Genomic DNA, 57,671 nt, shown 5'->3' with positions numbered 1-57,671 from the left:
AATGACTGAAATAAGATTGATCACATGTGTGGGTGTTGAACATGATCTAGCCCTTTTGCCTCACTTCTTAGCGTATTATACAAAGTTAGGGATTCCGGCAAAAAATATTCACGCTGTGCTTCAGGCATCTCTAGAAAATACCGAGGAAATGGTAAAGGCAGCTTCTTTGCTCAATGATTACGGTATTAAACCTCATGAAATGTGGATTGCGCCCTATACAAGCGATTCTATGTGGGAAAAAAGGCGAGAGATTCAGAAAACGGTAGCAAAAGCGGATGACTGGATTATCAGCGCAGACGTGGATGAGTTTCACGAATTCCCTGACGATTTAAAAAAGTTTTTAGCCTACTGCGACAAAAAAAATCTACATTGTATTCAAGGTGTTTTTATTGATCGTCTCGCACCTAGAGGTGAACTTACGGCCGTTAAGCAGGATAGCTCTATATGGAGTCAATATCCCATTCAGGCTGATGTGATGTGTACGATTAGAAAGTATGAAGAAGGCGGTTGGGAATCTGGTACTGTAAATGTAATGGCATGTAAAGGAAATGTACTGCCTTCTAAAGGCGGGCATGGTGCATTACCCCGCGAAACTCAAATTAACTATATTTTCGAAAAACAGCTGGGAGAGCTAAAAGGTATTGAGAAACCATTTTTCCGTTTTTCACTACCGCTGCGGGTTCACCATTTTAAGTGGACCGACAGGCTCGCAAATAGCTTGCAAAAAAGGCTGTCAACCCCTGGTGTAAGTACGAGAGGGAAAATGTACGGAGAGGCGTTACTTAATCATATAGACGGTCCAGGAAGAATCCAGATTGATGAAATGCCAATAAGAAAAGACAGGCTTCTTGATCGGGTTCCGTGGAAATATAAGCTACGCTTTTTTCCTCAGCATGTTCTTGCGGTTCGTATTTCAGATAAATTAAAACGCCTTGTATCAAAGTAACGATTTGTGTGAATTAGCTATTCTTTAATCATAACTGTCGTAAATCGCTACAGTTGTTAGAACCGTTTCGAGGAAGATTGTCAGGGTTAGATGGGCAATCTGTTAGATTGTAGCTTTCCAAATGGTCGGAAAGTCGACATTTTTACGGACAGTAGTTGAACGTAGAGCAGCCCTTAGCTTTGCAAATATCCTTTTAAAAATTAGAAGCTATTGCTAAACAATAGTTTTTTTGAACAGGCAAATTAACGTAGCGCCAAATAAATAGGCATATAAATGACGGACGAAAAAAATAACAGTTGGGAAAAAATACAATTAACGCAGGGAAGTGATTCGGGTAAATACCATTCACATGCCTACTACGATATCCCTGTGTTCGATTCAACGAGCCGGCTACTTGCGGGGCATAGTGTTTCTTTTAAAGAGCGAAGACCAACGCCAGAAGACAAGATTGATATCGGATATATCGATCTGCAGGGCGAAAAATCGTGGGTAAAGGTTGGCGAAAGTACAGCATGGAGTTGGCAACAAGGTGCCATGAGTCAATGGCTTCCACAAACAAAAACATTGATTTGGAATGACCGGGAAGACGGTCGGTTTGTTTCAAGGCATTATTCAGTGGATAGTGGTGAAACAAAAACATTTCCTCATCCGGTATACGCGGTTGACCCAGACGGTAAATTTTTTCTGTCTTTAAATATGGCCAGACTCGATTATGTGCGTCCCGGATATGGATATGTCGGCGGAAAAGGTCACCTGATCGATTCGTTGAAGCCTAAAGAAGACGGGGTTTGGATAATTGATGCGGAAACCGGGGAGGAAAAGCTACTGTTGTCACTGCACGACGCGGCAAAGTTTCTTCTCTCTAATCTATCTATACGGCAGCGTCTGGGTAATCTGGTGAGACGCTATGTCTTCTGGTTTAACCACGTCAAAATAAGTCCGGATGGAAAAAGGTTTACAGTAAAACTTCGATTCAGGTCCCGGGATCTTTCCAGAAGCTGGAACGATAGCATGGGATGCAGCTTAACTTGTGGGACCGACGGAAGTGATTTACGGCTGTTAGAGCATGCTACATCACACGTTATATGGCTGGATGAGAAACGGTTGTACTTCTGGCGGAGTGATAATGGACTATACCTATACGAAGATGCGCAGGGGGGGGGGAAAAAGATTAAGCAAATTGCGCCTAAGCTGATTGACCACAATGTTCATATACGTCACTTTCCCCACAATCCTGAGCAGTTTATCTTTGATACACCTTACAGAGAAACCATTGACCTGTTTACGTACAACGAGCCTGATAAAGAAAGCACGAAGATCGCTACGTTTCACAACCACAACCCAAAACATGGCGAGTACCGGTGCGATCTCCATCCATGCCCGAGTCCTGATGGTAAAAGTATGGTGGTGACCTCTATGGAAGATGGCGGACGGCAAATGTATTTACTTTGGAAAAAAGATTAAGGGAAATAGAGAAAAGCATTAGCATGCTTTAACTGAATTTCTGAAGAAAATGGCGGCACCGAATTTGCGCATATTTTTGAGCAGGGTTGGTTTCGTCTTTTCTACATTGTTGAATAGACAGAGCGAGTATCTTTGGTCGCTGCGTGGCAAATGTTTACTCATGCATCGGGCCTGTAAATAATTAGTTATTGAGCTAACGTTTAATCAATGCGCCCAGACAGCGGCGGGATAGAGTGGCCGTTCGTTACTTTCCAATACCGACTAGCAGTAACGTTAAGGCGCTAAAGTCACAGAAAGAAGGTCACAGAGCCACCGCTGCCAATGCTTGTCAGATATATTTTAAACCACGGTTATGGCGGTTTAACAACTTGGTGAAGTCACAATGAGCATCTGAATTTTCGCTTCTGACGAAGCGTTTCAAGTGTGTGATACCTGCGTAATGATGAGCATTTAAAGATAACAAAATATTATCTCTAAAAGCTATGAAAAGATGTTTTATCTTATTGATTATTTCGCGATAAAGTCCGTTTAGAAGGTGATATCAATCATGTAAGATTGCGACCGCTCGGCCGCCCCCTTTCTTCCTTTTTTTCGTTCCACATCGACAAATTGCTTACAAGTAGCAGGGGTATGGTTCAGTGCCTGATATTGATTTTCCAGAACCACCAACTATTTTTAACTGATGTGCACAGGATGTTTGCAGTCTGCGCGACCTTAAATTCTACTAACAGGATTTATCCTATGCAAACCCATTCTGGCTTATTCGTCGTTATTGTCACACTACTTATTTTTACCGCTCCACCTTCCGTTGCTAATCTACCCACTGACGAAACAGCCGCCAACAAAACCCGTGTTACCGCCTCCTATAACGAGCCCCAGGGGTGGGATAAATTTACCAGCGATGATGTTGTCAGGTTTGATGCTGAGGAAAAAGATGCGGTTATCGCCGTAATGCATATTACTGAGGCGAAAAATGCCGAAGATGCTGCTAAGAAAGCCTGGTTACAGCTCGATCCGACATTTTCACGCAATGTGCGTACAAATATACCAAGAGAGGTATCTGACGGGTGGGATGACAAGCGTCGAATTGAATATGTTACATCGGTTGCTGAACACATCGGGGTATACGCTTACACCCACGAGTTGGATGAGAGCTGGCACGTCATACTGGTTCGTGGGGACGCGGGAACGATTAACAAACGCGGAGCCGCCATCTGGGAGTTGGTGGACAGTTTCCGGGTGTCCGGATTTGTTCCTGAAGACTTATCCGACGTGACGGCGAAAAAACTCACCGAGGCGAAAATAAAAGAGCTTTTGGCATTTATCGAGTCATCTGCCGAAGCACTGAATGTACCTGGCGTTGGCGTGTCTCTGTCGCAAAATGGCAAGGTGGTTTATCAGGGGGGCATCGGCCTTGCTAACATCGATGAAAAACAACCCGTGACCGCCGATACGTTGTTTATGGTGGCATCAAATACCAAGGGCATGGCAACATTGTTATTAGCCAAGTTGGTAGAGATGGGTAAACTTAACTGGCAGGATAAAGTTGTTGAGCATTACCCCGACTTCAAACTCGGAGATGATGAGACGACCCAAAGTGTTCGTATTGAACATCTTGTTTGTGCCTGCACCGGGCTCCCTCGCCGGGATTTGGGCTGGGTTTTTAATAACGAACCTACTACACCTGTTGAGGTTTTGTTTGATGATCTTGCCTCAACTCAGCCAACTAGCGAGTTCGGAAAGATCTTTCAGTATAGTAATGAATTAGCCGCTGCGGCGGGCTATGTAGCCGGACATGTACTTTATCCTGATATGGATCTCGGTGAAGCATTCGATAAAGCGATGCGCGAACATATATTCAAGCCATTGAGCATGGATAATACCGTTTTATCGATTGAAGCCGCTTTGAAATCGGCGCATGCATCTCCTTATGCTGATGATCTGACAGGTAAGATTAGCCCGATAGAACAAACTCAAACGCGTGGATTCAATCACACCGTCCATGCTTACCGTCCAGCCGGCGGAGCCTGGTCATCACCTGCCGATATGATCAAATATGTTCAAAACGAACTTAGTGAAGGTATTGGACCAGATGGCAAACGGTTATTCGCCAAAGAGCCATTACTTGCACGCCGTGCTCCGTATGTATCTACCGGTGAAAACGAACACTATGGCATGGGCCTGGCGACGAAAACATTTGCCGGCATCACTATGGTTAATCATGGTGGTTCTCTCGCCGGTTACATGTCTAACTGGTATGCCTTTCCCAAAGCGAATGTCGGCTTAGTCGTACTCACCAATTCTGACGAGGGGTGGTATCTGCTGGAACCCACCGCGCGTAAGCTGATGGAATTATTGTATGATGCAGAATCTCGGGCAGCTAAACAAATAGAGGTTGCAGCAGAAACTCAAAGGTTGAATAAAAAGAATCAACAGGATGAGTTCATTTACCCGGGTAATCAAAGTGTATTGGACAATCTGGCCCGCCGTTATGTTAATGAATCGCTGGGCGAACTGCGTGTTTATCAAAAGCAGAATGACACCTACGTGGACCCGGGCGTATGGCGTACGCCCGTTGGCACTAAACAAAATGCTGATGGTACGACCTCTATTGTAGCTATTGGCCCGTTTCTTTTGGGGTTAGAGTTTCTGGTCGAACAGGTAGACAATAAAGAAGCGTTAACCATCAAATACGGCCAAAGCTCTTATACATTTTTAGAGGATGAGCAAAATTAAAAGGCAAGGCATGTTCAAAGTGAAAGAGCACTTATTTAAAATTTTTGTCTGGTGACGCGTTTGCTTTGTGCGTAAAGCCAGCCTGATGCTAATTATTTTATTTAAGAACAGATAATATATAATATGCAAACATCCTATCGAATGTGACGGGTGAAGTTGCAGGCAAATTTTGCGTAGTCAGTCAGAAATGTTGCTTCTGAAAACGCCCGTTGTGTTCATCAAAATAAAAGTATGAGAACCAGAATTACCTGAGTCTGGCAACGCTTTTTATTCTAAACAGGTCAGGCCTGTGGGACATAAGCCTTTATACCAATGATTCGATGGTCCCTTTCGTTTGTCATCACTGGTAGAGTAAATTAGTGTAGTGGCATAGTGAGCCGCAGGGCAGCCAAAATAAGGGTTAATGCAGTTTTCCCTTTTCAGACATTTTTATCAAAAAACCGGGTCTTACTCTACTCGCTCGTGCAGCCACCTTCACATTGTTAAAAGACGACGTAATAACTTATCAGGTACGCTAAATGGAGATATAGACATAAACAATGTAGGATAAGTTGTATATTGAGGTGGTAGCAAAACCACGCTCAGCATGGAATGCGCACAATGAGTATAGACATGGATAGGACCTGAATTAGTTATAATGAGTAACATATAGTAATGAAAATAATTATTAGTATGCTAAAGACGGCTAAACGCAGCGTGGTAGTCCCAGCCGTTATCCATGCCTCATTTGGCTTCAAAATGCCGTTTTAATGAATATGAAGTATAGTCCGCTTTTGAGTGAGCTTATTACAGCACTGACGTGTCTTCCGGGCGTCGGCAATAAGAGTGCCCAGCGAATGGCGTTTAGCCTGTTAGAAAGAAACCGTGATGGCGCGCTTAAACTCAGCACCGTGTTGCATAATGCAATGGAACATATTCGTCATTGTGAGCGTTGCCGTACGTTTACCGAGGAATCTGTATGCGCAATTTGTCGCCACCCGCAGCGTAATGAAAGCGGGTTGCTATGTATTGTGGAGAGTCCTCAGGATGTACTGGCTATCGAGCAGACCTCATCATATCAGGGAATGTATTTTGTGCTGATGGGGCACTTATCTCCTATAGATGGCGTGGGCCCTGCTGATATTGGTTTGAATGAACTTGAAAGCCGTCTTAAACAAGAACCCGTTGAAGAGGTTATTCTGGCTACCAATCCCACGGTAGAGGGGGAAGCGACGGCGCATTACATCAGTCAGTTGTGTGCTCAGTACAATATTTCGGCCAGTCGCATTGCGCATGGCGTACCCGTTGGCGGTGAGCTTGAATATATTGATGGTAATACCCTTACCCATGCTTTTTCGGGGAGACGTAAACTATAGTGCCCGCCCATAGCAAAATTTTTCTGACCTAACGCTTGAATTCGGCCTGACCAGACCCTACTTCCCTGTTTGATTATCGTTGTAGTTAACTAGGAGATTCTGGTTTATGGCTGAGACAGCCCAACAAGAAACACATGGCTTTCAGACAGAAGTAAAACAACTGCTTAGTCTGATGATCCACTCTTTGTATTCAAACAAAGAAATCTTCCTGCGCGAACTCGTATCAAATGCTGCTGATGCGGCTGATAAGCTGCGTTTCCGTGCCCTTGAGAATGACAGTTTATATGAAGACGACGGTGAATTACGCGTAAGAATCAGCGTAGATAAAGAAGCCGGCACTGTGACTGTTGCCGACAATGGTATAGGCATGAACCGTGAGGAAGTCATCGCTAATCTGGGTACCATTGCCAAGTCCGGAACAAAAGACTTCTTTAGCAAGTTATCTGGTGACTCAGCAAAAGACTCTCAGTTAATTGGTCAGTTTGGGGTTGGTTTCTACTCATCGTTTATTGTGGCAGATAAAGTGACTGTTCGCACACGTGCTGCCGGTGCCAAGGCTGAAGAAGCTGTTGAGTGGATATCTGATGGCGACGGTGAGTTCACGATCGCTAATATTTCTAAACCGTCCAGAGGTACAGAAATCATTCTGCACTTGCGCGACGATGAAAAAGAGTTTGCCGATGACTGGCGGTTGCGCTCTATCGTTAACAAGTACTCCGACCATATAAGCATTCCGGTAGAAATGTACAAAGAAGAGGTACCAGAGCGAGACGGCCCAGAGGGAGAAAAGATCCCTGCAGAACCTGCGCACTGGGAAGTGGTGAACAAAGCTACAGCGCTATGGACCCGCGAAAAATCTGACATTTCAGATGAGGAATATAAAGAGTTTTACAAGCATATCTCTCATGACTTTGCCGATCCGCTTAGCTGGGCGCACAATAAGGTAGAAGGACGCACAGAATATACCAGTTTGTTGTATATACCTTCTAAAGCGCCGTTTGATATGTGGAACCGTGATCAGAATCATGGTTTGAAATTATATGTTCAGCGTGTCTTCATTATGGATGACGCTGAGCAGTTTATGCCTACTTATCTGCGGTTCGTGAAAGGACTGGTAGATTCAAATGATCTGCCACTGAACGTATCTCGCGAGATTTTGCAGGATAACAAAATTACCCAGGCGCTTCGTCAGGGTTGCTCAAAACGCGTGCTTAGCATGTTGGAAAAAATGGCCAAAAATGACGCTGACAAGTATCAGTCATTTTGGAATGAGTTTGGTAATGTGCTTAAGGAAGGTCCGGCGGAAGACTTCTCTAATAAGGAAAAAATCGCGGGGTTGTTGCGCTTTAGTTCAACGCATTCCGATAGCGATGCGCAGACTGTATCCCTGGCTGACTACATTGAGCGCATGAAAGAGGGCCAGGATAAGATTTATTATGTCACGGCTGACAGTTATCAGGCTGCTAAAAACAGTCCTCACCTGGAAATATTCCGCAAAAAAGGCATTGAAGTTCTGTTAATGGGCGAGAGAATTGACGAATGGTTGATGTCTCATCTTACAGAATTTGATGAAAAGCCGTTCCAGTCTATTTCTAAAGGCGATTTGGACCTTGGCGATTTGGATGATGAAGAAACCAAAAAGGCTAAGGAAGATGCTGAAAAAGAAATTGAAGGTGTCCTTGAGCGGGTTAAAGCTGCGCTAGGTGAAAAAGTGGAAGACGTTAAGTTTACCCATCGCCTCACCGATTCACCTGCAGTGATTGTAGCCGATGAAAATGGTATGACCACGCAAATGATGAAGTTAATGCAGGCTGCAGGTCAACCGGTACCTGATGTTAAATATCATTTTGAACTTAACCCTGAGCACAACCTGGTCAAGATGCTTGCAGATACGCAGGATGAGACATTGTTTTCTCAGTGGTCAAATGTATTGTTTGACCAGGCAGCATTGTCGGAACAGGGCAGTCTTAAGGATCCCTCCAGCTTTGTTCGCAATCTGAATGATTTGCTTATGAAGATGGCCAAATAAACACCGGCCAAATGGTAAAAAGCGGGCTTTCAGGCCCGCTTTTTTTATAGGTACTCAAAAATTCACGTTATGTTCTCGGTTAAAAGCTTCGAATTTTTCGGACTGCGACGATTCGGTGTACATCCGATTTTAGTCTTATAGCCGATGCTAAAAGCGCTGCGGGTCTTGTCTTGCCTGAATTGAGTGTGTAAAGTGCCGAAAGTTTAATATAAAAGCGGAGAGCGCAAAAATGCGAATCATTCTTCTAGGCGCACCGGGTGCCGGTAAGGGAACACAGGCCCAGTTTTTGATGGGTAAATATGGCATACCACAAATTTCTACTGGCGATATGCTGCGTTCTGCCATAAAAGAAGGAACTGAGCTGGGAATGGCCGCTAAGCGTGTCATGGATGAAGGCAAACTGGTATCTGATGATATTATTATCGGCCTGGTCAAAGAACGTATAGCCAAAGATGATTGTAAAGACGGCTTTTTACTGGATGGTTTCCCGCGAACCATTCCGCAGGCAGATGCGATGAAAGAAGCTGACATTAAGATCGACCACGTCATTGAATTTGATGTACCTGATGATGTCATTGTTGAACGTATGAGCGGTCGGCGCGTCCATCCTGCGTCCGGTCGCGTTTATCATGTTAAGTATAATCCGCCTGAGCATGAAGGTCTTGATGATGAGACTGGTGAAGAGTTGATTATTCGTGATGATGATAAAGAAGAAACTGTACGTCATCGTTTGAGTGTGTATCACGAACAGACAAAACCTTTGGTCGGCTATTATGCTGCAGAAGCAGAAGCCGGTAATTGTGAGTATCATAAAATTGATGGTACTCAGCCGGTAGGGGATGTCAGTCAACAGCTTAATACATTGTTAGACTAAATTTTTTCAAACAGTGTTGCATATCCGAGGCCGTTCATAGCGTAGTGAGCGGCCTTTTTTGTTTGCTCTTAAATAACGTGCTCAGGGTTTATTGAGAGTTATTAGTGACGAGTTATCGACATTCTTTTGCCATCCGTTGTCTGTCCTGACAGAATAGAGCGTAAACAAAGGGAGTTTCCTCATGGGCATGCCAGTTACCGCATTTTATGCCAGTCTTCTTGGACTGTGCTATTTATACCTATCTGCTTCGGTTATACACATACGTCGTCAGGAACAAATAAGTCTTGGCACCGGTGATAGTACCGTCTTACAGAGACTTAACCGAGCTCATGGGAATTTTAATGAATACGTTCCAATTACGTTAATACTACTTGGCTGTCTGGAAAGCTTCAGTGCCATCCAATGGATACTTCATGTTGGGGCCAACGCGCTATTGTTTGGTCGTATTCTGCATGCGTATGGACTGCAAAAACACAACGGCGCTAGCTGGCAGCGTCAGATTGGAATGGTACTTACATTTTTAGCAATGTTATTTCTGTGTTGCGCCAATTTATACATGATTCATTACACGGTGGTCTAGTTGAGTAAATTTTCCAATCTGTTAACACCTGCTTGTTTGATTGATTTACCCCGTTTGATTGCTAATGCGGATAGAATGGCGGCGGTGGCCGATGTTGCTGGCGTTGCATTACGTCCCCATGTGAAAACCCTTAAAAGTCTTGAAGCTGCCCAAATTTATGCCCCCTTGCCGATGCCAATAACTGTATCAACACTGGCCGAGGGCAGGGCCTTTGCTGAGGCAGGCTATTCAGATATTCTCTATGCAGTGGGGTTAACACCCAATAAGTTACCCGCGGTCAATGCGCTGCTTGAAAACAATATTTCGCTGACCGTGCTCATTGATAGTTCTGCCGCCGCCGAGGCTTTGGCTGACAGCGCTGATAATTTATCAGGCACGTTAAATGTTGCCGTGGAAGTGGACACTGACGGTCATCGCGCTGGAATAGGTGCAGAGTCCCCAGTTCTACTCCAGATCGCGGCCAAATTGGCTGGCAGTAGTAAGCTCAACCTGGTGGGGGTTATGGCGCACGCGGGCGGATCGTACGGCGCGTTTGATTCAGAAGCCCGGCAGCATTCTGCTCAACAGGAGTGTGATAAAGCGTTACTGGCCTCTGCCAGGCTGGAAGAGGCTGGATTCCCGGTTACAATGATATCGGTTGGCTCCACGCCCACCGCACTTTCTGGTATTACTCATGAAGGAATTACTGAGTTGCGGGCAGGCGTTTACGCAACCTTTGACTGCGTGATGGCTGGGCTTGGAGTATGTCAATATCAGGATATTGCTATAAGTGTTTTAACCAGCGTTATCGGTCGTCAGGATGAAAAAGGCTGGGTGCTGGTAGACGCAGGCTGGATGGCTCTTTCCAGGGATACAGGCACCGCGTCGCATCCTACAGATTGTGGTTATGGTTTGGTGTGTGATGTCCACGGCAACCTACTGGATGGTTGGTATGTGCAACAAACTAATCAGGAACATGGCGTTATCGTCCATCGCGATGGACATACGCCGACGGAGCAGAATTTCAGCTATGGCACTATGCTTCGCATTCTACCGGTACACGCCTGTGCCACGGCCGGGCAATTTGAGAAGTATCATGTGACTCGCGACAATGTTCACACGCAAGAAACCTGGAACCGCATCAACGGATGGTAGAGCGTAAAAGCAAAAAGCCCGCTATCACGGGCTTTTTTTGTTACGGCTAAAAGCGCAGCGTTACTTTACTATAAATAAACCGGCCCCGAGGGTTGTGAACACTACCGACATAACCGTACAGATCGCTATCGCCATCACCAATGGCAAAAGGTGGATCTTCGTCAAATACGTTGTTAACGCCAACCACCAGGCGCAATGTATCAGACACATTGTAGCCACCCTGCAGATCTACCAGTAGCTGAGAATCTACGGTACGTGAGGTGTTCTCCTCAAAATCCAGTATCCCATCAAAATTAATATCCGGCGTGTCCTCGAACTCCCCGGTATAGCTGATATAAACATTTGCATCAAAGCTATTGAGCGCCCAGTTGGTACTAAATAGCCAACGATTTTCCGGGTAACGATACTCGCCAGTATAATCGAGTGAATCACGCTCAAATTCATTCAGGTAAGACCAGTCCAGTCTGAATGATAGCTCCCCATATTGCTCAAAGGGGAGTTTGTAGTCTGCACTAAAATCTACCCCCGATGCTTCCTGAGAGGAAACATTCTGGTAAGTGTTGAAAATTCTTTGAATAACTCCCAGCGACTGCCCTTCCTGAGGAGGCAACCGCACACAGATTTCACTGTCCTGATTGTTGCATTCTGCATCATAAACCAGGCCAAATTGTTGTTCATCGATTTTGTTATCCTGGGTAATACTCCACACATCTACACTCAAACCCAGCTCCTGAAATGGTGCCCAAATGACCCCTACGTTCCAGGACTCTGACTCTTCTGCGTCAAGGTTAGGGTTTCCGGAAAAACGGATATTATAGTCCAGCGATTCACAGTCCAGGCCGGTGGCCTCGCAGCGGTACTGATCTACAAAAAATACACTCTTTTCGGATGGGCCAAGACCTACCTGAGCCAGCGAGGGTGCTCTGAAACCCTGCGCCCATGACCCCCGCACCGTTACCTCGTCAGTAGGGGCCCAGCGCAGGGCGATTTTAGGATTGGTGGTGCTACCAAAATCACTGAAATGGTCGTAACGCCCGGCTACCTGAAGCTCAAGTTCTTCAAGCAATGGAATTGAAAGTTCCAGATAGGCTGCATATTGATCCCGTTGCGCCTCTGCCTGAACTGACTCTGTGCCGAATATCAAGCCTCGCTGGAACTGAATATCAGGAATGTCAGAAACTTCTTCCTCACGGTATTCCACGCCTGCAGCCATCATTACCACATCATCGTTAAATGCAAATGCTTCACCGGTAATATGCGCATCGAAGCTGGTTAAACGAGACTCCCCCCGACGGACCAGGCTGGTGGTTATTTCATCAATAACCTCCGGCGGATTAACCACGCCGCCAAAGGGATTATAATTACCGGCGTTTATCTGTTCCTGTAACCAGTCAACCCGAACCCAACCCTGGCTTTTGTCGCCGCTTTGTTCGGACTTGCTGCGCCCTTTCTGTACCGAGGCTTCCCAGCTGTAATCACTGATTTCTCCGCGTAATCCGGCCACAAACCGCAGAGTATCGGTGCTGATATCCCAGCGTCTGGCGCCCGCATCGACAGGACGATAACGCCCGATCTCGACATCCTGACCAAATGGGTTATCTGGGTGACTACCCGGTGCAGTTAATCCCGCGTCTTCATCTAAGGGGGTCGCCGCGCCGCCCGCTTCAGAAGTATTATGCTGAACTGCAACTTCCATGAAAGCGGTCAGCCCGGTATCGAGCTTGTAGTCAAACTGACCAATAAGCCCGACCCTTTCAGCAGCCGGAATGGTAAGACCAAATGGACCATAATCGAACAAACAACTTCCAGAGGCTGTGGCCTGGTCTGCAGGACATTCCGGGTCAATAGTTTTAACACCATCGACATAGAAATAACCGGGATAGCCCCTGGAAGAACGGAAGTCCATACCACCGTAGGGCGACTGGTTCGCAGTGCCGAAACGACCCAGTTCATCCGCGCCAAGCTGGCTATTACGAAAATAATCTAAAATGACAGTACTGCTGGCTTTCGCTGATTGATTTCCCCATACCATGTTGGCAGTGGTCTCATCATAGCTCGGACCTGTGGTGCCGCCGTATCCGACATTGACTTCTAGTCCATCAAAATCCTTTTTGAGAATAACGTTAACCACCCCGGCGACCGCATCGGAACCGTAAATTGCGGAGGCGCCATCTTTAAGTATATCAATACGCTCAATAGCTGATACGGGAATAGAGTTTATATCCACAAACGAATTGGTGATACTTTCGGCAAACGCACTGATAGCAACCCGGCGGCCATTTATCAGCACCAGTGTCGCATCAGGGCCCATGCCACGCAAAGAGACAGCCGCCGCGCCGTTTGCCGTAGAGTCCTGACTGTTATTGCGGGTTGAAAATGTACCAGCGCCGGTAGCAGGCATACGTTCAAGAAGTTGCTGCAGATTTTCAAAACCCATCCCTTCAATCATTTCAGCATTAATAGACTGAATGGGAGAGGGGCCTTCAATATCGGTACGTTTGATTCTTGAGCCTGTAACAGAAATACGCTCAAGATCTGACGCCGTTTCATCGGCTTGTTGCGCATAGACAGAGTAAGTGGATGAAATACCTGCGATGGCTAAAGTCACTGCTAGCGCACAGGGTTGGATACGGTGCTTCATGAATTTTTCCTTATTCAAGCTTTTATAACAGCACAAATTGCTGCTAAATCCATCAATATCACTGACTTGCAAACATTAGCAATAAGACATATTTTGTATTTAGTAACAAAACGTTAAGATAAATGTAAAGATAGCGGTGTATACACACTGTGTTCTGACCAACTGCGACAAACCTGTCACCGTCAAAGTGACGCCATTTATGATGATCAATGTCTGGTAAGTGAATGTCTGGTAAGTGTAGGTCCGCTCCACTACCATTGAGGCAAGTATCCGCTATCGTCAATGAGGCAAGATGAATTTACGAATAATAAGCCGTCTGATTTGTATGTTAGGAGGCACGCTGCTGACCGGTCAATCACTGGCAATGGGCGCCGGTGATTATTACTATGTGATCTCCGAGCGTTGTCAGTCGGTGGGATTGACGCAAGAACAGCGTGACGAACAGACGCCTGATGTTTTGCTATTTGAAGTCGATCCGGCCAATATCAGTGACTATTCCATCAGCGTAAATAATGATGCGCTCCACGACTACACTGCACAGGGTATCGCCTACCTTAATAATCTGCAGGCAAATCAAATTTATACCGTGGGCAGTTATTCAACAGACACGCGTATCGCTGAGCACCGTTTTTTGTTACAAAAAGAAATCATTTCTTACCAAATGCTGGCAGGGCTGCTGAGCCGTTTTTCGCAGTCGCAAACGGATAAGGGACATTATTTCAGGCAGTTGTTATCTATAGAAAACAAAGGCGCGCAATTTCTTGCAGTGACGGAAGTGAAATTAGTTGACGAGCGTATTCCAAATCGGGTTTTTCTGTCGGAGTATGCATCGGCTTACTTTCTTATTAATGCTGATGGAAAGCCAGAAAATGCTGCGGTAGTCACTGTTTCGCACCTGGATTCGTTGACCAGCGCATTGCATCCGGAGACCAGCCAGTGGAAAAATACGCTGCGAAACGGCGTATGTGCGGAGAAACCAGAATATGCCCATTGGTGATACAAAAAAGCGGGCTGATGATCAGCCCGCTAAGATTGCTCAGGGAGACAGGCGGTTAGTCGATGGTGATTTTCTGGGGTTTTTCAGACTCGGGAACGATTCGCTCCAGGTCAATATGCAATATCCCGTCTTTTAAATCTGCACCCACGACATTAACATGGTCACCGAGTTCAAATTTGCGCGCAAAGCTGCGTTCTGAAATACCTTTATGCATAAACTTACGCTCGCTCTGGTTGTCCGCCAGCGTACCTTCTACAGTCAGGGTGTTTTCTTTGACCTCAATAGACAATGCATCTCGGTTGAAGCCCGCCACAGCCATCGATATGCGATATTTTTGCTCATCCAGCACTTCAACATTGTACGGGGGGAAGCTGTTTTGCTTAGCAGTGCGACCAGCTTTGTCCAGCTGAGAAGCCAAATGATCTGAACCAATAAAAGAACGATAAAGTGGTGAAAAGTCGATAGTACGCATAATCATATCCTCTAAATTAAGCAATATGTAAATTTTGTCCCGCTATGCGGCAACATTAATGAGGGCGGGTAAACACCCGCCCGAGAGTTTTATTTCTGGTCTTCTTGATTTTCTAGCAAGCGACTGCCAATTTCTATCTTGCGAGGTTTTTTCGCCTCAGGAATAACGCGCTCCAGGTTAATATGTAACAACCCGTCGGCCATAGCCGCGCCGGTTACTTTAACATGATCACCGAGCTGAAATTTGCGTTCAAAGTTGCGTTCTGAAATTCCTTTATGGAGGAACTTACGCTCCTTTTCCTGTTCCTGAAGTTCAGGCTTTTTACCTTGAACAGATAGGGTGTTATCCTGCGCTTCAATAGTAATATCGTCCTGACTGAAGCCGGCAACAGCCATTGAAATCTGGTATTTGTCATCACCTAATAATTCGATATTATAAGGCGGATAGGTGCTTTGGCTGTCTGCACGGTTGGCTGCATCAATTAATGATGCCAGACGGTCAGAACCAATAAAAGAACGGTATAGGGGAGATAGATCGATAGTACGCATAGTCATATCCTCGTTATTAAGCAATATGTAGTTGTAAAGTTTGCCCCGACGTCGCGGCGGCAATCTTGTTGACCTGACCATTCAGCGTCAACAATTCTAATATAGGAACGGCCCAATACTTTTCAAGTAAAAAACAAAAAAAATTTTTAAATTAGCGGTACGAGGTAGCGATCTGGCTTTGGCAGATAAAATTTATCCGGGTTAAACGAAGCTACTACACTGATTGCTTTGCCCTTTAACTCTGAGACGGGCACAAACCCATGGACCCGCGAATCAGCACTGTGATTGCGGTTGTCGCCCAGGACCAGTAACATACCATCGGGTACCGTCACTTCTGTGAAACTACTAAATCGGTTGGCGCGGCCGTCAAACTGCAGGCGGTGCGATAGTCCGGGTAATATCTCGGTGGCCCTGCCATCATTATGACTGCGGTAGCTGATCCTTTGACCATTTATAGTAAGCGTATTATTGTGCATTGCTATACGGTCACCGGGTAACCCAATGACCCGTTTTATAAGCAGTTGTCCCGCGCTGGCACTATCAAATACCACAATATCGCCACGCTCAGGGTAAATCTGCTCTCCAATATGGATATCGGTAAAAGGGATATCAAGTCTGTATGCTGCTTTATTAACAAAGATGCGGTCGCCAATTTCGATGGTGGGCAACATAGAGCCAGAGGGGATGTGATACCAGTCTGCTAAGCTGCTTCTCACACAAAACAGCAAAATCACAAAAGTAATGATGCCTTTGTTGCGAGACCAGAATTGTCTGAATTTGCCATGGATACGCATTGCTACAAGTCCTTGTGTTGTTGTTATATCCACTAGTCCGGGCAAGTCGTAATTTATTACAATTAAATTGAAAAAGGCCTCAAAGAGGCCTTAAAAAGCTATATTTATTTTTGCCGGTCACGCAACACGTTAATGGCATCAGACATTGACATGTCACTGGCTTGCAGTAATACCGTTAAATGATAGAGCAGGTCTGCGGCCTCGTTCTTAAGCTCTTCCTTGTCGCGCACAGTGGCGGCCAGGGCGGTTTCAACGCCTTCTTCACCGACCTTCTGGGCAATCCGTTTAATGCCTTTATTATATAGTCGGGCAGTATAACTTGACGCGGGATCTGCAGTTTTACGTTCAGCCAGAAGCCGTTCTAAATCGGCCAGAAAGGTGTAGTCACTGGCGCGGCTGGTAAACCAGCAGCTTTCCTCACCTGTATGACATGTCGGCCCGTTGGGGTTGACCATAACTAGCAGCGAATCATGATCACAGTCGCAACCGATCTCAACCAGATCCAATGTATTGCCAGAGGTCTCGCCTTTTTGCCAGAGCCGCTGCTTTGATCGGCTGAAGAATGTTACTTTGCCTGATTCAAGGGTAGTGGTTAATGCTTTCAGGTTCATGTAACCCTGCATCAACACTTTGCCGGTAACAGCATCCTGCACAATTGCCGGCAATAAGCCTTCCATTTTGTCCCAGGCCAGTTCGGTCATATTAGAAATATCAATGATCATCCGCCTATGCCCCCTTTCTTCTATGTTCTTTGCGCATGACTATGTCATTATCTGACAGGTAGGACTTCAGTGCCTGGATAGTAATGAGGTTTTTATGAAAAACTGAGGCTGCCAGTGCGCCATCTACATCAGCCTGTTGGAAAACATTTTTGAAATGTTCCATCTCACCGGCACCACCGGAAGCGATAAGTGGAATTTTACACGCATCGCGAACAGCACTGAGCTGTTTTACGTCATAGCCTTTGCGTACGCCATCCTGATTCATGCAATTCAGTACAATTTCACCAGCACCCCGGCTTTGTACTTCTTTAATCCATTCAGCGGTTTGCCAGCGACTTTTTTGCGTTCGGGCTTCATCACCGGTAAATTTAAAAACCTCATACCGATCATTGGCCTCGTTGTAGAAACTGTCGATACCGATAACCACACATTGCTGACCATAGACATCATGCAGCTCATTAATCAGTTCCGGATTAGTTAAAGCAGGGGAATTGACAGATATTTTATCCGCGCCCATCTCAAGGATACGGCCGGCATCCTCCACTGACTTTATTCCACCGGCTACACAAAAAGGAATATCAATTACCTGGGCTATCCGGGATACCCAGCTTTTATCCACCACCCGTTGATCCGAGCTGGCCGTGATATCATAGAATACCAGCTCGTCGGCACCAGCCTGCGCGTAGCGTTCTGCTAAAGGCACAATATCGCCGATAATTTCATGGTTTCTGAACTGTACGCCCTTGACGACTTTTCCATCGCGGACATCCAGGCAGGGTATTATGCGTTTTGCCAGCATGCAATTGCCTCCTTTACAGTGAATTTACCTTCAAGCAGTGCACGTCCCAGGATCACGCCACTAACGTTTGCAGGGCGCAATGCTTCGATATCAGATAGCTCACCAATACCGCCGGAAGCCTGCCACTGGATATCAGGAAACGCTTCATTCATTTGCTGGTAAAGAGTCACATTGGCTCCCCGCAGGGTGCCATCTCGGCTGATGTCGGTGCACAACACATGCTTAACACCGACTTCGGCAAAGTCGGTAAGTACCGCTTCCAGCGATACATCTGAGCTTTGTTGCCAACCATGGGTAGCAACAAATTTATTGCCGTTTCCATCAATGTTCACATCCAGGGCCAGAACAATAGCCTGTGGCCCATATTTCGTTACCCATTGCTTGACCAGCGCTGGCTCTTTTACCGCCAGAGAGCCAATCACAACCCGGCTGACACCGGCCTCAAGTAACTGGGCAACATCGTCTTCACTGCGAATACCGCCGCCGGCCTGAAACTTCATTCTTTTTGTCTCAACCATAGAACGGATCAGGCTGAGCTGACGTTGGGCAGTATCTTTAGCGCCGGTTAAGTCCACGATATGCAGCCAGGTGGCGCCATCATCGGCGTAGGTATGTACAACCTCTACCGGGTCCAGTTTATATTCAGTTTTTTTGTTATAGTCGCCCTGGTACAGCCGTACCACCGCGCCATCTATTAAATCAATTGCAGGAATAATCATTTAAAGGTTCACAAAGTTAGTCAGTAGCTGTGCGCCGGCATCACCAGAACGTTCCGGATGGAACTGCACACCAAAGTAATTATTATGCGCGATAGCCGCAGAAAATCGCTGGCCATACTGACAACTGGCCAGCGTATTCTCATACTCTGGTACAGCAAAGCTGTGCACAAAGTAAAAATATGTACCATCGTCAATACCGTTAAACAGCGGGTTTGCCCTGGCGGAGCTAACTGTATTCCAGCCCATATGCGGTAATCGTTGTCCCTTTGCTTCAAGCCGTCCAACATGGCCGGGCATCAGGCCCAGACAATCAATTTTACCGCTGCGGCTTTCATCGGAGGACGCCACCATCAGTTGCATCCCCAGACATACGCCCAAAACCGGTTGCGTAAGGCTTTGCAGGGTGGGGGCCAACTGTTTTGCATTGATGCTTTGCATCGCTGCACTGGCACTGCCCACGCCGGGGAAAAAGACTTTGTCAGCCGCTTTGATAATTTTATCTTCAGCCGAGACTTCGACATTTACCCCCAGACGCTCCAGTGCGAAGCGGACTGACGAAATATTTGCACATCCTGTGTTCACAATCACGATCCGCTGGCTCATCACAGCGCTCCTTTACTGCTGGGCAACGCATCGCCATCGCGGGTGATTGCCTGACGCAGTGCGCGACCAAACACCTTGAAAAGGCTTTCTACCTGGTGATGGGCATTACCTTCGCTGGTGGATAAATGTAAGGAAAGGCCCATGCTTTGCGCTAACGAATAGAAAAAATGTTCCACCATCTGAGTCGACATTTCGCCGACTAAATGTTGCGTAAAGCTGGCTTCAAACTTCAGGTGTGGTCGGTTGGAAATATCCATAATGCATTCTGCACGGCACTCATCCATTGGCAGAGCAAAGCCAAAGCGGCCAATGCCCCGTTTATTTCCCAGCGCTTTTTTCATTGCTTCACCCAAAGCCAGCGCTGTATCTTCCACACTATGATGATCATCGATGTGCAAGTCGCCCTTTACTTCCACATTCATTTCAAAGCCGCCATGGGTAGCAATTTGATCCAGCATGTGGTCAAAAAAACCAATACCGGTACTGATGCTGGATTTTTTTGAAGAGTCGAGATCCACGCGTACTTTAATATCGGTTTCTGAAGTTCTACGAACCACTTCAGCAATGCGCGATGAGGCTAGTAGTGTCTTTTCGATAGCGGGCCAGTTCATTTGTTCGCGCGTGTACTGCAAACCCCGAATACCCATGTTGCGGGCCAGCGCCATATCGGTTTCCCGATCACCAATGACGTATGAACGGGTAAAGTCCACTTTGCCCTGTTGCAAATAATCACTGACCAACCCTAATTTCGGTTTGCGGCAATGGCAGTCGTCGCTGTCAAAGTGAGGACAAATCAGAACATCATCAAATTCAACACCCTGGCTGGCGAAGATTTGCATCATCATATTATGTGGGGCATCAAAATCTTCCTGAGGAAAGCTCTCGGTGCCAAGGCCGTCCTGGTTGGAGACCATGACCAGTTTAAATCCGGCTGCCTGAAGCTTTAACAACACCGGGACTACGGCGGGTTCAAAGACCAGCTTATCAAGGCGATCTAACTGCTTGTCTACCGGCGGTTCTTCTACCAGCGTGCCATCACGGTCGATAAATAAAATGGCTTGTTGGCTCATGCCGACGCTCCTGATTGGTTAAAAAATTCTGTGATAAGTGATATAAGGCGTTTATTTTGCGTTTCGCTACCAACGGTTGCCCGCAAGCAGTTGTGCAGGTTCACCTGCTTTGACTGATCACGAATCAGCATGCCGTGGCTGACCAGATACTCCATCAGCTCAGCACAGTGGGGCGTGCGAAACAGCACAAAGTTTGCGCGGGTATCACCGACCAGTTCAATAGTGGGTAAGTCAGCCAGTGCAGCGGCAAGCTGTTTTTTTTCATGATTGATAAAATCTACTTGCTGGCCCACCTTGGTCTGGCCTTCCAGGCTCAGTGCCTGCTCTGCGATTTGCGCAACCGGTTCTGGAATCGGGTAGGGTGCAATGACCTTCATCAGCGATTCGACAACGTGTGGGTGTGCAAGTGTAAATCCACAGCGTAATCCAGCCAGCGCAAAAGCCTTCGACAGCGTTCGCAAAATTACCAGATTAGGATACTGCGACAGCTTGTCCGCCCAGCTATATTGCTTATCAAATTCAATATAGGCTTCATCCACAACCACTAAGGCTGAATCTGCGAAACGGTCGATAATCTGTGTAAGTTGAGCGCTATTTACCGTCGTTCCGGTTGGATTGTTTGGCGCGCAAATAAAGACCAGATTGACATCGCTGGTGGCACACACTGCCTCGACGTCCAGTGTGAAATCGTCTCTTAGAGGAACTTTTTTTACGCCGACATCACAGGTCTGTGCACTGATGGCATACATGCCATAGGTGGGTGGGCAAATCAGAATATTATCTTGCCCGGGTGTACAGAAAGTACGAATTAATAGCTCTATACCTTCATCTGCGCCCCGGGTAGTAATCACTTGATTGTCATCAACACCGGCATAAGCAGCATAGGCGCTGACAACACTTTGTGGCTGACATGACGGGTACCGGTTAAAGCGGCTACTGTCTATATTATACGTATTCGCGTAGGGCGACTCATTTGCATTGAGCCAGTCCTGCCCACCGGAAAATAACCGGCGAGCAGACTCGTAGGGCTTTAGCGCCACGAGGTTGTCATTGAGTAGGGATGATACTAAATCAGCCATCTTATTTTTCCTTTAACGCGTCAAGTCGCAATGCCACTGCCTTTTCGTGAGCATCCAGGCCTTCTGCGGCTGCCAGTGTCATAATCGCCGGGCCTAATCCCTGCAAACCAGACTCACTCAGCTCCTGCACGGTGTAGCGACGCATAAAGTCCAATAGTCCCAAGGATGAGTAATTTTTAGCATAGCCATAAGTTGGAAGTACATGGTTGGTGCCCGAGGCATAATCGCCTGCCGATTCTGGAGACCAGGCACCTAAGAATACCGAACCTGCATTCTTAAGCGCAGGCAAAAGGCTGCGCGCATCATCGGTTTGTACAATTAAGTGCTCGGGCGCATATGCGTTACTGACTTCAACTGCCTGCTCCATCGTTTCGGTCAGAATATAGCGGGCATTGTCCATGGCGGCAGTAGCAATATCAGCGCGGGAAAGACCCCTAATCTGCTGGTCCACCTGTCTTTTAGCGTTGGCTATTAATGCTTTGCTATCGGTAACTAAAATCGCCTGCGAATCAGCACCATGTTCAGCCTGTGAGAGCAAATCAGAAGCCACAAACGCAGCATTGGCATTGCTATCTGCCAGCACCAGCACCTCAGAGGGACCCGCCGGCATATCAATGGCTGCGCCGTCAGCACGCTGACTGACCTGTTGTTTAGCCTCTGTTACAAAGCTGTTACCCGGGCCGAATATTTTATCCACCTGAGCAATTGTTTGTGTGCCCAGCGCCATCGCCGCAATAGCCTGAGCGCCACCGCACAGATATATTTCATCAATGCCGCATCGTTTGGCTACAAATGCGATCTCCGGGGCAATACTGCCATCCTTACCCGGTGGCGTACACAGCACCTTTCGTGGCACTTTAGCGACCAGAGCTGGTACACCTAACATGAGCGCAGTGGAGGGAAGGGGCGCGCTTCCACCTGGAATATACAGGCCGACTGCTTCAAGTGCCACAAAACGCTGTTCACAAACCACACCCGGACTTGTGGTCAGGGTAATATTTTCCGGAACCTGCGCTTCATGAAATGTCTTGATGTTAACAAACGCTGTGTCAATTGCCGCTTCTACTTCAGGCGAGACCTTTGCGGCCAATTCGTCACGTCTGGCCACAGATAACGGAAGGACATCAAGTGTCGGACAGTCAAACTGACGGGTGTAATCAAGCACAGCGCTATCGCCACCGGCCTCTACCCGGGCGATAATATCTGCAACAGTTTGCTTTAAACTCGCACTGTTCGTCATTACCGGACGAGCGAGCGCATCGGCGCGTTCTTCCTGAGTTAAGTTGTTCCAGTTGATCATGGTTCAGCCCATCATCTTTTCAATCGGCATTACCAGAATAGAGCTGCAGCCCAGCGCTTTGAGCTTTTCCATGGTTTCCCAGAACAGATTTTCCGGACTAACTACATGCACTGCGACCGTATCTTCAACGCCAGCCAGGGGGAGAACTGTTGGGTTTTCAGCGCCCGGCAGTAAGTCGTTAACTTCGTCTAAACGAGATTTCGGCGCATGTAACATGATGTACTTGCTTTCTTTCGCCTGCATCACGCCATCAATACGCGGCACCAGACGGTCAATTAAGGCTTGTTTTTCAGCGCTGAACTCACCGGTACGTTTTATCAATACTGCCTTGGAGCGAAAAATAACATCTTTTTCCACCAGGCCATTTGCCTCCAGTGTCGCCCCTGTGGAGACGAGATCGCAGATCCCTTCTGCCACACCGGCGCGCGGTGCCACTTCCACAGAGCCTGTCAGCATTACCGCTTTAGCGTTAACATTCTGCTCCTTAAAATAGCGCTCAAGTAAAAAAGGGTAGGTTGTAGCCACGCGCTTTCCAGACAGGGTTTCAATTCCTGAGTACGAGGTTTCGTTAGGCACCGCGATAGATAAACGACAACCGCCATAATCAAGCCGACGCATCACCTCGTAGTCAGCAACTTTTCCGGACGCCTGGCGTTCCAGCATCTTTTCTTCCAGCTCATTTTCACCGATAAACCCCATATCAACGACACCGTCCATAACCAGGCCGGGAATATCATCGTCCCGCACCCGTAATAAATCGATATCCTCATTGGTCGAGTGGGCTATCAACAGACGATCGCGAATATTTAGTTTAATACCGATGGCCTTTAGTAATTCAATACTGTCTTTACTCAACCTGCCAGATTTCTGTACCGCAATTCGCAATCTTCTATTGTCGCTCATAATGTTCCCCTTGATGTAAAATTCTTTAGCGCCTGATAATGAAAAACCCCCGAAAGTTTCCTTCCGGGGGCTGTACTAGATTTATCTGCGCCACTGGAAGGAAACATAGACCTTCCAGCACGAACCTGAAAGGTTATGCTAAATGATGATGGTGGTGATTTGCAGCGCAGTTATTCATAGTTAATTCGTGTGTTTTGTTAAGCCAAAAAGACGGTACTTAATTGCGTTAAAAATTGCAATTGTTTTCTGGGATGAAACCAGTTTTCCGCATTAACTTTTTGTTATAAGGTATAAATCCTGATAATTCGTGGCAGCCTAATTCAGCTGCGCATCTTTCCAGAACCTGGTACCTTTTACGGTCGCCTGCAGAGCTAAGCCGCTTTCTGTCATAGTGTAAACGGTGATATTACCCAGGTACCCTTCGCCCTCTACAGACAAGCCTTTGTCACCTGCTTTGGCAGCCGCATCAGCGTTACCACCGGCTGTCCAGCCATTATCTAAAAAGTAATTCATACTACTTTGGGTGTGAAACACCATGACCAGACGATAATCTTTTGCACCAATACCTAATCCAATGCCACCTTCAGCCATGTTCATATACACCTTTTCACCAGTGATGTTATTATTTACCACACCATAGCCGGTACCAGCTGCGAGAAAGATTACATTGATATTAGCATTGCTGAAAACTGCATATCCGGCAGAATTCTGAAGCTGAGATCGGGTATCAGGCTTTTCCCGGTATAAGCGTGCAAGTGTGCGTTCCTGCATGTCGAGAATACCCTGCCGTTTTTCAGCAATCGTGCCTTCGCCCATTGAAGCGCAACCTGTTAACGCCATGATACCCAGCGCTAGACCTAACCATCTACGTGCAAAAATTTTCATCTATATTACTCGTTTGTCACGGGTGGCATAATAAACTGCCGGCCGTAAAAAGACTATTTACTACTAATACTTCAAAGATAAGAAATTGGCTTACTTGATGGCAATTTTCGGATCATTCAGTCAGCCATCAGTTTAACTGGTTTATCGTGTAGCCTTGATCTGCCAGCAAAGTCAGCACGCCTTTTTCGCCTGGCATGTGTAACGTGCCCACTAAAATAAATTCGGTTTCCGGAGTTTTCATCAATTGCTTTATTTTTGGTAACCAGTTGGCATTGCGATCTACCAGTAGATCCTCAAATACGTCGGGATAAGACCGTTTGAAATCCTCAATGGTGATGTCATACAGAGCCTCCATATCGCCGTTTCGCCAATGCTTTTTCATCGGGCCGACCACAGACTTCAGCTCCTTTATATCTTCCAGGGTGTAGCGAATAAACGCATCTTCCTGCCCATCGGCCATTTGCGACAGAAACGCCAGTTGTTCATCCGGGCTTTCAAACCAGTCGACAGGCTTATCCTGCTGGGTGCCCTTAGCAAAAAAGTGTGCATCAACACCCTTGCTGGTTAGTCCTGCCCGCTGATATTCCATCATCGTGAGGGTGACCCCCAGCATCGCAGGCTTAAATTTAATTACCTGTTCGACGGGTAAATGTCGTTCAGCCAGAAAATCTTTAAGCATTGCAAACGTATTGGCAGAAAGCACATCAGCAATGGTTTTATCCTCTGTATAGGTGTTTTTCTGCATCACCTTTGCCGCGAATGCAGGCGAGGCTACAGTTGCCATATCTGTTTCAAATACAAGTATGTCGGCCTGTTCAAATGCGGTGTTATAAGCCTCTGGAAGGGGATAATCATCGGGGCTTAAAATATGTAACGTGCCGCCAAGATAGAGGGTGTTCTGGCCATCACTTATCTGCCATACCGAAGCAGCTTCACAGACAGATACCCCTAAGGCAGCCACTGCAAGGGCAAGACCAGATAATAATCGTTTCATGAGAAAGCTCCATTTCGTAGTAGCCCCTGACTCTACGGAGAAACTGGGCTGGCGGCAATAATAACTTTGTAAGCAAATTTTTTGTCCAAAAAAACTGGTATCATTGCCACCAGCGGTTATTACAAATTCTCAAGCCGTGCTGACTAAGTACCCGCTTAGGATCCTGTCGATCGGATAAGTTCAGAAAACTGCCTAACGCCACCTGTTGATGATGGTGGTGAAGATAAAACAGAGGAAGTTGCCAGTGACCCTGCGTTTCGGTAATCGTCACATAACAATGTGGCCTGGCAAACTGATAACGGCGGGCGCTACGGTACCCCTCTTCAATCGTCAGTAAATCATCAGTGATGGTTATGACTTGTTGACGGTATAGTTGCCAGTTAACACGGTACATTAACAGCGCCAATAGCAGTAATTCAAAGCCCGCAAATGGCAGAATCACCCACACCCCAATCCACCACCAGCCGAATGCGATCAAGCCCACCGGCAAGGCAAGTAGCAATAAAACAATTTTTATCTGCTTCCAGTTAATCGAGCGGTTCGGTCTCAACACGATGGTTGCGATGTTGTCTTGATGACTGATAAGAATCACGGGATGTTAATTCGTTGTTAACATAAAGCCAGCGTAGCACAGGATTTATTTTTTTGAATTAATCTGGCAAAGTGCATTACCAAATTTTCGTCGAAGTCGATGCTATTGCCGCAGTTTATTGTTCGTTACCCCTGGCGTGTTGCTTTGTTTGCCGGTTGGCTGGTGCTTTTGTTGTGGCAGCAGAATACGGTGGCATTAGCGTTGGAATTTGGCCTGTTCACCTTTTTAGGCGTGATTGGCGCTATCTTTGCCAATGCCACTGGGGCTGGTGGAGGGGTGGTATTTGTTCCTTTTTTTCACCACATGGGGTTTACGCCTCATCAGATTCTTGCCACCAGCTTTGCTATTCAGTGCTGTGGCATGACCGCAGGTGCCCTAACCTGGACGCATCATTATCGCGTCCACCATACAACGGACAAACAATGGCAACCGCTTATAAGTGCGCTATTGCTCACTGTGCCCGGCTCTGTGGTGGGCGTGTTACTGGCGCAATGGGGTAAAGACACACCGGCACTAGCGTTTTTAGCCGGAATGGAAGATAAGCTACATCTTGGGTTTGGCGTATTTTCCATATTTCTCGCGCTGGCAATTTTTGCCTCTGTGCCACTTTTACGCCGCACTGTCTTTGCCACCAGTCTCACCACATTTGATGTGCTGGCCTTACCCCTCATCGCATTTGCCGGCGGTATTATTACAGCCTGGCTGTCAGTAGGTGTGGGGGAGCTGGTGGCGGTCTATTTGATTATGCGGGGTAAAAACATAACGATGGCCATTGCCGTGGCTGTTATTCTTACCGCGTGCAGCGTCTGGCCAGCGATTGTATTTTATCTTTACCAGGGTAGCGCTATTGTCTGGCCGGTGTGGCTGTTTGCCGGGGCAGGAGCGGTAGCCGGCGGAATTATCGCACGGCGTGTGGTACTCGCGTTTCGGCCGGTTCAGCTAAAACTGTTTTTTGGCTTATGGGTGTTACTTATGGGATTAAGCGGAATTGTCTAACAATATCATTTACCAATTGATTTTAAGATAAACAAAATGGCCGGCAGCCCGGTTATGCGATTTGCCGCAAAATAAATAAAACAGTGAAAAGACAAGAGCGCCCCGGGCGCTCTTGTTAGAATGTTAACGCGAAATTTAGTTTTCAGATGGGTTGTAAGGCAGTGAAGACTGGTGGGCAACAATTCGTAAATCGCCTTCGCTGTCTTTAACATAGGCAAAGGTATACTCAACTTTGGTTTCACCGCCGCTGGTATCGGTAAAAAAGTAGTTACCCATTGCCACCGCCATCCTGCAACTGTTATTGATAATTCCGACATTATCAAACTTAACGTTAGTATAAGGCGCGATCGCAAAGCCTTTGTCTTCCTCGTACGCGTCGTTGCCTCCTACGAAATAAGACAGGGCCGCATCAAAACTGGAGCGAAACTGATCGTTAGAGGCAAGTGTTGGTTTGAATAATACGCTGCTTAAATCATACCCATACATATCCTGTATAAAATCAGCCGCCTCTTTAGAATAATCGCCATCGTTGCTATACACACTGCCAATGCGTACGATACCGTCTCCCCACATTTTTTGTGCCTGCACAACTTCTCGCTCGGTAATACATTCATCTGAATACAACAAAGCGTTGTCCAGAGCTTCAGCCTTTAACTGGGTAGAATTATTTTTGTCAGAGGCGTTAACTTCAGGGTTTGCAACAGCATTACAACCTGAGAACATCACAACAGCAGTGAGAGCAAGTGCTGATTTTAACGCTGGCTTGTTACGTATTTTCATTGTCTGACTCCTCGTCATCTGGGTGCAAACTAAATCATTTCAATTATTTGTCTCGACGCAGATCGATATCGAGCGTGATAACTGAAGTCTAGACAGGAATGATTACGGGTACTTTTGCGCTGGATTAAAAAGAGATTAACGAGACATTAAAAATAGATGAATACGCTGGCAGACATACAACAATAAGAGGCAGAAACGTTAGCTTTGCAGTGTATTAATGGCAAAGTTTTGTGGTCCGCATCAAAAATTGGATCGAACAAAGACAGTATGCTGGCGCAAACGAAGACTTTTCTGCATGGACAATAACGGCACTATTTACATAGTATCAGGTGCCCAGCCAGGTGCTGGCGTCGGATTTGGCACCTAAAGTATTCTGGCACCACACAGTATCACTGCAATTTGTGAATATCGCGCGCTGGCGGCCATTTCCGTTCTTTTGCACAGATAAGTAAATAAAGGCCAAGCGTAATACAGGGAATATTCGTCGAAACAGGGTTGAATGCTTCAATCAAAAAAGCAGGCATAAACAATCCTGTGAAAATAATAAGACCGATTAGCGCCACAATGTTTAATGCCATAAGCAGTGCGGACTTATAAAAGCAGATAATTAAAACACCAAAAATGATTTCGCTGACACCTGCCAGCTTTATAAACCAGAACGTTTGCCCTGCGGATAAACCTATACTGCTGGATAGTTGCCATTCAAGGGGAGCAATGGTAAGTATTTTGGGAAAGAGGCCCTGATAGATCCAGACAAAGCCCAGGGTAAATCGTACAAGGTTCACAACGTTCAATTGACTCATCCTGAAATGATAAATGAAAGATACCGCTACTGTCGCTCAGGTAATGGTTACTCATGCTTTTTCTACTATGGACCCGGGGCATGACAAGATGCAGTGGCGTAATTATCTGTCAAATCGCCTCTGTGTATGCCTTACACGCAAGCCAGTGTTTTGCACAGACGCAAAGCATTATTCTGTGTAGCTAAACCAATTTTAAAGGATAGCGTAACCACTATTAAATTGTTCTAAAGAGTTAACTATGGCAATTGTCCCTTCGTATGAGCCGCAAAATCCCTACACCCTTACGCAACCGGCCTGGTCTCGCGATGCCGTGATCTATCAGGTGAATACCCGCCAGTATAGTGTGGCAGGTAATTTTGCCGCGGTTGAAGCAGACTTACCCCGAATCAAAGCGTTGGGCGCTGATATCATATGGCTGATGCCCATCCACCCGATTGGTGAAAAAAACCGAAAAGGTGAACTGGGCTCACCGTATGCAGTGAAAGACTATTTTGGCATAAATCCGGAATTTGGCGATGAGAATGATTTGCGGTCATTAGTGAATGCTATCCACAATAAGGGGATGCGCGTCATTCTGGATTGGGTACCTAATCACAGCGCATGGGACTGCAACTTAGTGGATTCACATCCTCAGTGGTATGCCCGTGACTTCAAGGGAGATTTCAGGCCGTCACCATGGTGGGACTGGGATGATATCATCGAGTTTGATTATGCACAGGCGGGCTTACGTGAGTACATGATAGAAGCAATGTCTTACTGGATTAAACATTTCGACATCGATGGATACCGCTGTGATGTGGCCGGTTATGTCCCTAATGATTTCTGGTTTCAGGCTCGTCAGGCTTTAGACCAGTTAAAGCCCGTTTTTATGCTGGCGGAGTGGGAAAATCGCGATTTACATGAAAAAGCGTTTAATATGACCTATGCGTGGAGCTGGCACGAAACACTTCATGGGATCGCCAAGGGCGAACTTTGCCTGGATAAACTAAGGAAATACTATTCATGGAACGAGCGTGCCTGGCCTGATTCGGCGTATCGAATGACGTTTGTTACCAATCATGACATGAACGCCTGGGATGGCACGCAGGAAGAATTGTTCGGAGAGCTACTTCATGCCGTTATTGTACTTTCGGTATTGGGTGAGGGGATGCCACTGCTGCACAATGGCCAGGAAGCTGGGGACAGCAAACGCCTGGCATTTTTTGAGCAAGATCCCATTGCCTGGCACTCTCATGAGGTGGGCGATTTATATACTCGGCTTATAGCCATAAAAAAACAGACACCGGCGCTACATAATGGCCTTTTCGGCGCTACCATGATTCAGATTCCTAACAATTGTATGAAGCAGGTTTTCAGCTTTACCCGGATGCAGGGAAGCGAAAAAGTTGTCGTTATTCTCAACCTTTCCCATGAAGCGGTGGACGTTTCATTTAATTCCCAGCTATGGCCTGGCGAGTATCAAAATGTGCTTGATAATACGCGGTTCACCGCTGAACCCTCCACCACACTCGCCATTGCGCCCGGGGGATATAAGGTATTCAAGCATTGTACGTCAGTGCAGTAGAAACCCAACAGTGACTTGATCTTGTGCGCTTCCGTTTATCGTTAATAACTGTGGCGCAGCTCTCTTTGCCATAAGAATAGGCCGGTCATATAAAGCAGGCTGACACAGAGGCTGAAATCCAGCGAACCCTCCCATTTTACAGTTGCAGGGATAACCTGGGTGCTGGCTTAGCTCAAGGGAATATATGGGCGCGTTACCTGCAGACTAAAAAATTATGCGGCAAAGAAACAGGCTTCTCACCATTGGAATAAATTATCTGGCATAATGCGCTTTTTGTTGTTGTTCGGGTGATTATGCCATCAATTTCTTCTGTATTTTCTGCCAACGGTCTGCTGGCGAGCGCAATTGACGGCTTTGTCCCCCGTGATGCGCAGACGGATATGGCCAGGGCAGTAAAAACTGCTCTGGATAAAAAGCACAGTCTTATTGTGGAAGCCGGCACCGGCACCGGTAAAACATTTGCCTATCTTGCCCCTGCGTTGATGGGCAAGGGCAAAGCTATCGTTTCCACCGGCACCAAAAATCTGCAGGAACAACTCTATCATCGTGATTTACCACTGGTGAAAAAAGCGCTGGGTAGTATGCGTAAAACCGCATTACTTAAAGGACGTTCTAATTACCTGTGCATTCATCGGTTGGCGCAACACGGCGGCAACTCTACATTGCTGGAAAAAGAAACGCTGGATCAGCTCTCTGCTGTGAAAACCTGGTCAACTACGACCAAAACCGGGGATATGGGGGAGCTAAAAACGCTACCTGAAGACGCCCGGGTATTGCCTATGGTGACCTCGACAGTGGATAACTGTCTGGGCCGTGATTGTCCCGATTACGAGGACTGTTATCTGGTTAAAGCGCGGCGCAATGCGTTGGATGCTGATGTGATTGTGGTCAACCACCACTTGTTTTTTGCTGATATGGCGTTAAAGGATACAGGATTTGGTGAACTCATCCCCGAAGCGGATGCCGTCATTTTTGATGAGGCCCACCAGATTCCGGATATTGCCAGTGATTACTTCGGCGAAGCGCTGTCTACCCGTCAACTGAGTGAGATGGCAAAAGATATTACCCTGCTGTTTCGTACCGTATTAAAAGATGCTGCTCAATTAGATAAAGCCGCCGATAAATGCCGCATCGTCGCGGCCGATTTGCGTCTGCTGTTCCCCGAAACCCCGCAACGGGGTAACTGGGTGGAGGCCATGGAGCGGGAAGACGTGCAGACCCAAATAAGTCGTCTGGCTGATGCATTAAGCGTCTTACACGAGGTATGTAAACTTAATATCGGTAGGGATAAAGATTTGGACAATCTGTACGAACGGATTGTCCAGGCGCGCGAGCAGCTTGATGCGTTCAGAAACACCGAGCAAACTGGGGTGAGTCTGTGGTATGAAACCAGTCCGCGACATTTGGTATTGCACCTTACCCCGCTGTCCATTGCCGCTAAATTCCGCCGGTTTATCAGCGATCCGCCCCGGGGCTGGATTTTTACCTCGGCCACGTTGATGGTGGACGACGGTTTTGAGCATTTTCAGCGTCGCATGGGCCTGGAAGAGGCCACCACCCTGGGGCTTGATAGCCCGTTTAACTATCAGGAACAGGCGTTATTATGTGTGCCACGGTATCTGCCCGAACCTAATAGCTTGCAGTTAAGAAAGACATTACTGGATACTGCTAAATCGCTGATAAAAGCCAGTCGGGGACGCTGCTTTTTATTGTTTACCAGCCACGCCATGCTTAAAGAAATAGCGGCAAAACTGGCTAATGAGATTGATAACCCATTGCTGGTGCAAGGCACCACCACCAAACAGGCGTTACTGGCTGAATATCTGGCTAATGAGGAAGCCGTGCTACTTGGCACGGGCGCTTTTTGGGAAGGTGTGGATGTGCGCGGAAGCGACCTGGTGTGTGTGATGATCGATAAACTGCCTTTTGCCTCACCCGACGATCCACTGCTACAGGCACGGATGGAGGATGTGAAAAAGCGCGGAGCCAATCCCTTCGCAGCTATCCAGATTCCGCAGGCAGTCATTACCCTGAAGCAGGGCGCTGGTCGGCTAATCAGGGATCCCAGTGACAAAGGTGTGCTGGTAATTTGTGATAACCGGCTGGTAACCAAACCCTATGCAAAAACCTTTCTGGCTAGTCTGCCGGATATGCGGCGTACCCGCAGCCTGAAGCAGGTTGAAGACTTTTTGTCAGAGATAGAATAGAAGCGAAAATAATGAAAGTACTTGCTATTGATACAGCCACCGAAGCACTGTCAGTTGCCTTACAGGTTAATGATGAAATCAGTGATCAATTTGAAATTTGTCCGCAACAACATAGCCAGAAATTGCTGCCTCTGGTTAAGGCTGTGTTAGCGGACGCGGGTGTGTCCCTGCAACAGCTTGATGCGTTGGTATTCGGTCATGGGCCGGGAAGCTTTACCGGCGTGAGAATTGCCACCGGAATGGTACAGGGCCTGGCATACGGTGCACAGTTGCCGGTGGTGGGCGTGAGTACGCTGGCGGCTATGGCTCAGCAGGCCATAGCGACCACCGGGGCGCAGAGAGTCGTCAGCGCAATTGATGCCCGCATGAGCGAAGTGTATCTGGGGCAGTTTGTTAATCACCAGGGGCTGGCTCTTGCTGACAGTGAGGAAGTCGTGTGCAGCCCTGATGATGCTGTCGCACAGCTTCCTGCTATCAATTATCAGACGGCAGGTACCGGGTGGCAGGCTTTTGAACCGCTTCAACAGGCGCGTCACAATGCCACCAATACAGATATTCTGTATCCTCACGCGCGGTATATGTTAGCACTGGCGCAACCGAAAATTGCGGCCGGCGAAGGGGTAGAAGCTATGTCGGTCATGCCAGTATACTTGCGCGATAAAGTTACCTGGAAAAAATTACCAGGCAGGGAGTGACGCTTACCTTGTAAAGTAAAAAAAGGTACAATTTTTGCAGTGGTCAGAATTCAGATGTTTTAAACGAGCACATTCACGTAATTTGTACGTTAGTAGCTGGCAACGTGAAAGGAATCACGCTGTGCTCAAAATTAACACTGATATAATCATCTTTCAAAGGCATAGTATTCGCAGTAAATACACCCATGGAAATTCATTCTTCATTAGCCATAGCCCGGCAGTATGACCGGTCACAGACGACTAAGCCTGAGCCCGTTAAACAGGACCAGGAAAGGAATACTCGCCCCTCACAAACCATTAATGCCGCTACTTTCTCAAGACTGGCGCCTTCTACGGATACCCTCAACAAAGCACACCAATTTCATTCTGACGCGATATATGATCAGCCACAGGGCAAAGCCCAGCTTGCTGTAACTGAATATATGAGTCTGGAAAGAGAGCAAAAACGCGACGCGATACGCGATATGATGGGCGTTGATCTTTACGCTTGAGCAAGTCAGTCTTATTTATTCAGCTTTTGTTCATCCGCCTGTAAGATAATACCGTATGGGTTATTACGCGTTAAAAAAGGTGGGTTATGTTTACACGAATATGTATCGTGCTTTCGCTGATTTTTCTTACAGTCAGCTGCGCTATCGTTCCTGATGATATTGAAGTTGCTGATGAAAAAGCGCTGGTCAGTTATAAAGGGGCGGCGACACAGGGTGCTGAAGCTGCAGGCAGTATGGCTCGCTGGGGAGGAATTATTGTCAATGTTGAGAACAAGCCTCAGAAAACGCTGGTGGAAGTTGCGCATTTTCCGCTGGTCAGTTACGGGAAACCTAACACATCAGACTCGACCGTGGGCCGTTTTAAAGCCCAACTGGATGGTTTTGTTGATCCCATTGTGTTTGAGGAAGGCCGAACTGTGACTTTCGTAGGGGAGTTGGGCGAGCCAGTTGCGGGCATGGTGGGAGAGCAGCCGTATACTTATCCGCTTATAAAAGCCACCGGCTACCATCTGTGGCGGGAAACCTCTACGTATGACATTTCGCCGATGTATTTTCATTATGGAATGGGTTGGTATTCGCCTTTTTATTATCGTTATGCGCCTTTTAACAGTTGGCAATTTGGCCCGGCATGGGGGTTCCCCGGTTCACGAATTCGGGTGATTGAAAGCCGGGATCCTAATCGTCGCCGCGTAGATGGATCCCCTTTGAAGCCATCTGCAGTTGCGCCGACACGGAAAATCCGGAGTGAAAAAAGAACGCGAGCCGTGCCGGTCCGAGGGGGCGAACAGCGTGAAGAAAGGTAGGCAAAATATTGCCTGAGACATGCAGCACCTTGCCGCTTCAACGGCAAGGTGCTGCCGTTTTATGCACATCAAGATAGGATAGTTTATGCTACAAACTGAGTTTCGAGCTGGTCCGGTAACCATGACCGCTTTAGACAATCAGGGCAGTGGAGAAGTCGTCATTGGTTTACATGGCTTTCTTGACAATGCGGCAAGTATGGAAGGTCTGGCGCCTTATGTGCACAATTATCGTTATATTGCACTGGACTTAGCTGGCCATGGAGGTGCCACACATCGACCCCACGGGACGCATTACAACCTGCTCGATTATATTCAGGATCTTCACGCTTTTATTCAGGAGCAAGCTTTTGATTCAGTTATCCTGATGGGCCATTCTTTAGGGGGGATTCTTGCCTCGCTCTACGCAGCAGTATTTCCAGAAAGTGTCAGGGGGGTCATCAGCATTGACGCCTGTGGTCCGCTTACTGAGCCTGAATCTACTTCAGCGGCCCAGATTCGAGAGTCAGTGGAAAGTCGCTGGCGTAAAACCAGAAACCGACTTCGGGTGGTGGATTTGGAAAAAGCGATAGCGGCCAGATGTGAAGTCAGTGACATCAGCGCAGAGCATGCGCGCATGATCCTTCGTAGAAATCTGACTCAGGATGCCGGCGGCCATTATTTCTGGGCCAGCGATCCCAAATTACGCACAAAATCCTCGCTAAGGCTGACCGAAGGGCAAGCACAGGCGCTGATGGAAAATATTCGCTGTCCAGTGTTGTTTATTGCTGCCTCTGATAGTTTTAAAACTGTCGATAAAGTTTTCAGTCAACGGCAGGACTGGTTTGTTAATGCCTCGTGTCTACAATTTGCAGGCGGGCACCATATTCACATGGAAAAACCAGATGAAGTAGGTGCTGCTATCCGTCATTTTGTTGAACAATTGTAAACGCGGTCATTTATCTTTACGTTCGCTTCCGCTACTATAGCCAAGTAATCTGACCAGTTGCGCATTTCTTATACGGTGCGGGCTGGGCTAAAGGTAAAAGAATAATAAGTAGGAGGTTTTGTGGAGAAAACCTGGCTTGAGCATTATGACCCACGGGTCTCTGCAGACATCGATCCGGACCGCTATTCATCAGTTGTCGACATTTTCGAACAATCTATTTCAGAGTATGGTGACAATACAGCCTATATAAACATGGGCCATAAAATGAGCTTCAGTGAACTTGATGCTCAGACAAAGCAATTTGCAGCCTATCTGCAAAACAGCGGGCTGAAACGAGGCGATGCGGTTGCGATTATGATGCCCAATTTGCTTCAGTATCCGATAGCCATGTTTGGTATCTTGCGTGCCGGAATGGTGGTAGTAAATGTTAATCCTTTGTATACCGCCCGCGAGCTAAAGCATCAGTTAACCGATGCCAATGCTAAGGCTATTGTAATAGTTGAAAACTTTGCCTGTACACTGGAGCAAGTAGTCAAAGATACACCGGTTGAGCAGGTTTTATTGACCTCACTGGGAGATATGCATCCGGCCCCGAAACGGTGGGTAGTCAATTTTGCGGTTAAATATGTCAAAAAAATGGTGCCGTCTTATCAATTGCCTGAGGCGGTGCCATTTAGAGCCGCGTTGAAAAAGGGTGAAAGTCAAACCTTTACGCGCCCCCAAATCAGTGGCGAGGACCTGGCGTTTTTGCAGTACACCGGCGGCACCACAGGCGTATCTAAGGGCGCAATGCTGACCCATCGCAATATGATAGCCAACCTTGAGCAGGTTTCAGGTATTCTTGAGACGGTAATTGATAAAGGCAAAGATTTGGTGGTCACAGCATTGCCGCTTTATCATATCTTCGCTCTGCTGGCTAACGGCTTACTATTTCTTAAATATGGCTGTCCCAACCTGTTGATTACCAATCCGCGCGATATGAACGGGTTTGTCAAAGAGTTAGACAAATATCCTTTCGCGATCTTGCCTGGCGTAAATACCTTGTTCAACGGTTTGTTAAATACTCCCGGATTCAGTGAATTAGACTTTTCTCATTTCAAGTTTGGCTTGGGCGGGGGCATGGCAGTTCAACGTCCGGTGGCCGAAAAGTGGCAGAAAGTTACTAATACAGTTCTACTGGAAGGGTATGGTTTGACTGAATGCTCCCCGGTAGTTGCGGTAACACCGCCACAAATCAGTGAATATAAAGGAAGCATTGGTTTACCCGTGCCATCCACCGAGATTAAATTGCTGGATGATGATGGCAATGAAGTGGGTGAGGGTGAACCTGGCGAACTATGGGTGAAAGGCCCGCAGGTTATGCGGGGTTACCTGAACCGGGACGAGGCCACAGCTGAAATTCTTAAAGATGGCTGGCTTGCTACCGGGGATATTGCTGAGGTAGATAAAGAGGGTTACTTCTATATTGTTGATCGGAAAAAAGATATGATTCTGGTTTCCGGCTTTAACGTGTTTCCCAATGAAATTGAGGAAGTGGCCGCCATGCATGATAAAATTGTAGAGGCCGCTGCGATTGGAGAAAGCCACGAAGTTAGTGGTGAAGTGGTTAAACTTTATGTGGTCAGAAACGATGAGTCGTTAACGGAAGAAGATGTGATTAAGCATTGCCGGGCCCACTTAACTGGCTATAAAGTGCCTAAGCATGTGGTTTTCAAAGAAGAGCTACCCAAGACAAATGTGGGCAAGATCCTGCGGCGGGAGCTGCGCGACTAATTTGCGACCAACTTACGTTGCATCATTATGGTGTCAACCTACAGATTAAGGGACAGCCGGCATTTGCCGGCTGTTTTTTTGGAATATGAAATATCAACTCATAACAACCAGTGAACAACTACGCAATGTCTGCGCGATGGCAGCCAGTCATGCTGCCATCGCGCTGGATACTGAATTTGTGCGAACCCGCACCCTTACGCCCCGGCTAGGTTTGTTGCAGTTATACGATGGCGAGCAACTGGTGTTAATTGATCCGCTCCAGATAAGTGATATGCAACCATTTATCACGCTAATGGAAAATCCTGACGTGGTGAAAGTCCTGCATTCTTGTTCAGAAGACCTGGAAACCTTTCTCAATGCTTTTAGTACCGTTCCCACGCCCGTTTTTGACACACAATTTGCTGCGGCATTGTTAAATATTGGGCCTTCATTAGGCTACGCCCGTCTGGTTGAAATTCTAAGCGGCGTGGTACTGGATAAAGGCGAGTCCCGGACTGACTGGCTGGCCAGGCCCTTAAGTGAAAAACAGCTTCACTATGCGGCAAACGATGTTTTGTATCTGCTACCAGTGTACGAAACGATAAATAAGCAGATTACTGAACTTGGTAAACTTGGTTGGGTATTTGATGAGATGAATACCCTGGTGGCAAAAAAAGCGGCCAGCATGCCGCCTGAATATGCTTACCTGTTAATTAAAAATAATTGGCGGTTAAATACTGAACAGTTGACGGTGTTGCAACACCTCGCAGCATGGCGTTTAGGCATGGCCCGCGAAAAAGATTTGGCTATAAACTTCGTACTAAAAGAATCAATTATGTATGAAATTGCTATGCGACTTCCCGATAACAGGAATTCACTTAGTCATGTGACGGGAATGATTGGGCCTACCATGCGCCGTTTTGGTGAAGTTATTCTTGAGATAGTGAATAAAGCGAGGGAAGAATTTCGTGATTTACCTGCTGAAAAACGCGTGCCAAGTCCATCAAGACTGGTGGATTTTCCGGGTTATAAAAAAAACCTGGCGCTGCTAAAACAGGCAGCCGATGACATTGCCCGGAACCAGAATGTGCCGGTGGAGGTTATCGCCTCTAAAAAACAGCTCAACCAGGTGCTAAAATGGTATTGGTTTGATATTGATGAGACTCGGGTTCAGGGCTTGCTACCAGATTTGTTAACGGGTTGGCGTGCGCCTCTGTTTGCTTCATATCTGGATAAAATTCTCGGCCCAGTTGAAAAGAGTTAACTTATGCTTTGCGCAGTTTATAAAACAAACAAAAAAGAAGGTATGTACCTGTACCTTCCTGAAAAAGATAATTTCGACGATGTTCCTGACCAATTAATGCACCAATTCGGCAAGCCAGAACTGGCTATGCTATTGCCACTGCATAAACGCGAAACATTGGGGCGTGTCTCCAAAGAAACATTGGTCAATGCGCTTAACGATAAAGGTTATTACTTGCAAATGCCCCCTAAAGAAACCGACTTACTGGTAGAGCATCGGCTTTCATTGGGTTTGTCCCCCCGGGAAGAGGCGAAAAAATTCTGATGAGATATGTGTTCAGCGCCATGATGCTGTGTTGCATGGTTTTTTTCTGCGTACATGTTCAGGCTGACGACCAGCCCAAAAATGAAGCGGCCTTTCAAGACTATGTGAAAGGGTTAAAATCAGAAGCGATTGACAGAGGATATGACAAGACCTGGCTGGAAAAATTGCTAAAAGAGGTGACGTTTCGGCCCACCGTAGTCAAAGCTGATAACAACCAGCCTGAGAAAAAAATCACCCTCGATAGCTATTTGGCTACCCGGGTGCCAGATTGGAAAGTCGATCAGGCGGTAGCAATGTTCGATGAGCACCGGGCGTTACTGGAAAAGATTGGACGAGACTATGCCGTACAGCCTCGATTTATTGTTGCGCTGTGGGGGAATGAGTCCAATTTTGGAAAAATACAGGGTAAGCATGACGTTTTATCAGCATTAGCTTCGCTGGCCTTCGAAGGGCGGCGGGAAGCACTATTTAAAAAGCAGTTCTTTGCCGCGCTGCAAATATTAGAGGAAGGCCATGTCGAAAAAGCCCGGTTTGTTGGTTCCTGGGCCGGCGCTATGGGCCAGAGCCAGTTTATGCCTACCTCATTTTTGACCTATGCTGTTGATTATAACGGAGATGGCAAAAAGGATATCTGGGGTACACCTGCCGACGTTTTCGCCTCTATTGCTAACTTTTTGCATAGTGAGGGATGGAAGAGCGACTATACCTGGGGACGTCAGGTTACACTCCATGAAAACTATATCGGTGAGCATGCAGGACTGAAGACCTTCGATTCGTTGCAGACATGGCAATCCCGGGGAGTACGTCGCTATGATGGTTCAGATTTGCCGCAGGCAGATATAAAAGCTTCATTAATTATGCCTGATGGTCTCGATGGCAGGGTGTACCTTGTCTATAATAATTTTCACACGCTTATGAAATGGAATCGGTCGACGTATTTTGGCGTTTCGGTGGGTTACCTTTCAGATCGAATCAAAAAAGGACATTGATATGTACCGTCACCTGGATAATCTGGATTTACCAATAGACTTGCCCATAGGCAAAGTAGTCTGCGTAGGCCGGAATTATCTGGATCACGTCAGGGAAATGAATACCAAAGTCAGCGAACAGGCTTTGTTGTTTATGAAGCCCACTACCGCTTTATGTCATCTGCAGCAGCCGATAAAAATACCGGCGCAAAGAGGGCAGTGTCATAACGAGGTGGAAATTGCAGTATTGATTAAAGATCGGCTGTGCAATGCCAGCGAGGAAACGGTCTCTGGTGGCTTGTGGGGCATCGGTATGGGCCTTGACCTTACACTACGCGATATTCAGTCAACACTTAAGCAGCAGGGTCACCCGTGGGAGCGGGCGAAAGCATTCGATGCCAGTTGTCCGGTCTCAGGCTTTGTGCCTGCTTCGCAAATTCCGGCATTGCAGGCGTTAAGTTTTACGTTGTCGGTGAATAATGAAGTTCGACAACAGGGCAACACAAAAGATATGATACGCGGCATTATTTCGCTGATAGCAGAAATATCTGAATCCTTTACCCTTGAAAGCGGAGATATCGTAATGACGGGCACCCCCAGCGGCGTTGCTGCCTTACATCACGGTGATAATGTTGAAGCTTCTCTGGATGGCTATTTTCTTATTCAAACCAATGTTGTTGCTGTATGACCGAAAAATTCTGGGAAACCAAGCCGTTAAGTGAAATGTCCGAGCAGGAGTGGGAATCATTATGTGATGGTTGTGCAAAATGTTGTCTGCACAAGTTCATTGAAGATGACGACGCTGATGAGGCTATCAGCACAGATGCTGCCCAACCTGAAGAGGAAATTCATTACACCAATATTGTCTGTACACTGTTAAACACCAAAACATGCAGTTGCAGTCAGTACGAACGTCGTACCGAACTGGTCCCGGATTGTGTCAAACTCACCAAAGATAATCTCAAAGACATTTTTTTCATGCCGCCAAGCTGTAGCTATCGTCGGCTATATGAAGGACGAGGCTTGCCTTCCTGGCACCCGTTATTAAACCAGGGAAAAAAGTCGGCAATGCATCAAAATGGAATGTCAGTACGGGGTAAAACTGTCTATGAAAGTGATGTTGATTTGGCTGTATTTGAAGATTATATAGCACTCTGGCCCATTAAAGATCTCGATTAAGGGGCCTCTTTACATCGTCAAGACAATTACATTGCTGAGGTAGTCAGCCAGCCAGCAGCGCGTATAAATACGCATCGCGACCAAATATTCTCTTTCGGCACAAACCTTCTTTATCAGCGCCAAGTTTCTCGGCAACGCGCATACTGGCTTTGTTGCCTGGTTCGATAAAAAGCTCAAGCCGATGCAAATTAATTTGTGAGAACGCCATTTTAGCCAGACTTTCACACAGGTTGACAGCCAGACCATTACCACACGCTTCTGGTCTAATCCAGTAACCCAGGTTCGCTGTAGCGTGCAAAGGGTGGATATAATTGATAATACCCATACCCAGACAAACACCATCACCCATTAAAAGATAGGTTATCCCGTAGCCTGATTCGCGCTTTTTTTCCATTTCCTCAATGCACTGTCGCGTCGCAGAAGGGGTCAAGGGGCACAGCGAATTGCCCAGCCAGGGCCTCACATGACCGGAGGATGCGCGACAGGCATCGCACAAGCTGTCCTGATGCTTGTAAGCGAGACGTACGACAGAGATGTTCCCATACCCAGATGATGCCACCGGCAACCTGGAGGGGAGAGTTCTGAGATCGCTCAAATGTGTTTTTTACCTACGATACGACTGATAAAGACAATAACAAATACGATCAGATACGCCGCAAAGATTACTCTCATCCATTCTGCCATGCCCATAGCCAAAAATTGCCAGCTATTTTCTGTACAGTCTCCTTTAGCTGCAAATATCGTGGGCAACCACTCATGTAGCGGCATAAATGTAGGAAAATTGGGAACAATTTCACAACTTGCAAAAAAAGGATTTTTCGCATTAAGTATTTCTATGTGCTCCAGCGCAATGAGTAAACCCCAACCGGCTGAAACAACCCAACCAGCAAACCCCAGCAGCCGTGTTACCCCGTTATTTTTAAGCAGTACTAACAGAGCCGATAGCAGAATACCGTAGACAGCAGTGCGCTGATATATACACATGATACAGGGCTCTAAACCCATGCCATACTGGAAGTAAAGCGCGACAATCTGTAACGCCAGCGCCGATAAAAACAATATAAACCAGGCCGACTTTCTGTCGGCCATCTGACTAATAAAATGAATCATAAATGGCTTTAATTACCTCTTAGTGAGCGTTCTCGCTGGATATTGCATCACTATGGTGCTCGATAAGATGTAAGTCATGCAGCATTTGTGTAGCGTCCAGCAAGCCATAATACGTTGCCAGTAAACCGACCAGGGTCAGCACAATGGTATAAGGCAACGCCATAATTACCATTTTACCGTAAGATAACCTCAACAGCGGCGCTATTGCTGAAGTCAGCAGAAATAAGAATGCTGCCTGTCCGTTAGGTGTTGCTACGCTAGGCAGATTGGTTCCGGTATTAATCGCTACCGCCAGCAAATCGAACTGGTCACGGGTGATCTGGCCTTCTTTTAGCGCTGCGGTTACTTCGGTGATGTAGACAGAACCAACAAACACATTATCAGACACCATGGATAAAACACCATTGGCAAGATAGAACATAACCAGCTGTGTTTTACCTTCAAAGCTCAGTACCCACTGGATAACCGGTTGAAAAAGCCCTTGATCGATAATTACAGCGACAACGCCAAAAAATACACAAAGCAGGGCAGTAAAAGGTAAGGCTTCTTCAAATGCTTTGCCCAATGCATGTTCTTCAATAATGCCACTCATAGATGTAGCGAGAATGATAACGGACAGACCGATTAAGCCTACCGAAGCAAAGTGGCCGGCAAGTCCAACAATCAACCATACTCCAATCAGCGCCTGAACAGCCAGACGTGCAGTGTCACGCCTGGTGCGCTCCTGGTCGGTATGTTTGTCATATTGCACAAGAATATCGCGGACAGCTAACGGTAATTTGGCGCCGTAGCTAAACAATTTTGTTTTTTCAAGTAACACAGTGGTGAGCAGACCGGCAATAAAAACAGGTACAGTAATGGGCGACATTCGAATAAAGAACTCTAGGAAGCTCCAGCCGGCTTTATCAGCGATAATCAGGTTTTGGGGTTCACCCACCATTGTCATGACCCCACCCAGCGCAGTACCCACGGCTGAATGCATCATAAGATTGCGTAAAAACGCCCGGAAGTTCTCGAGATCGTTACTGCCAAGCTCTCGCACTCCATCGTCAGAGGTGTGGTCATGGGGATGATGAAACTCTTTACCCGAGGCAACTTTATGATAAATAGTATAAAAGCCCAGTCCCACGCTGATGATGACCGCAACCACTGTCAGCGCATCGAGAAATGCCGAAAGAAACGCGGATGCCGTAATAAATGCCAATGAAAGTATCAGCTTATTACGTACTTTTATTACCAGTTTGGTAAACAGATAAAGCAACAGGTCTTTCATAAAAAAGATACCCGCGACCATGAATACCAGCAATAGCAGTACCTCTAAATTGACTTCTATTTCATGCAGCATGTGCTCCGGCGATGTCATGCCGATAAACATGGCTTCGATGAGCAATAGTCCGCCAGGCTGAAGGGGATAACATTTTAGTGCCATTGCCAGCGTGAAGATAAATTCGATGACCAGCAGCCAGCCTGCCAGGTAACTATCGAACATAAATACAAAGGGGTTTGCTATAAGGCAGGCGATGATGGCCTTTTTGTACCAGTCAGGCGCATGACCCAAAAAGTTGCTGTACAGGGCCATAGGCATTGAAGTTTGCATGACAGTTATCCTTTTACCACTTCAAAGAGATATTATCTTGTTTACTGTGCGCGAAGGTGCAAACAGCATTTGAGTTATCGGCTAAGCGAAGCTATTCGTTACCCTTTTTGAAAATGAATGTTAAGACTAGCGCAAAAGAAACCATTGCGGAAGAAAGGGAGAGTGAATTCTTAGTAAAATAGGCGTTTAGTCTAATATCGTGCCAATGGCCTGTTTTTCCACAATTAGCTGTCAGCGGGTGCTACACATAAAAGCGTCCGCGATTTGTACGGGGAGATACGCTGCTCTTCATCTCACTGCAACTTAACTGGCTTCACCCATATGTTTATTCGTTTTCTCGATATAGTAAGTCTTAGCTGCCGTAAAAACTTATCAGCGGTAAACAATCTCATGGGAGTATTGGCATTTTGTGAGTCTGCATTTATCAAAGACACGTAAAATTCCCCCCCCAGTGCTTGGTTAGAGTGACAAAAAAAGGCGCTGCGCGGAGATTTCGTTATCTGATGCGCTTAATGCTCTGGCAGCTAAAAAGCGAAACTGCGCTAGCTAAAGTACATGCTTAAGATATACTGCGCTCCTTATTGAAGCTATTCGACATAAATCGTGAGTTTGCCGCTGTGATTACCGTTATTAAAAACGCGAATGTGTTTGCGCCACACGCAGAGGGAATTAACCACCTTGTGTGTGCGGGCAGCAAAATCATATATATGGGTACAACTCTGCCAGCCATGGAACTTCCTCACGAGGAAATTGACGCTGACGGTGGCATGCTTACGCCGGGCTTTATTGATGGTCATACGCATTTAACCGGTGGTGGTGGCGAAGCAGGTTTTGCGACCCGGGTGCCTCCCGTACCGCTGAGTAGATTCACCCGCGCAGGTGTTACCACTGCGGTAGGATTACTGGGTACTGATGATATTACGCGCAGCACCGAGTCGCTGGTAGCCCAGGTTTATGCACTACGTGAAGAAGGGTTTTCAGCGTACTGTTACACCGGCGGATATCATTTGCCACCGACCACGCTTACCGGCTCGGTGCAAACTGATATCGTATTCATAGAACCTGTCGTTGGTGTAGGTGAGCTGGCTATAAGTGATCATCGTTCTAGTCAGCCCACGCTAAACGAGCTGCTAAAAATAGCTTCACAGGCCCATGTTGCACGATTGATGACCGGCAAAGCGGGCATGCTGCATTTACATTTAGGTGACGGTAAGCGGGGCTTAGGCTTAATTCGCGAGGCTTTATCGCAGTCAGAAATCCCACCGCGCACTTATAATCCGACCCACATAAACCGCCAGAAGTTTTTGTTCGAAGAAGCATGTGAGCTGGCTAAGAAGGGCTGTTGGGTAGATGTTACGGCGTTTGAATCAGGCGACGAAGGCTACGACCCAGCCGATGCATTGCAACGCTATATGCAACAGAACTTACCCCAGGATAAACTCACTATCAGTTCAGACGGCGGCGGGTGCTTACCCGATTTTCACGCTGATGGTAGTTTAGCGAAAATGGATTTTGCTGATTCCCAATCTATGACCAATGTTTTTTACGCGCTTGTTGATAATGGGGAAGAGGTATCTCGCTTTTTACCATTTTTTACTAAAAACGTTGCTCAGCTAATGAATTTTCATAATAAGGGCCACATTAGTGTAGGCGCTGACGCCGACATCCTTATTTTTGATAAACATAATAGAATTGAGCATGTCATTGCTTTAGGGCAATTTCATGTGAAGCATAAACAGCAAATTAAAAAAGGCACATTCGAGTAATATTATGCCCTCTCCTAGTATTGATGGCACCCATCGTGGATATGTTATCCCGATTGGTGGTGCGGAAGAAAAAATTGATAACCCGGAAATTTTAGCCAAATTTGTGGCGCTTTGCGGTGGAACGGATGCGGTAATTACCATTATTCCAACAGCGTCTCAGTTAGACGATACCGGGACTCGGTATCAAAAGATATTCAACGAAATTGGGGTCAAAGAAGCCTGCTCATTACCAATTTCTGAGCGTGTTGATGCGCAGAACGAAGATTACGTGAAGATGCTTGAAAAGAGTACGGGCATTTTTGTTACTGGTGGCAATCAACTGCGCCTGTCTACCATTTTGGGCGGTACGCCTATTGCGACAACTATTCGCCAACTTAACGCGCAGGGAGTACATTACGCGGGTACGTCGGCTGGTGCCGCTATTGTCTCACAACATATGATAACCGGTGGTAACACCGGCATAGTACCTACTGAGGATGGTGTTAATCTTGCGCCAGGTATGGGGCTTATCAATACGATTGTGCTGGATCAACACTTTAACCAGCGCAATCGTTTGTCTCGTCTACTGTCAGCGGTATCCTATAATCCTTTCCTTATCGGCATTGGTCTTGATGAAGACACTGCGGCATTTATCAACCCGGACAATGAATTTACCGTCGTTGGCAGTGGTGCCATTACCGTCGTTGATCCCAGCGATATAGAATATTCGTCAATGGCAGAAGCTCGCACCGGTGATGCGCTTACCTTACTAAACTTAAAAGTCCATATCTTAGCGTCAGGTGCACGCTACAGCATCACTGACAGAAAAGCCTTCACCGCATAAGTGGCTTTACTGCCTTATTGACTTGCTGCCAGCCAGTATAAGCATATTTTAAAAAGCCCGCCTGTCATCGTCCAGGCTGGCTTTTTGACAATGCGCAACGGAATGCCTGCGACAAACGCTCTGTTCTCACTCGACGCCTTTACCTGATATTTCAATCTGCTATAAGCCGATTTGCCGAAACATCACTGCCCGCAGCAGGTTTGTTTGGATCTGACCCTGTTTATTCTGTAGTGTTATCGAATAATCTGGGTAATAAAGAAAGGTAAATTGGTCTAATGAAGATTTTAAGTCAGAATGTGTATGTTGGACCCAATGTTTACGCTAATTTCCCGGTTATATGCTACCAGATAGATATCGGTGAGCTAGAGAGGTGGCCCTCAGTAAAACTCGGTCGAGGATTTATTGATGGGTTAGTAGCAGCCATACCAAGCTTGCAACAGCATGGTTGCTCCTATGGCAAAGAAGGTGGTTTTCTGCGTCGTCTAAACGAGGATGAGGGGACCTGGATTGGTCATATTTGGGAGCATGTTGCCATAGAATTGCAGAATTTGGCGGGGTCTGCGGTTTCTTTCGGGCGTACTCGCAGCTTAGAAAATGAAGGCTGCTATTATGTTGTGTACCAGTATCATCAGCGCGATGTGGGTATCAAGGCTGGCGCACTGGGACTAAAACTTCTCAAGCACTTAATGCCTGATGAGGTCCAGCAGGCCATTAATGCCGATATAGAGGCAGATTTTGACTTTAACGATGAGTTAACAGCCTTTATCAAAATGGCGCAACGAAAGGAATTTGGTCCAAGTACCGCTTCATTAGTCGCCGCCGCAGAAAGCCGTGATATTCCATGGCTACGCCTTAATAAGTATAGTTTAGTGCAGTTTGGCCATGGTAAGTATCAGCAGCGTATTCAAGCCACGATTACCAGTGAAACAAAACATATTGCAGTAGAAATTTCCTGCGACAAAGAAGACACCCATAACCTGCTTAATGATCTTGGCTTACCCGTGCCTCAACAGCTTATGGTTTATAGTGAGCAACAAGCTGTTAAAGCCGCTCATCGCATTGGTTTTCCCGTGGTTTTAAAGCCATTAAATGCAAACCACGGAAGAGGGGTAAGTATCAACTTAACCACCGACAAAGAGGTGCAAGCCGCGTTCATTGAAGCGCAGCAGCACGGTACGAGCCAGGCCGTGTTAGTTGAAAGCTATCTGACCGGCTATGACCATCGGATGTTGGTGGTAAATAATGAATTAATAGCAGTAGCCAAGCGTGTCCCCGGCCATGTAGTAGGCGATGGCAAGCATACGATTGCAGAGTTGGTCGACATCGTAAACCTTGACCCCCGGCGTGGTGTAGGGCACGAAAAAGTGTTGACGCGATTAGAGCTTGATAATCAAGCCATACGCTTAATGGAAGAAGCAAGATACACCACAGAGACAGTATTACCAGAAGGTGAGCCCTTCTATCTACGTTCAACGGCAAACCTGTCCACTGGTGGTACTGCTATCGATGTGACCGACATCGTTCATCCTGATAACCGCGATATGGCAATACGTGCCATTCGGGCCATTGGCCTTGATATCGGTGGTGTTGATTTCTTAACCGAAGATATCAGCCGCTCTTATAAAGAAATAGGCGGCGGCATCTGCGAATGCAATGCAGCACCAGGCTTTCGAATGCACGTTGCGCCAAGTGAGGGTCAGCCGCGCGATGTCGCCGGCAAGGTGATGGATATGCTCTTCCCCGCAGGCAAAGACTCACGCATTCCTGTAGCAGCAATCACCGGGACCAACGGTAAAACGACCACGTCCCGCATGCTGGCCAGTATTATGAAAGCCGCAGGTCATACCACGGGGATGACATCAACAGACGGGGTTTATATTGATGGCCACCTTACTGTAAAGGGCGACATGACCGGCCCTACATCTGCACAAATCGTATTGCGCGACCCCAGCGTTGATTTTGCCATTATGGAAACGGCGCGAGGCGGTATTGTAAAGCGGGGCCTTGGTTACCAAACCTGTAATGTTGGCGCTTGCCTTAATATTACGGCAGATCACTTAGGCCAGCGTGGAGTCAATACATTAGAGCAACTTGCTCAGATAAAACGGGTAGTGGTTGAGGTTGCACAGGATTGTGTTGTGCTGAACGCGGACGATATTCACTGTTTGCAGATGGCGGAATTTTGTAGCGCTAAACAAATCTGTTACATCACCATGGACCCGGGACATGGCCTGGTGCGCGAACATATACGTCAGGGCGGTATGGCTGTAGTGCTTGAAAAGGGCATTAGCGGCGACATGATTACCATTTATGACAAAGGCGCACATATTCCGCTACTTTGGACACATTTAATTCCTGCCACCATTGAGGGTAAGGCGTTGCACAACGTTCAAAACGCCATGTTTGCAACGGCGATGGCGTATAGCTTTGACACCAGTTTAGAAGATATCCGTCAGGGTTTGCGCATTTTCAACACCTCGTTTTACCAGGCACCTGGCCGCCTGAATATATTCGATGAACATCCCTTCAAAGTTATTCTCGATTACGCCCATAACCCGGCTGCCATTAAGACTATCTCTGACCTTGCCTCGCGCTTAGACGTGAAAGGTAAGCGTCGGTTAGTCATTGCGATGCCTGGCGATCGTCGTGATGAAGATATTATTGAGGCAGCAAAATCAGTGGCGTCGACATTTGATACATTTGTGTGCAAAGCCGACGATGACAGACGGGGGCGTGGCTATGATGAAGTCCCTCTGCTTCTGAAGAAAACACTTATAGAAGAAGGCGTCGACGACCATGATATTCAGGTTATTCCTAATGAGGAAGAAAGCACAGACGCGGCGTTATCGTCCTGTAACGCAGGCGACTTACTTGTAATATTAGGTGACAATATTACCCGCTGCTGGAAGCAGATCGTGCGTTTTAATAATGATGGTGTCGCGGAATCAACAGAGTCTCAGTTCAACATGACGCCTTCCCAGGATTACCCGGATAAACTATTTGAACCGGTTGAAAATGAATTTGAGTTACAGGAAGGGCAGCGTATCGTAAACGATGAGCGTGGTGTACATATTGTTGTCGAGCGTGATGAAGAGTCAGATTAAATGGAACCGCCGAACAATGTAATACGCCTTGAGTTAGATGAAGTGCGCCGCCTTACGGGGCCAAATCTGTTGTCTGACAACGCCGGAGCCATTATTGATGTGCTGTTTGAAGGTATCGACGCTCAAGCGGTAATTGATTGCTGGCATAAGCATTTGCATGTGATTCAGCAGCAGTTAGCGTGGCATGAAAAAGCCTTTGTGCGGCCATTTGAAGGGGGCGCCAGTATGGCAATCTGCGCCCCCATCGACCTGTTGTACAGTGCCTGTGATGTGATTGAACTGGCGTGGGAATGTTGTATTCTCGACCTGAGCAAACATCATTCTGTACAATCTCAAACCTTACCTGTAGCAAACTTTTCTCGTCGGATAGATGAGCTGCGCACCGCTATCATGGAGCAAAGAAATCCTGCTCTTATCGCAATAGTTCAAGCGGCCACTGAGAATCAGGTACAGTGTCTGGTCGATGATGATGAGGTCAGTGTAGGTACAGGTATTTACGCGCAAACATGGCCAGTAAACGCACTTCCCGATGCAAGCACACTAGACTGGCAACCGGTCAGCGATATTCCATTAGCTTTAATCACCGGAACCAACGGAAAATCGACCAGCGTCAGACTGGCTGCACAAATCGCTAAGGCCGCGCATTTAAACGCCGGCGTTACTTCTACTGATTTTATAAAAGTCGGTGAGCAGATAATTGATGAGGGTGACTTTTCCGGGCCCGGCGGCGCCAGAATGCTATTACGCGACAATCGAACCGAAATCGCATTTTTAGAAGTCGCCCGGGGTGGTTTATTGCGTCGGGGGCTGCCGGTTTATCAGGCAAGTGCAGCCTTAGTGACGAACGTAGCCAGTGATCACTTAGGACAATACGGTATTAATACCGTGGATGAAATTGCGCAAGTAAAGTTGATGGTTGGCAAAGCTATACGTGAAGGCGACCCGTTAGTGTTAAACGCAGATGACGCACGCCTGGTAAAATTTGCAGATAGCAAAAATACCGCTATTTGCTGGTTTAGCAAACACGCCACTAACCAAAAAATCGTGCAGGCGGTAGAAACCGGATGTACCTGCACCTACGCAGAAAATAATCACATCGTCTATTTTGATGGTGAAAAAGCGGAAGTGCTTGCTCAAATTGATAAAATACCCATGACGGTGAACGGTACAGCCTTGCATAATCTTGAAAATGCGCTGGGCATCGTTGGCTTGTGTAAGTCGATGGGTATAAGCAGCGCAGCAATCACCCAGGGGTTGCTTGATTTCGAGAGTAACGCTTCCGATAACCCGGGCCGAACCAATATCTACCATCGTAACGGTGCCACCATTATCGTTGATTTTGCCCATAATTCGCACAGCATGCAGGCTGTAATCGACATGGCACTTGGGTTAAAGAAAAACAACGATTATGGCGCAGTGAAAGTATTATTTGGCCATGCAGGAGATCGCTCCAATCACGATATAAAAAGCGTGACTGATGCCATTCTTACCTTGCAGCCAGACAGCTACATATTAACGGAACTTGACAAATATTTACGTGGGCGTGAGCCCGGCGAAATATCAGATATCGTTGAGCAGCACTTGATAGCAAGCGGTGTGCAGGCGCCGCAAATTAAACGGGCCGACAGCCCGTTAAGTGGCACTAAAATCGCTTTAAAGGATATTAAGCAAGGTGATTTGATTCTTTTATTTGCTTTGATGGAACGCGAACCAATCCAGTCTTTTATTGAATCGCTATGAGTGAAAACGAACTACCCATTGCAATTGCCGGGAATTAATCAAAGCGGCGGCGTCGTACTAATCCCGGCAGGCCTGAAGGTGTAAAAGCCCAGTGAAATGGGCCTGGAACCACTAAACAGGCTGGTGTGGGTAAGCCTGTTGGCGATTTTGATAAGCCAGAATATCTGACTTTTGAACAACACCTTTGTCAATATTGATGGCCCGACGTATGGTTTCATTTTGCTGCCACCCATCCGGTCCTGCGGCTACGGCCGGCAGATGAAAAACCAGGGCGGCGGAAATAGAGCGCGAGGCACTTTCCCACAAATAGCTAGGGGTATGGTCAACAGCGTAGTAATCCACTTTTTCGACCTGGAACATGGGATCTTTAAAGGTGGTTGGCCGGGCAAAATAAAAACCCATTCCTTCGTCACAACTTACATCAATGATCAGGCAGCCGGGGTTTAGACAAGCTTTTTCCTGTTCGGTGACAAAGTCGATAGGGTGGTTAGTGTCTTGATAGATACCGTTGATAATGAGCCCCGATTCGCTAATCAACTCACACAATGGTCGTTCTGTACCATCATGTTCCACCACCATCATTCTTGCCTGGTCCGCGGTGCCAGCTTTTAACCAAACATAATGGCAATCAAGGATCTCCTCTCGGACCTCATGATCAGGTCGCTGAATACAGATAGTAATATCGCGAAAGCCATGGGCTTTGAGTGCATAAATCGCCCCGCGACTAACAGCACCAAAACTGAAGATTATCGCTTTACGCTGATTACCATAATGACCGTCTATGCCTTTAAGCTGAAGCGCATGAATCACTCCGCAGTATCCCGCCATCTCATTGTTTTTATAGAAGGTATGCCGCCCAACCTGGCCTTGGGGACCCCAGACATACATATCTTCAAACGCAATTAAGGTCTGTTGTCTGTCAATAGCAATCTGGGTGACTTCCCGTTGTTGTGTACAGTGGGGATAACCCCAGAGAACACCGCCCACCCGCAATTGCTCAAAATCGGCAAGTACCGGTTTGGCGATAATTACCGTGTCCATGGTTTCTAACAGCTCGTCTCTTGAGGCCAATCCTCCTACCTGAGCGGCAAGTTCAGCATCGTCAATACCAAAGCGCTCGCCATACCCCTTCTCAAAAATGAGTTGCTTACATATTTTTTCTGAGATCCTTGATAAATGTTCCGGATGTATCGGCACGCGCCGTTCATCTTGCTTTTTAGAGCTACCAATAACGCCTAATGAAGTCATATTCATGGTATTGCCTTATGCTTGAGCGTATGAACCAACAGGGGCTGGCAATGCTTACTGCAAGCGAAAATGAAATGTGCAGGTAATTTGATATGAAAAACAGGTGTTGATTTTCAATGCGAGAAGACTGGAGGTTGTGAAGCTAAAGTCTAAGAATTAATTCTCTTAAAGCTACGGCAGAGTATAACACAGCCCGTGTTTTATTATCTGCATATCAGGCTCCAGCCTCAAATCCGTTATCGACCGTTATCTCAATGAAATAAAGATGACTGGTGCGGCTTTCGGGGAAGCGTCTCTGCGTATGCCCATGAGCCCAATCGCTCGATGCATTGCACTAACCCATGGCGAGGATGATTACTGGTAAGAATGAGCAAAAGTTGCCTGGCGTGCCTTATTTCAGACGCATCAGTAAGTCGGTTTGCTAATTGTTTTATTGCAGCATGTCCGAGTAATGCAGTATTTTGCACAATTTTGAACTTGATAAGTGTTTCCCCGCTTAGTGCCCAATGAAATAAATAAGATATGAAACTGATTTTTGAATACAGTGGCTGCCATATTTCTAACCAACCAAGTGATATGCGGGGGCGTGGCGTATCACAGAGATTTCAGCAGCCTCGCGATTTGGCTGTAATTAAAATCAGAAAAGATAAATAAAACCAATGCCAACTTCGGTTTCATAATTATTTCGAGCGATAGGGCTGTCTCGAACGTCACCGCTGTAATATTCAAAAAGCGCTTCGCCGTAAACCTGCCAGTTTTCATTCAGATAATGACGGAAACTGTAATCTACACCAACGGAACGCCATCCCGAATCCAATGTAGTAGCAGATAGCCCAGAGGCTTCAGCTTGCACTGTATTTATGCCAAACCCTTTATTGGCATATTCGCTGTCATGAAAAACAGCAACCACGTTTACTTCATGACCAGTACCATCTACCTGGTCGCCAAATCGCCGGCCCACGCCAAATAGCCCCAAATTGCCATCACCACCTGTAACGACTCTGCTGACTAACCAGTAGCGCCAGTCCGACGTCAAGGCGCGACGCGCTTGAAGCACCAGCTCAAAACTTTCGTCTTGATCACCAAGCCCATCCAAATTGCCATCATCGGAGTCACTTTCCTCCCGGCCTTCGTCAAAACCTAATGCGCCCTCCAGCAACCAGTTTTCACTATACAGACCTCGCCAACCAAGTGCTTCACCGGCGAAGTAAAAAATATGATTGTTGTTGCGCCACTGTACTGCTCCGGCAGGCTGAAGCTCCAATCCGAACTCATCTGACCCTTCATAGGCGGTTTCATACTCAATACCTAACCCAAGTCCCAAACTCCAGCCATCCTGACCTTTGGTAAAATCATCAAGGGATGGCAATGGCACCAGTGCGACATCGCCATCCTGTGCATAAACTGATTGAAAACTCAGACAATAAATAAGAAAAATTGTTGTTAATGCAAACGCCTTTCTCATATCGAACTTACTCCGGTGTGTTTAATATAACTATAGGTTTCGTTTGTGCGTTACGCACAGGTCCATTCTTTTGCTAAGACTTCCCAACCATCTATACAAATCGCCAACCTGGTATGCGCCAAGCTACATGCGTAGGAGTTCGATGGATATCGAAATTGTAGCAACTGTCATTTATAGGCATGAACGGCACTTGATAACGGACTGTTCTTCCTCAACAGCTTATGAGAAAAAACAACAATTCGTACAAAGAACGTTCATTTTAGCGGTGTTCGTTGTATAAATACTTATCTACTAACGTTTGGAGCATAAATGTGTTAGTAAGCGATACAGTAATAGGCAGGGCACCAGTAAAGAGTGGTTTCGCTCTTACTGCAGTGGGTCTCACACTACTGTTTACTCTGATGGAGCCTGAGTCCTCTGCTAATCTTGATTTCGTTGAACGGCTCGTATTTTGGGCGCTGCAGGTTACAACAGCACTGCTCGGACTCATGGTTGCCAGTTTGTTAGTCAGTAGTATGTCTTACAAGCGCCTGCCGCTTTATATTACGCTGCTGATGTCAGGTGTGTTAGGGGCCCTCCTTGTTTCGCCGATTTTTGCTTCAATTGATAATTGGTTTGCAGGTATCAAGGACGCGCCTGATAGTTGGCTCGATATTCTCGAACAGCAGGGGCCGGTTTATCATGTTATGGCAGAATTTCTTGAGATAACGCCGGGACTAATTACGATTTGGTTTCTGATCAACATACCCTTACTTCTAAATATCACCTACAGGTTACCAACAGACGAAGATGAGCCTGCGCCCTCAACAAAGAACCTAGCGACCGAAAGAGCAACTGAGCCTCGAGAAAAATTACGAAACGATTTTTATGAGAGACTTCCGAGGGTGTTGGGTAGGGATATCGTTTCAATAAGCTCTGAGCTTCATTATGTAAATGTCAAAACGGTGGACGCAAAGGCACTGATCATTGGGGCACTTAATCAAATAGCAGAGGCGCTTGATGATGATGGTGTGTTGATACACCGTTCTCACTGGGTACACAAAAAGCACGTGGTTAATGTGCATATTTCGGGTAATCAGGCGTGGTGCGAAATGTCTGATGGAGAGCGGCTGCCAATCAGCAGAAGCAAGCGTAAGCTGGTCAAGGCATATTTCGGTAATGAACCATGTGCAGTTAAAACAAAGCGTACAGCCTAGCTCAGTCGGGTTAAATAAATTCAGGCTCTATCAAACAAAGTTCAGCATTTCTGCCTGGGTCAGAAATTATTATGTTAATTTTGCAATCATTAGTAGCCCGGTATTTTAAGTGAACGACGTGAGAGCAACAACCGAACCGAATCGACACCATTTTACTGGATCGCCACTGTTAGGAGTCTCCACATTGACTATTGTGAATACTGCCATCGACAGTGGTTGCAGCGCCCCATTCATGCGTGAAAAAGCAAACTAGCGCAAATACGTAAACACACCAGGGCATACCAATATCGGCAAGCCCTATTTTAATGAGCTGTAATTAAACTTTCTTTCTTCTCGAAAAACCAATACCGGCTAACCCGGCACCTAAGATAACGATTGAGGAAGGCTCAGGAACTTGCGCTATGATGGCAGATGGATTTTGGTATATTTGCTGAATCTCTTCAATTGTAAGAGATCAGTTTTATTGTCAGGGAAGTATTTTGCTCGCATTCATTAGATGCTTCCGTCGTAACGGAACGTTCAAATTTACTTTTCTTGATACGAAGGTGGGCTCAAACTACCAAACTTCTTTGCATGTGCTTTTTTATATGCTTTGTCGGCAGCTTTAAATTCAGTATAGGTCTCGCTCGGATTTTGATTTTCTTCAAGCATGACTTGGATCTTTGCTACAAGCTTTGCTTTCAAATCTTTCTGTTCTTGGTTTCCCATGGCCGCAACAGCACTAGCCCCCATAACATTACCCCTTTCAATTTCATTTTGCATGATTTCTTGATAAATTCTCCACTCGTATTGATTTTTGCAAACTTCGTGTTTTATATGGGAGTTTCTTCTATTTCTTCTTTTGCAAACAAATTTGAAATCCTCTTTTTCCACCAAGCTGTTAAAGGTCTCCATGAACATTTTTCTATTTTCTTCTCTTACTTCAAAGTAAAAGCTCAAAGGCCTTTGCCCTGTTATCTGAATATTCTCAAGTTTATCATTTTCCTCTTCCCCAAAGGCCGACCAACTAAAAAAAGTGAGTTAAATAATAAGAAAAATAAAATCTTCATAATGAGTGCCCATTCCAAAAAGGGGGCTCCCCCCCAGCTTCATAGCCAGCGTAATTTAGTAACCACCGGCAAGTTCATACATTAATACATAAGTAACTTGATAAGATTCATGCTGTTGAACGTATGTTACACCACCCGGGGCATCAGGGTTAGGAATCGTAGTTACAGTTGTGGTGGAAACTGTTTCCAAAAATTCACCTGGACAAGTTGGGTAAGTATCATCAGCATAGAAGGTTTTTTAATAGGCTCTGAAAATTCCCCTTCCGGCATGTAGCCGCAAACTGTTTTATAATTACCGGATTCTTGTGCGTAACTGGATGATGCAAAGAATAGGCAAGACACTAAGATAGGATATAGTAATTTCATTTAAGCTCCGTTTAAATTTATTCCCATACATTGGCATCTGCGACTGTCTATGTTGTATTTACTATCGAGTAAGGCGTATAACAAACAAATTAAGTCTCTCGCTGCAGCTCGCTGGGACGCAAACACGTGGACGGCTTCGCCATTTTCGCCCACGCGCCTGCTCCCCTTGTTTAAAAGTTAGCTTTCTCACATAAAGGATTTACAGTTGAAAAAAATCAATTATTTTTCTGGCCTATGCGCCATCTTCTTAGCGTTAATCTATATTGGCGCATTTATTTACTTCGGTGCTTTCTGGGCTTATCCATATTCAGCAGAAGTTGCTGATCAAATTTTGTACCTAGAAGAAAATCATATATCAATAGGAATCGTTTATTTTTCCATCTATGCCTTGTTTGGTGTTGTATTGTCGGTTTTGGTTCTGGGGCTGTATGAAAAGCATTCCACCCTCAAGACACAATATTTAAGTAAGCTCGCTACTTTATTTGGCGTAGTGTGGGTTGGTCTGGTTATAGCTAGTGGGTTTATATCGGTTATTGGCTTAGACGCTGTAGTTAACTTGGCGAGAACAAACGTCGAGAAGGCATCAGAGACTTGGCATATTGTAACTTTACTCACTGAAAGCCTTGGGGGCGGTAATGAACTAGTTGGTGGTATTTGGGTACTTTTAATCAGTCTATGCAATTTATATAGTAAAATATTTTCTAAGTGGCTCAATTATATTGGCTTATTTGTTGGTGCTGCTGGCATCGCAACTATCTATCCTGCCGACATTTTTACAGAGCTATTCGGTGTCTCACAAATAATTTGGTTTGTTTTTATGGGGGCCAGTTTCATCAGTCAAGCAAAAGCTGACAATCAAAATCAGGCGGACGCGTAAACGCGCCGCTGTTCTGGGCGTTGAAGGTCTGCTGTTTGTCTCAAGGTGCCGCTGACGCTGTGGGGCTGAAACGTACGTAATATGGTCATTCAACCTACTTTATTTGAATTAAAATAACTTAGGTTATGTGCTCATTGCATACGAACATTGTACGTAAGTCATTAGATGATTACCGCTTTACCTTCGATGCAATGAGTTACTTTACTCATAACGAATACTCAGGGCATGCAGTGAACGCCATCCATATTACTTTCGACGAGTAAAGGATACATAACAAACTTCATATTCAGGAGGTTGTCATGACTAACTCGTTAGATAAGTTCTCAGTGCTCATTGGCTTGGACTGGGCATCAAAAAAACACGA

53 protein-coding genes and 1 other annotated feature (1 of these 54 running past the window's edge) are annotated in these 57,671 nt (G+C 46.5%); of the genes, 29 read left to right on the top strand and 24 right to left on the bottom strand.

What is annotated here, in order from left to right:
* From F458_RS0117655 to F458_RS0117615, 9 genes are all read left to right on the top strand, one after another.
* A protein-coding gene (locus F458_RS0117655; RefSeq protein WP_169334851.1) for a sulfotransferase crosses the window boundary here: on the top strand, window positions 1-5 show its 3' end. Its footprint begins 871 nt before the window's first position; only the last 5 of its 876 coding nucleotides appear in the window; its start codon lies off the left edge, out of view; it ends in the stop codon at window positions 3-5.
* Window positions 2-946, top strand: a complete 945-nt coding sequence (locus F458_RS0117650) for a glycosyltransferase family protein (protein ID WP_018984770.1) — start codon at window positions 2-4, stop codon at window positions 944-946. Before F458_RS0117655 ends, F458_RS0117650 begins: the two co-directional genes overlap by 4 nt.
* A gap of 273 nt (window positions 947-1,219) precedes the next feature.
* Entirely contained in the window at window positions 1,220-2,410 is a 1,191-nt protein-coding gene (locus F458_RS0117645) for a hypothetical protein (protein WP_018984769.1), read from the top strand.
* 741 nt (window positions 2,411-3,151) lie between these two features.
* The gene (locus F458_RS19870; RefSeq protein ID WP_018984768.1) at window positions 3,152-5,146 is read left to right on the top strand and encodes a serine hydrolase domain-containing protein; all 1,995 of its coding nucleotides are present in this window, start codon (window positions 3,152-3,154) and stop codon (window positions 5,144-5,146) included.
* Window positions 5,147-5,901: 755 nt separating this feature from the next.
* The gene (gene recR, locus F458_RS0117635) at window positions 5,902-6,501 is read left to right on the top strand and encodes a recombination mediator RecR (protein WP_026294778.1); all 600 of its coding nucleotides are present in this window, start codon (window positions 5,902-5,904) and stop codon (window positions 6,499-6,501) included.
* Window positions 6,502-6,607: 106 nt separating this feature from the next.
* The gene (htpG, locus tag F458_RS0117630; protein WP_018984766.1) at window positions 6,608-8,530 is read left to right on the top strand and encodes a molecular chaperone HtpG; all 1,923 of its coding nucleotides are present in this window, start codon (window positions 6,608-6,610) and stop codon (window positions 8,528-8,530) included.
* A gap of 229 nt (window positions 8,531-8,759) precedes the next feature.
* On the top strand, window positions 8,760-9,404 hold the full coding sequence (adk, locus tag F458_RS0117625; protein WP_018984765.1) for an adenylate kinase: 645 nt from the start codon (window positions 8,760-8,762) through the stop codon (window positions 9,402-9,404).
* Between the two features lie 181 nt (window positions 9,405-9,585).
* Complete coding sequence (locus F458_RS0117620) at window positions 9,586-9,984, top strand: MAPEG family protein (protein ID WP_018984764.1); 399 nt, start codon at window positions 9,586-9,588, stop codon at window positions 9,982-9,984.
* The gene (locus F458_RS0117615) at window positions 9,985-11,118 is read left to right on the top strand and encodes an alanine racemase (RefSeq protein ID WP_018984763.1); all 1,134 of its coding nucleotides are present in this window, start codon (window positions 9,985-9,987) and stop codon (window positions 11,116-11,118) included.
* Window positions 11,119-11,164: 46 nt separating this feature from the next.
* Here the strand turns inward: F458_RS0117615 and F458_RS0117610 are convergent, their stop codons facing one another.
* Entirely contained in the window at window positions 11,165-13,759 is a 2,595-nt protein-coding gene (locus F458_RS0117610; RefSeq protein WP_018984762.1) for a TonB-dependent receptor, read from the bottom strand.
* A gap of 292 nt (window positions 13,760-14,051) precedes the next feature.
* Between F458_RS0117610 and F458_RS0117605 the strand changes: the two genes are divergently transcribed.
* Window positions 14,052-14,756 carry a hypothetical protein gene (locus F458_RS0117605; protein WP_026294776.1) on the top strand — a complete coding sequence of 235 codons (705 nt, stop codon included), beginning with the start codon at window positions 14,052-14,054 and terminating at the stop codon, window positions 14,754-14,756.
* Window positions 14,757-14,811: 55 nt separating this feature from the next.
* On the opposite strand, the gene F458_RS0117600 is transcribed toward F458_RS0117605, so the two are convergent.
* The 14 genes from F458_RS0117600 to F458_RS19865 form a co-directional block, all read right to left on the bottom strand.
* Window positions 14,812-15,228 (bottom strand): Hsp20 family protein, encoded by a 417-nt coding sequence (locus tag F458_RS0117600; RefSeq protein WP_018984760.1) that lies wholly within the window; start codon window positions 15,226-15,228, stop codon window positions 14,812-14,814.
* A gap of 89 nt (window positions 15,229-15,317) precedes the next feature.
* Window positions 15,318-15,776 (bottom strand): Hsp20 family protein, encoded by a 459-nt coding sequence (locus tag F458_RS0117595; RefSeq protein ID WP_018984759.1) that lies wholly within the window; start codon window positions 15,774-15,776, stop codon window positions 15,318-15,320.
* Window positions 15,777-15,922: 146 nt separating this feature from the next.
* Window positions 15,923-16,570 (bottom strand): signal peptidase I, encoded by a 648-nt coding sequence (lepB, locus tag F458_RS0117590; protein ID WP_018984758.1) that lies wholly within the window; start codon window positions 16,568-16,570, stop codon window positions 15,923-15,925.
* A 104-nt stretch (window positions 16,571-16,674) separates the two neighbouring features.
* Entirely contained in the window at window positions 16,675-17,292 is a 618-nt protein-coding gene (gene hisIE / locus F458_RS0117585) for a bifunctional phosphoribosyl-AMP cyclohydrolase/phosphoribosyl-ATP diphosphatase HisIE (protein WP_018984757.1), read from the bottom strand.
* Window positions 17,293-17,296: 4 nt separating this feature from the next.
* Window positions 17,297-18,091 carry an imidazole glycerol phosphate synthase subunit HisF gene (gene hisF, locus F458_RS0117580; RefSeq protein WP_018984756.1) on the bottom strand — a complete coding sequence of 265 codons (795 nt, stop codon included), beginning with the start codon at window positions 18,089-18,091 and terminating at the stop codon, window positions 17,297-17,299.
* Window positions 18,073-18,810: a 1-(5-phosphoribosyl)-5-[(5-phosphoribosylamino)methylideneamino]imidazole-4-carboxamide isomerase gene (hisA, locus tag F458_RS0117575; RefSeq protein WP_018984755.1), complete on the bottom strand. Its 738-nt coding sequence runs from the start codon at window positions 18,808-18,810 to the stop codon at window positions 18,073-18,075. Before hisA ends, hisF begins: the two co-directional genes overlap by 19 nt.
* On the bottom strand, window positions 18,811-19,413 hold the full coding sequence (gene hisH, locus F458_RS0117570) for an imidazole glycerol phosphate synthase subunit HisH (protein WP_018984754.1): 603 nt from the start codon (window positions 19,411-19,413) through the stop codon (window positions 18,811-18,813).
* Window positions 19,413-20,483: a bifunctional histidinol-phosphatase/imidazoleglycerol-phosphate dehydratase HisB gene (gene hisB / locus F458_RS0117565; RefSeq protein ID WP_018984753.1), complete on the bottom strand. Its 1,071-nt coding sequence runs from the start codon at window positions 20,481-20,483 to the stop codon at window positions 19,413-19,415. The genes hisH and hisB overlap by 1 nt, the downstream gene beginning before the upstream one ends.
* A complete protein-coding gene (hisC, locus tag F458_RS0117560; RefSeq protein WP_018984752.1) occupies window positions 20,480-21,562 on the bottom strand; it encodes a histidinol-phosphate transaminase in 1,083 nt (360 codons plus the stop codon). The genes hisB and hisC overlap by 4 nt, the downstream gene beginning before the upstream one ends.
* 1 nt (window position 21,563) lies before the next feature.
* Entirely contained in the window at window positions 21,564-22,862 is a 1,299-nt protein-coding gene (gene hisD / locus F458_RS0117555) for a histidinol dehydrogenase (RefSeq protein WP_018984751.1), read from the bottom strand.
* Window positions 22,863-22,865: 3 nt separating this feature from the next.
* A complete protein-coding gene (gene hisG, locus F458_RS0117550; RefSeq protein ID WP_018984750.1) occupies window positions 22,866-23,765 on the bottom strand; it encodes an ATP phosphoribosyltransferase in 900 nt (299 codons plus the stop codon).
* 37 nt (window positions 23,766-23,802) lie between these two features.
* Window positions 23,803-23,923: a sequence feature (His leader region), on the bottom strand.
* 157 nt (window positions 23,924-24,080) lie between these two features.
* Window positions 24,081-24,650, bottom strand: a complete 570-nt coding sequence (locus F458_RS0117545) for a lipid-binding SYLF domain-containing protein (protein WP_026294775.1) — start codon at window positions 24,648-24,650, stop codon at window positions 24,081-24,083.
* A 127-nt stretch (window positions 24,651-24,777) separates the two neighbouring features.
* Window positions 24,778-25,644: a TraB/GumN family protein gene (locus F458_RS0117540; protein WP_018984748.1), complete on the bottom strand. Its 867-nt coding sequence runs from the start codon at window positions 25,642-25,644 to the stop codon at window positions 24,778-24,780.
* 100 nt (window positions 25,645-25,744) lie between these two features.
* A complete protein-coding gene (locus F458_RS19865; RefSeq protein WP_018984747.1) occupies window positions 25,745-26,236 on the bottom strand; it encodes a DUF2244 domain-containing protein in 492 nt (163 codons plus the stop codon).
* 99 nt (window positions 26,237-26,335) lie between these two features.
* Between F458_RS19865 and F458_RS0117530 the strand changes: the two genes are divergently transcribed.
* Window positions 26,336-27,232: a sulfite exporter TauE/SafE family protein gene (locus F458_RS0117530; protein ID WP_018984746.1), complete on the top strand. Its 897-nt coding sequence runs from the start codon at window positions 26,336-26,338 to the stop codon at window positions 27,230-27,232.
* 135 nt (window positions 27,233-27,367) lie between these two features.
* On the opposite strand, the gene F458_RS0117525 is transcribed toward F458_RS0117530, so the two are convergent.
* Together F458_RS0117525 and F458_RS19860 are read right to left on the bottom strand one after the other, a co-directional pair.
* Complete coding sequence (locus F458_RS0117525; RefSeq protein ID WP_018984745.1) at window positions 27,368-28,012, bottom strand: hypothetical protein; 645 nt, start codon at window positions 28,010-28,012, stop codon at window positions 27,368-27,370.
* 389 nt (window positions 28,013-28,401) lie between these two features.
* A complete protein-coding gene (locus F458_RS19860; protein ID WP_156824293.1) occupies window positions 28,402-28,815 on the bottom strand; it encodes a DoxX-like family protein in 414 nt (137 codons plus the stop codon).
* A 238-nt stretch (window positions 28,816-29,053) separates the two neighbouring features.
* On the opposite strand from F458_RS19860, the gene F458_RS0117515 reads away from it, so the two are divergent.
* From F458_RS0117515 to F458_RS0117450, 12 genes are all read left to right on the top strand, one after another.
* Window positions 29,054-30,379, top strand: a complete 1,326-nt coding sequence (locus F458_RS0117515) for an alpha-amylase family glycosyl hydrolase (RefSeq protein ID WP_018984743.1) — start codon at window positions 29,054-29,056, stop codon at window positions 30,377-30,379.
* Between the two features lie 293 nt (window positions 30,380-30,672).
* Complete coding sequence (locus F458_RS0117505; RefSeq protein WP_018984742.1) at window positions 30,673-32,586, top strand: ATP-dependent DNA helicase; 1,914 nt, start codon at window positions 30,673-30,675, stop codon at window positions 32,584-32,586.
* 11 nt (window positions 32,587-32,597) lie between these two features.
* A complete protein-coding gene (gene tsaB, locus F458_RS0117500; protein WP_018984741.1) occupies window positions 32,598-33,281 on the top strand; it encodes a tRNA (adenosine(37)-N6)-threonylcarbamoyltransferase complex dimerization subunit type 1 TsaB in 684 nt (227 codons plus the stop codon).
* 185 nt (window positions 33,282-33,466) lie between these two features.
* Complete coding sequence (locus tag F458_RS0117490) at window positions 33,467-33,772, top strand: hypothetical protein (protein WP_018984739.1); 306 nt, start codon at window positions 33,467-33,469, stop codon at window positions 33,770-33,772.
* Between the two features lie 86 nt (window positions 33,773-33,858).
* Entirely contained in the window at window positions 33,859-34,575 is a 717-nt protein-coding gene (locus F458_RS0117485) for a Slp family lipoprotein (protein WP_018984738.1), read from the top strand.
* An 85-nt stretch (window positions 34,576-34,660) separates the two neighbouring features.
* Window positions 34,661-35,500, top strand: a complete 840-nt coding sequence (locus F458_RS0117480; RefSeq protein ID WP_018984737.1) for an alpha/beta fold hydrolase — start codon at window positions 34,661-34,663, stop codon at window positions 35,498-35,500.
* Between the two features lie 120 nt (window positions 35,501-35,620).
* Window positions 35,621-37,273, top strand: a complete 1,653-nt coding sequence (gene fadD, locus F458_RS0117475) for a long-chain-fatty-acid--CoA ligase FadD (protein WP_018984736.1) — start codon at window positions 35,621-35,623, stop codon at window positions 37,271-37,273.
* 85 nt (window positions 37,274-37,358) lie between these two features.
* Entirely contained in the window at window positions 37,359-38,516 is a 1,158-nt protein-coding gene (gene rnd / locus F458_RS0117470) for a ribonuclease D (protein ID WP_018984735.1), read from the top strand.
* Window positions 38,517-38,519: 3 nt separating this feature from the next.
* Window positions 38,520-38,819: a YcgL domain-containing protein gene (locus F458_RS0117465; protein ID WP_018984734.1), complete on the top strand. Its 300-nt coding sequence runs from the start codon at window positions 38,520-38,522 to the stop codon at window positions 38,817-38,819.
* The gene (locus F458_RS0117460; protein ID WP_018984733.1) at window positions 38,819-39,808 is read left to right on the top strand and encodes a lytic murein transglycosylase; all 990 of its coding nucleotides are present in this window, start codon (window positions 38,819-38,821) and stop codon (window positions 39,806-39,808) included. The genes F458_RS0117465 and F458_RS0117460 overlap by 1 nt, the downstream gene beginning before the upstream one ends.
* Window position 39,809: 1 nt before the next feature.
* Window positions 39,810-40,475 (top strand): fumarylacetoacetate hydrolase family protein, encoded by a 666-nt coding sequence (locus F458_RS0117455; protein WP_018984732.1) that lies wholly within the window; start codon window positions 39,810-39,812, stop codon window positions 40,473-40,475.
* Complete coding sequence (locus F458_RS0117450; protein ID WP_018984731.1) at window positions 40,472-40,966, top strand: YcgN family cysteine cluster protein; 495 nt, start codon at window positions 40,472-40,474, stop codon at window positions 40,964-40,966. Before F458_RS0117455 ends, F458_RS0117450 begins: the two co-directional genes overlap by 4 nt.
* 43 nt (window positions 40,967-41,009) lie before the next feature.
* Here F458_RS0117450 and F458_RS0117445 read toward each other — a convergent pair whose 3' ends face one another.
* The 3 genes from F458_RS0117445 to nhaB are packed head-to-tail and all read right to left on the bottom strand — an operon-like array spanning window position 41,010 to window position 43,673.
* A complete protein-coding gene (locus tag F458_RS0117445) occupies window positions 41,010-41,525 on the bottom strand; it encodes a GNAT family N-acetyltransferase (RefSeq protein ID WP_232362684.1) in 516 nt (171 codons plus the stop codon).
* A gap of 32 nt (window positions 41,526-41,557) precedes the next feature.
* Complete coding sequence (gene dsbB / locus F458_RS0117440) at window positions 41,558-42,076, bottom strand: disulfide bond formation protein DsbB (RefSeq protein ID WP_018984729.1); 519 nt, start codon at window positions 42,074-42,076, stop codon at window positions 41,558-41,560.
* A gap of 19 nt (window positions 42,077-42,095) precedes the next feature.
* Window positions 42,096-43,673, bottom strand: a complete 1,578-nt coding sequence (gene nhaB, locus F458_RS0117435) for a sodium/proton antiporter NhaB (protein WP_018984728.1) — start codon at window positions 43,671-43,673, stop codon at window positions 42,096-42,098.
* Window positions 43,674-44,290: 617 nt separating this feature from the next.
* On the opposite strand from nhaB, the gene iadA reads away from it, so the two are divergent.
* From iadA to F458_RS0117415, 4 genes are all read left to right on the top strand, one after another.
* Complete coding sequence (gene iadA / locus F458_RS0117430; RefSeq protein WP_026294770.1) at window positions 44,291-45,439, top strand: beta-aspartyl-peptidase; 1,149 nt, start codon at window positions 44,291-44,293, stop codon at window positions 45,437-45,439.
* Between the two features lie 4 nt (window positions 45,440-45,443).
* Window positions 45,444-46,262 carry a cyanophycinase gene (locus F458_RS0117425; protein WP_018984726.1) on the top strand — a complete coding sequence of 273 codons (819 nt, stop codon included), beginning with the start codon at window positions 45,444-45,446 and terminating at the stop codon, window positions 46,260-46,262.
* A 275-nt stretch (window positions 46,263-46,537) separates the two neighbouring features.
* Entirely contained in the window at window positions 46,538-49,366 is a 2,829-nt protein-coding gene (gene cphA / locus F458_RS0117420; protein ID WP_018984725.1) for a cyanophycin synthetase, read from the top strand.
* Window positions 49,367-51,106: a Mur ligase family protein gene (locus F458_RS0117415; protein WP_018984724.1), complete on the top strand. Its 1,740-nt coding sequence runs from the start codon at window positions 49,367-49,369 to the stop codon at window positions 51,104-51,106.
* A gap of 111 nt (window positions 51,107-51,217) precedes the next feature.
* On the opposite strand, the gene F458_RS0117410 is transcribed toward F458_RS0117415, so the two are convergent.
* Complete coding sequence (locus F458_RS0117410; protein ID WP_018984723.1) at window positions 51,218-52,360, bottom strand: N(5)-(carboxyethyl)ornithine synthase; 1,143 nt, start codon at window positions 52,358-52,360, stop codon at window positions 51,218-51,220.
* Window positions 52,361-52,991: 631 nt separating this feature from the next.
* On the bottom strand, window positions 52,992-53,819 hold the full coding sequence (locus F458_RS0117400; RefSeq protein ID WP_018984721.1) for a MipA/OmpV family protein: 828 nt from the start codon (window positions 53,817-53,819) through the stop codon (window positions 52,992-52,994).
* Window positions 53,820-54,220: 401 nt separating this feature from the next.
* Between F458_RS0117400 and F458_RS0117395 the strand changes: the two genes are divergently transcribed.
* A complete protein-coding gene (locus F458_RS0117395; protein ID WP_018984720.1) occupies window positions 54,221-55,015 on the top strand; it encodes a LytTR family DNA-binding domain-containing protein in 795 nt (264 codons plus the stop codon).
* A gap of 316 nt (window positions 55,016-55,331) precedes the next feature.
* Here F458_RS0117395 and F458_RS21225 read toward each other — a convergent pair whose 3' ends face one another.
* On the bottom strand, window positions 55,332-55,418 hold the full coding sequence (locus tag F458_RS21225; RefSeq protein ID WP_408640340.1) for a PEP-CTERM sorting domain-containing protein: 87 nt from the start codon (window positions 55,416-55,418) through the stop codon (window positions 55,332-55,334).
* Window positions 55,419-55,540: 122 nt separating this feature from the next.
* Window positions 55,541-55,954 (bottom strand): hypothetical protein, encoded by a 414-nt coding sequence (locus F458_RS19855; RefSeq protein ID WP_156824292.1) that lies wholly within the window; start codon window positions 55,952-55,954, stop codon window positions 55,541-55,543.
* A 681-nt stretch (window positions 55,955-56,635) separates the two neighbouring features.
* Here F458_RS19855 and F458_RS0117380 point away from each other — a divergent pair.
* Window positions 56,636-57,307: a DUF4386 family protein gene (locus F458_RS0117380; RefSeq protein ID WP_018984717.1), complete on the top strand. Its 672-nt coding sequence runs from the start codon at window positions 56,636-56,638 to the stop codon at window positions 57,305-57,307.
* Window positions 57,308-57,671: the final 364 nt, after the last annotated feature.

The organism is Salinimonas chungwhensis DSM 16280, from assembly GCF_000378185.1.
In the GTDB taxonomy this organism is placed as follows: domain Bacteria; phylum Pseudomonadota; class Gammaproteobacteria; order Enterobacterales; family Alteromonadaceae; genus Alteromonas; species Alteromonas chungwhensis.
The sequence above is the reverse complement of the archived record's forward strand: the minus strand, read 5'-3'. Positions and strand labels throughout refer to the sequence as shown.

What these genes read in the sequence shown, in the direction of transcription:
- cphA (WP_018984725.1), top strand. Translation starts at nt 46,538, where the DNA reads ATGAAGATTTTAAGTCAGAATGTGTATGTTGGACCCAATGTTTACGCT.
- hisIE (WP_018984757.1), bottom strand. Translation starts at nt 17,292, where the DNA reads ATGATCATTGATATTTCTAATATGACCGAACTGGCCTGGGACAAAATG.
- F458_RS0117460 (WP_018984733.1), top strand. Translation starts at nt 38,819, where the DNA reads ATGAGATATGTGTTCAGCGCCATGATGCTGTGTTGCATGGTTTTTTTC.
- F458_RS0117610 (WP_018984762.1), bottom strand. Translation starts at nt 13,759, where the DNA reads ATGAAGCACCGTATCCAACCCTGTGCGCTAGCAGTGACTTTAGCCATC.
- F458_RS0117480 (WP_018984737.1), top strand. Translation starts at nt 34,661, where the DNA reads ATGCTACAAACTGAGTTTCGAGCTGGTCCGGTAACCATGACCGCTTTA.
- htpG (WP_018984766.1), top strand. Translation starts at nt 6,608, where the DNA reads ATGGCTGAGACAGCCCAACAAGAAACACATGGCTTTCAGACAGAAGTA.
- F458_RS0117505 (WP_018984742.1), top strand. Translation starts at nt 30,673, where the DNA reads ATGCCATCAATTTCTTCTGTATTTTCTGCCAACGGTCTGCTGGCGAGC.
- hisC (WP_018984752.1), bottom strand. Translation starts at nt 21,562, where the DNA reads ATGGCTGATTTAGTATCATCCCTACTCAATGACAACCTCGTGGCGCTA.
- hisA (WP_018984755.1), bottom strand. Translation starts at nt 18,810, where the DNA reads ATGATTATTCCTGCAATTGATTTAATAGATGGCGCGGTGGTACGGCTG.
- F458_RS0117645 (WP_018984769.1), top strand. Translation starts at nt 1,220, where the DNA reads ATGACGGACGAAAAAAATAACAGTTGGGAAAAAATACAATTAACGCAG.
- hisF (WP_018984756.1), bottom strand. Translation starts at nt 18,091, where the DNA reads ATGCTGGCAAAACGCATAATACCCTGCCTGGATGTCCGCGATGGAAAA.
- tsaB (WP_018984741.1), top strand. Translation starts at nt 32,598, where the DNA reads ATGAAAGTACTTGCTATTGATACAGCCACCGAAGCACTGTCAGTTGCC.
- F458_RS19860 (WP_156824293.1), bottom strand. Translation starts at nt 28,815, where the DNA reads ATGAGTCAATTGAACGTTGTGAACCTTGTACGATTTACCCTGGGCTTT.
- F458_RS0117620 (WP_018984764.1), top strand. Translation starts at nt 9,586, where the DNA reads ATGGGCATGCCAGTTACCGCATTTTATGCCAGTCTTCTTGGACTGTGC.
- F458_RS0117540 (WP_018984748.1), bottom strand. Translation starts at nt 25,644, where the DNA reads ATGAAACGATTATTATCTGGTCTTGCCCTTGCAGTGGCTGCCTTAGGG.
- F458_RS0117490 (WP_018984739.1), top strand. Translation starts at nt 33,467, where the DNA reads ATGGAAATTCATTCTTCATTAGCCATAGCCCGGCAGTATGACCGGTCA.
- F458_RS0117545 (WP_026294775.1), bottom strand. Translation starts at nt 24,650, where the DNA reads ATGAAAATTTTTGCACGTAGATGGTTAGGTCTAGCGCTGGGTATCATG.
- F458_RS0117415 (WP_018984724.1), top strand. Translation starts at nt 49,367, where the DNA reads ATGGAACCGCCGAACAATGTAATACGCCTTGAGTTAGATGAAGTGCGC.
- hisB (WP_018984753.1), bottom strand. Translation starts at nt 20,483, where the DNA reads ATGAGCCAACAAGCCATTTTATTTATCGACCGTGATGGCACGCTGGTA.
- F458_RS0117595 (WP_018984759.1), bottom strand. Translation starts at nt 15,776, where the DNA reads ATGCGTACTATCGATCTATCTCCCCTATACCGTTCTTTTATTGGTTCT.
- F458_RS19870 (WP_018984768.1), top strand. Translation starts at nt 3,152, where the DNA reads ATGCAAACCCATTCTGGCTTATTCGTCGTTATTGTCACACTACTTATT.
- hisG (WP_018984750.1), bottom strand. Translation starts at nt 23,765, where the DNA reads ATGAGCGACAATAGAAGATTGCGAATTGCGGTACAGAAATCTGGCAGG.
- nhaB (WP_018984728.1), bottom strand. Translation starts at nt 43,673, where the DNA reads ATGCAAACTTCAATGCCTATGGCCCTGTACAGCAACTTTTTGGGTCAT.
- dsbB (WP_018984729.1), bottom strand. Translation starts at nt 42,076, where the DNA reads ATGATTCATTTTATTAGTCAGATGGCCGACAGAAAGTCGGCCTGGTTT.
- recR (WP_026294778.1), top strand. Translation starts at nt 5,902, where the DNA reads ATGAAGTATAGTCCGCTTTTGAGTGAGCTTATTACAGCACTGACGTGT.
- hisD (WP_018984751.1), bottom strand. Translation starts at nt 22,862, where the DNA reads ATGATCAACTGGAACAACTTAACTCAGGAAGAACGCGCCGATGCGCTC.
- F458_RS0117395 (WP_018984720.1), top strand. Translation starts at nt 54,221, where the DNA reads ATGGAGCCTGAGTCCTCTGCTAATCTTGATTTCGTTGAACGGCTCGTA.
- adk (WP_018984765.1), top strand. Translation starts at nt 8,760, where the DNA reads ATGCGAATCATTCTTCTAGGCGCACCGGGTGCCGGTAAGGGAACACAG.
- F458_RS0117410 (WP_018984723.1), bottom strand. Translation starts at nt 52,360, where the DNA reads ATGAATATGACTTCATTAGGCGTTATTGGTAGCTCTAAAAAGCAAGAT.
- F458_RS0117605 (WP_026294776.1), top strand. Translation starts at nt 14,052, where the DNA reads ATGAATTTACGAATAATAAGCCGTCTGATTTGTATGTTAGGAGGCACG.
- F458_RS0117515 (WP_018984743.1), top strand. Translation starts at nt 29,054, where the DNA reads ATGGCAATTGTCCCTTCGTATGAGCCGCAAAATCCCTACACCCTTACG.
- F458_RS0117450 (WP_018984731.1), top strand. Translation starts at nt 40,472, where the DNA reads ATGACCGAAAAATTCTGGGAAACCAAGCCGTTAAGTGAAATGTCCGAG.
- hisH (WP_018984754.1), bottom strand. Translation starts at nt 19,413, where the DNA reads ATGAGCCAGCGGATCGTGATTGTGAACACAGGATGTGCAAATATTTCG.
- lepB (WP_018984758.1), bottom strand. Translation starts at nt 16,570, where the DNA reads ATGCGTATCCATGGCAAATTCAGACAATTCTGGTCTCGCAACAAAGGC.
- F458_RS0117455 (WP_018984732.1), top strand. Translation starts at nt 39,810, where the DNA reads ATGTACCGTCACCTGGATAATCTGGATTTACCAATAGACTTGCCCATA.
- F458_RS0117400 (WP_018984721.1), bottom strand. Translation starts at nt 53,819, where the DNA reads ATGAGAAAGGCGTTTGCATTAACAACAATTTTTCTTATTTATTGTCTG.
- F458_RS0117465 (WP_018984734.1), top strand. Translation starts at nt 38,520, where the DNA reads ATGCTTTGCGCAGTTTATAAAACAAACAAAAAAGAAGGTATGTACCTG.
- F458_RS0117650 (WP_018984770.1), top strand. Translation starts at nt 2, where the DNA reads ATGACTGAAATAAGATTGATCACATGTGTGGGTGTTGAACATGATCTA.
- F458_RS0117600 (WP_018984760.1), bottom strand. Translation starts at nt 15,228, where the DNA reads ATGCGTACTATCGACTTTTCACCACTTTATCGTTCTTTTATTGGTTCA.
- rnd (WP_018984735.1), top strand. Translation starts at nt 37,359, where the DNA reads ATGAAATATCAACTCATAACAACCAGTGAACAACTACGCAATGTCTGC.
- F458_RS0117485 (WP_018984738.1), top strand. Translation starts at nt 33,859, where the DNA reads ATGTTTACACGAATATGTATCGTGCTTTCGCTGATTTTTCTTACAGTC.
- F458_RS0117425 (WP_018984726.1), top strand. Translation starts at nt 45,444, where the DNA reads ATGCCCTCTCCTAGTATTGATGGCACCCATCGTGGATATGTTATCCCG.
- F458_RS0117530 (WP_018984746.1), top strand. Translation starts at nt 26,336, where the DNA reads ATGCTATTGCCGCAGTTTATTGTTCGTTACCCCTGGCGTGTTGCTTTG.
- F458_RS0117525 (WP_018984745.1), bottom strand. Translation starts at nt 28,012, where the DNA reads ATGAAAATACGTAACAAGCCAGCGTTAAAATCAGCACTTGCTCTCACT.